General features: G+C 39.2%; 71 protein-coding genes, 1 rRNA gene and 2 other annotated features (1 of these 74 cut by a window edge). All 72 genes read right to left on the bottom strand.

The window, feature by feature from the left end; translation table 11 throughout:
* Positions 1–528: the 5' portion of an Mrp/NBP35 family ATP-binding protein gene (locus tag J0N78_RS22555; RefSeq protein ID WP_209125346.1), read on the bottom strand. Its footprint begins 519 nt before the window's first position; only the first 528 of its 1,047 coding nucleotides appear in the window; its start codon is at positions 526–528; its stop codon lies off the left edge, out of view.
* A gap of 80 nt (positions 529–608) precedes the next feature.
* Positions 609–1,325 (bottom strand): N-acetylmuramoyl-L-alanine amidase CwlD, encoded by a 717-nt coding sequence (gene cwlD / locus J0N78_RS22550; RefSeq protein WP_209125345.1) that lies wholly within the window; start codon positions 1,323–1,325, stop codon positions 609–611.
* Positions 1,326–1,402: 77 nt separating this feature from the next.
* Positions 1,403–1,840 carry a DUF2521 family protein gene (locus J0N78_RS22545; RefSeq protein ID WP_209125344.1) on the bottom strand — a complete coding sequence of 146 codons (438 nt, stop codon included), beginning with the start codon at positions 1,838–1,840 and terminating at the stop codon, positions 1,403–1,405.
* A gap of 266 nt (positions 1,841–2,106) precedes the next feature.
* A complete protein-coding gene (gene rpsI, locus J0N78_RS22540; protein ID WP_209125343.1) occupies positions 2,107–2,502 on the bottom strand; it encodes a 30S ribosomal protein S9 in 396 nt (131 codons plus the stop codon).
* Positions 2,503–2,521: 19 nt separating this feature from the next.
* Positions 2,522–2,959, bottom strand: coding sequence for a 50S ribosomal protein L13 (gene rplM / locus J0N78_RS22535; RefSeq protein WP_209125342.1), 438 nt, complete (start codon positions 2,957–2,959; stop codon positions 2,522–2,524).
* Positions 2,960–3,193: 234 nt separating this feature from the next.
* Positions 3,194–3,934: a tRNA pseudouridine(38-40) synthase TruA gene (gene truA, locus J0N78_RS22530; protein ID WP_209125341.1), complete on the bottom strand. Its 741-nt coding sequence runs from the start codon at positions 3,932–3,934 to the stop codon at positions 3,194–3,196.
* A 14-nt stretch (positions 3,935–3,948) separates the two neighbouring features.
* Positions 3,949–4,746 (bottom strand): energy-coupling factor transporter transmembrane component T family protein, encoded by a 798-nt coding sequence (locus J0N78_RS22525; RefSeq protein ID WP_209125355.1) that lies wholly within the window; start codon positions 4,744–4,746, stop codon positions 3,949–3,951.
* 4 nt (positions 4,747–4,750) lie between these two features.
* On the bottom strand, positions 4,751–5,614 hold the full coding sequence (locus tag J0N78_RS22520) for an energy-coupling factor ABC transporter ATP-binding protein (protein ID WP_209125340.1): 864 nt from the start codon (positions 5,612–5,614) through the stop codon (positions 4,751–4,753).
* Positions 5,590–6,429 carry an energy-coupling factor transporter ATPase gene (locus J0N78_RS22515; protein ID WP_209125339.1) on the bottom strand — a complete coding sequence of 280 codons (840 nt, stop codon included), beginning with the start codon at positions 6,427–6,429 and terminating at the stop codon, positions 5,590–5,592. Before J0N78_RS22515 ends, J0N78_RS22520 begins: the two co-directional genes overlap by 25 nt.
* Positions 6,430–6,750: 321 nt before the next feature.
* Entirely contained in the window at positions 6,751–7,113 is a 363-nt protein-coding gene (rplQ, locus tag J0N78_RS22510; RefSeq protein ID WP_209125338.1) for a 50S ribosomal protein L17, read from the bottom strand.
* Between the two features lie 115 nt (positions 7,114–7,228).
* Positions 7,229–8,173 (bottom strand): DNA-directed RNA polymerase subunit alpha, encoded by a 945-nt coding sequence (locus J0N78_RS22505; protein ID WP_209125337.1) that lies wholly within the window; start codon positions 8,171–8,173, stop codon positions 7,229–7,231.
* 192 nt (positions 8,174–8,365) lie between these two features.
* On the bottom strand, positions 8,366–8,758 hold the full coding sequence (gene rpsK, locus J0N78_RS22500) for a 30S ribosomal protein S11 (RefSeq protein ID WP_075388570.1): 393 nt from the start codon (positions 8,756–8,758) through the stop codon (positions 8,366–8,368).
* Between the two features lie 20 nt (positions 8,759–8,778).
* Entirely contained in the window at positions 8,779–9,144 is a 366-nt protein-coding gene (gene rpsM / locus J0N78_RS22495; protein ID WP_209125336.1) for a 30S ribosomal protein S13, read from the bottom strand.
* A gap of 21 nt (positions 9,145–9,165) precedes the next feature.
* Complete coding sequence (gene rpmJ, locus J0N78_RS22490; RefSeq protein ID WP_003322638.1) at positions 9,166–9,279, bottom strand: 50S ribosomal protein L36; 114 nt, start codon at positions 9,277–9,279, stop codon at positions 9,166–9,168.
* An 89-nt stretch (positions 9,280–9,368) separates the two neighbouring features.
* Positions 9,369–9,587, bottom strand: a complete 219-nt coding sequence (gene infA / locus J0N78_RS22485; RefSeq protein ID WP_003322635.1) for a translation initiation factor IF-1 — start codon at positions 9,585–9,587, stop codon at positions 9,369–9,371.
* A 4-nt stretch (positions 9,588–9,591) separates the two neighbouring features.
* The gene (locus J0N78_RS22480) at positions 9,592–9,897 is read right to left on the bottom strand and encodes a KOW domain-containing RNA-binding protein (RefSeq protein WP_209125335.1); all 306 of its coding nucleotides are present in this window, start codon (positions 9,895–9,897) and stop codon (positions 9,592–9,594) included.
* Between the two features lie 16 nt (positions 9,898–9,913).
* The gene (gene map, locus J0N78_RS22475; protein ID WP_209125334.1) at positions 9,914–10,660 is read right to left on the bottom strand and encodes a type I methionyl aminopeptidase; all 747 of its coding nucleotides are present in this window, start codon (positions 10,658–10,660) and stop codon (positions 9,914–9,916) included.
* Entirely contained in the window at positions 10,657–11,310 is a 654-nt protein-coding gene (locus J0N78_RS22470) for an adenylate kinase (protein WP_209125333.1), read from the bottom strand. The genes map and J0N78_RS22470 overlap by 4 nt, the downstream gene beginning before the upstream one ends.
* A 68-nt stretch (positions 11,311–11,378) precedes the next feature.
* Positions 11,379–12,671 (bottom strand): preprotein translocase subunit SecY, encoded by a 1,293-nt coding sequence (secY, locus tag J0N78_RS22465; protein ID WP_209125332.1) that lies wholly within the window; start codon positions 12,669–12,671, stop codon positions 11,379–11,381.
* Entirely contained in the window at positions 12,671–13,111 is a 441-nt protein-coding gene (gene rplO / locus J0N78_RS22460) for a 50S ribosomal protein L15 (protein WP_209125331.1), read from the bottom strand. The genes secY and rplO overlap by 1 nt, the downstream gene beginning before the upstream one ends.
* Positions 13,112–13,140: 29 nt before the next feature.
* The gene (gene rpmD / locus J0N78_RS22455; protein WP_209125330.1) at positions 13,141–13,329 is read right to left on the bottom strand and encodes a 50S ribosomal protein L30; all 189 of its coding nucleotides are present in this window, start codon (positions 13,327–13,329) and stop codon (positions 13,141–13,143) included.
* 13 nt (positions 13,330–13,342) lie between these two features.
* Positions 13,343–13,840, bottom strand: coding sequence for a 30S ribosomal protein S5 (gene rpsE, locus J0N78_RS22450; protein ID WP_209125329.1), 498 nt, complete (start codon positions 13,838–13,840; stop codon positions 13,343–13,345).
* Between the two features lie 21 nt (positions 13,841–13,861).
* Entirely contained in the window at positions 13,862–14,224 is a 363-nt protein-coding gene (rplR, locus tag J0N78_RS22445) for a 50S ribosomal protein L18 (protein WP_209125328.1), read from the bottom strand.
* Positions 14,225–14,254: 30 nt separating this feature from the next.
* Positions 14,255–14,791 (bottom strand): 50S ribosomal protein L6, encoded by a 537-nt coding sequence (rplF, locus tag J0N78_RS22440; RefSeq protein WP_209125327.1) that lies wholly within the window; start codon positions 14,789–14,791, stop codon positions 14,255–14,257.
* A 31-nt stretch (positions 14,792–14,822) separates the two neighbouring features.
* A complete protein-coding gene (rpsH, locus tag J0N78_RS22435; RefSeq protein WP_209125326.1) occupies positions 14,823–15,221 on the bottom strand; it encodes a 30S ribosomal protein S8 in 399 nt (132 codons plus the stop codon).
* 28 nt (positions 15,222–15,249) lie between these two features.
* Complete coding sequence (locus J0N78_RS22430) at positions 15,250–15,435, bottom strand: type Z 30S ribosomal protein S14 (RefSeq protein ID WP_188385837.1); 186 nt, start codon at positions 15,433–15,435, stop codon at positions 15,250–15,252.
* A 28-nt stretch (positions 15,436–15,463) separates the two neighbouring features.
* Positions 15,464–16,003: a 50S ribosomal protein L5 gene (gene rplE / locus J0N78_RS22425; protein ID WP_209125325.1), complete on the bottom strand. Its 540-nt coding sequence runs from the start codon at positions 16,001–16,003 to the stop codon at positions 15,464–15,466.
* Between the two features lie 25 nt (positions 16,004–16,028).
* On the bottom strand, positions 16,029–16,340 hold the full coding sequence (rplX, locus tag J0N78_RS22420) for a 50S ribosomal protein L24 (RefSeq protein WP_075388584.1): 312 nt from the start codon (positions 16,338–16,340) through the stop codon (positions 16,029–16,031).
* Positions 16,341–16,378: 38 nt separating this feature from the next.
* Positions 16,379–16,747 (bottom strand): 50S ribosomal protein L14, encoded by a 369-nt coding sequence (gene rplN, locus J0N78_RS22415; protein WP_209125324.1) that lies wholly within the window; start codon positions 16,745–16,747, stop codon positions 16,379–16,381.
* Positions 16,748–16,782: 35 nt separating this feature from the next.
* Positions 16,783–17,043 (bottom strand): 30S ribosomal protein S17, encoded by a 261-nt coding sequence (gene rpsQ, locus J0N78_RS22410; protein WP_209125323.1) that lies wholly within the window; start codon positions 17,041–17,043, stop codon positions 16,783–16,785.
* Positions 17,044–17,064: 21 nt separating this feature from the next.
* On the bottom strand, positions 17,065–17,268 hold the full coding sequence (gene rpmC / locus J0N78_RS22405; protein ID WP_209125354.1) for a 50S ribosomal protein L29: 204 nt from the start codon (positions 17,266–17,268) through the stop codon (positions 17,065–17,067).
* Entirely contained in the window at positions 17,258–17,692 is a 435-nt protein-coding gene (gene rplP / locus J0N78_RS22400; protein ID WP_017729591.1) for a 50S ribosomal protein L16, read from the bottom strand. Before rplP ends, rpmC begins: the two co-directional genes overlap by 11 nt.
* Before the next feature lies 1 nt (position 17,693).
* Positions 17,694–18,353 carry a 30S ribosomal protein S3 gene (rpsC, locus tag J0N78_RS22395; protein ID WP_209125322.1) on the bottom strand — a complete coding sequence of 220 codons (660 nt, stop codon included), beginning with the start codon at positions 18,351–18,353 and terminating at the stop codon, positions 17,694–17,696.
* A gap of 2 nt (positions 18,354–18,355) precedes the next feature.
* A complete protein-coding gene (gene rplV / locus J0N78_RS22390) occupies positions 18,356–18,700 on the bottom strand; it encodes a 50S ribosomal protein L22 (RefSeq protein ID WP_209125321.1) in 345 nt (114 codons plus the stop codon).
* Positions 18,701–18,722: 22 nt separating this feature from the next.
* Positions 18,723–19,001, bottom strand: a complete 279-nt coding sequence (gene rpsS, locus J0N78_RS22385) for a 30S ribosomal protein S19 (protein WP_209125320.1) — start codon at positions 18,999–19,001, stop codon at positions 18,723–18,725.
* Between the two features lie 57 nt (positions 19,002–19,058).
* Complete coding sequence (gene rplB / locus J0N78_RS22380; RefSeq protein ID WP_209125319.1) at positions 19,059–19,889, bottom strand: 50S ribosomal protein L2; 831 nt, start codon at positions 19,887–19,889, stop codon at positions 19,059–19,061.
* Between the two features lie 28 nt (positions 19,890–19,917).
* Positions 19,918–20,208 (bottom strand): 50S ribosomal protein L23, encoded by a 291-nt coding sequence (gene rplW, locus J0N78_RS22375; protein ID WP_209125318.1) that lies wholly within the window; start codon positions 20,206–20,208, stop codon positions 19,918–19,920.
* The gene (gene rplD, locus J0N78_RS22370; RefSeq protein WP_209125317.1) at positions 20,208–20,831 is read right to left on the bottom strand and encodes a 50S ribosomal protein L4; all 624 of its coding nucleotides are present in this window, start codon (positions 20,829–20,831) and stop codon (positions 20,208–20,210) included. Before rplD ends, rplW begins: the two co-directional genes overlap by 1 nt.
* 25 nt (positions 20,832–20,856) lie before the next feature.
* A complete protein-coding gene (rplC, locus tag J0N78_RS22365; protein WP_209125316.1) occupies positions 20,857–21,486 on the bottom strand; it encodes a 50S ribosomal protein L3 in 630 nt (209 codons plus the stop codon).
* Positions 21,487–21,592: 106 nt separating this feature from the next.
* A complete protein-coding gene (gene rpsJ, locus J0N78_RS22360; protein ID WP_026673495.1) occupies positions 21,593–21,901 on the bottom strand; it encodes a 30S ribosomal protein S10 in 309 nt (102 codons plus the stop codon).
* A gap of 331 nt (positions 21,902–22,232) precedes the next feature.
* Positions 22,233–23,420: an elongation factor Tu gene (tuf, locus tag J0N78_RS22355; RefSeq protein ID WP_209125315.1), complete on the bottom strand. Its 1,188-nt coding sequence runs from the start codon at positions 23,418–23,420 to the stop codon at positions 22,233–22,235.
* A gap of 120 nt (positions 23,421–23,540) precedes the next feature.
* The gene (gene fusA / locus J0N78_RS22350; RefSeq protein WP_209125314.1) at positions 23,541–25,619 is read right to left on the bottom strand and encodes an elongation factor G; all 2,079 of its coding nucleotides are present in this window, start codon (positions 25,617–25,619) and stop codon (positions 23,541–23,543) included.
* A 56-nt stretch (positions 25,620–25,675) separates the two neighbouring features.
* On the bottom strand, positions 25,676–26,146 hold the full coding sequence (gene rpsG, locus J0N78_RS22345; RefSeq protein WP_075388599.1) for a 30S ribosomal protein S7: 471 nt from the start codon (positions 26,144–26,146) through the stop codon (positions 25,676–25,678).
* A 41-nt stretch (positions 26,147–26,187) separates the two neighbouring features.
* Complete coding sequence (gene rpsL / locus J0N78_RS22340) at positions 26,188–26,610, bottom strand: 30S ribosomal protein S12 (protein WP_075388600.1); 423 nt, start codon at positions 26,608–26,610, stop codon at positions 26,188–26,190.
* A 113-nt stretch (positions 26,611–26,723) separates the two neighbouring features.
* Positions 26,724–26,972: a 50S ribosomal protein L7ae-like protein gene (locus J0N78_RS22335; protein WP_209125313.1), complete on the bottom strand. Its 249-nt coding sequence runs from the start codon at positions 26,970–26,972 to the stop codon at positions 26,724–26,726.
* 87 nt (positions 26,973–27,059) lie between these two features.
* On the bottom strand, positions 27,060–30,683 hold the full coding sequence (gene rpoC, locus J0N78_RS22330; RefSeq protein WP_209125312.1) for a DNA-directed RNA polymerase subunit beta': 3,624 nt from the start codon (positions 30,681–30,683) through the stop codon (positions 27,060–27,062).
* 139 nt (positions 30,684–30,822) lie between these two features.
* Positions 30,823–34,365, bottom strand: coding sequence for a DNA-directed RNA polymerase subunit beta (gene rpoB / locus J0N78_RS22325; RefSeq protein ID WP_209125311.1), 3,543 nt, complete (start codon positions 34,363–34,365; stop codon positions 30,823–30,825).
* 247 nt (positions 34,366–34,612) lie between these two features.
* Positions 34,613–35,215, bottom strand: a complete 603-nt coding sequence (locus tag J0N78_RS22320; RefSeq protein ID WP_209125310.1) for a class I SAM-dependent methyltransferase — start codon at positions 35,213–35,215, stop codon at positions 34,613–34,615.
* Positions 35,216–35,429: 214 nt separating this feature from the next.
* Positions 35,430–35,795, bottom strand: coding sequence for a 50S ribosomal protein L7/L12 (gene rplL / locus J0N78_RS22315; protein WP_209125309.1), 366 nt, complete (start codon positions 35,793–35,795; stop codon positions 35,430–35,432).
* Positions 35,796–35,855: 60 nt separating this feature from the next.
* Positions 35,856–36,353 (bottom strand): 50S ribosomal protein L10, encoded by a 498-nt coding sequence (rplJ, locus tag J0N78_RS22310; protein ID WP_209125308.1) that lies wholly within the window; start codon positions 36,351–36,353, stop codon positions 35,856–35,858.
* A gap of 34 nt (positions 36,354–36,387) precedes the next feature.
* Positions 36,388–36,520: a sequence feature (ribosomal protein L10 leader region), on the bottom strand.
* Between the two features lie 59 nt (positions 36,521–36,579).
* Entirely contained in the window at positions 36,580–37,320 is a 741-nt protein-coding gene (gene rplA / locus J0N78_RS22305) for a 50S ribosomal protein L1 (RefSeq protein WP_307794992.1), read from the bottom strand.
* A 74-nt stretch (positions 37,321–37,394) separates the two neighbouring features.
* Positions 37,395–37,820: a 50S ribosomal protein L11 gene (gene rplK / locus J0N78_RS22300; RefSeq protein WP_139313924.1), complete on the bottom strand. Its 426-nt coding sequence runs from the start codon at positions 37,818–37,820 to the stop codon at positions 37,395–37,397.
* A 218-nt stretch (positions 37,821–38,038) separates the two neighbouring features.
* Entirely contained in the window at positions 38,039–38,575 is a 537-nt protein-coding gene (gene nusG, locus J0N78_RS22295; protein ID WP_209125306.1) for a transcription termination/antitermination protein NusG, read from the bottom strand.
* A gap of 67 nt (positions 38,576–38,642) precedes the next feature.
* Positions 38,643–38,840, bottom strand: a complete 198-nt coding sequence (secE, locus tag J0N78_RS22290) for a preprotein translocase subunit SecE (protein WP_209125305.1) — start codon at positions 38,838–38,840, stop codon at positions 38,643–38,645.
* Positions 38,841–38,959: 119 nt separating this feature from the next.
* Positions 38,960–39,109 carry a 50S ribosomal protein L33 gene (gene rpmG / locus J0N78_RS22285; protein WP_209125304.1) on the bottom strand — a complete coding sequence of 50 codons (150 nt, stop codon included), beginning with the start codon at positions 39,107–39,109 and terminating at the stop codon, positions 38,960–38,962.
* A 281-nt stretch (positions 39,110–39,390) separates the two neighbouring features.
* Positions 39,391–40,035 carry an RNA polymerase sporulation sigma factor SigH gene (gene sigH, locus J0N78_RS22280; protein WP_209125353.1) on the bottom strand — a complete coding sequence of 215 codons (645 nt, stop codon included), beginning with the start codon at positions 40,033–40,035 and terminating at the stop codon, positions 39,391–39,393.
* Between the two features lie 81 nt (positions 40,036–40,116).
* A complete protein-coding gene (locus tag J0N78_RS22275; RefSeq protein WP_209125303.1) occupies positions 40,117–40,629 on the bottom strand; it encodes an NYN domain-containing protein in 513 nt (170 codons plus the stop codon).
* Position 40,630: 1 nt separating this feature from the next.
* On the bottom strand, positions 40,631–41,386 hold the full coding sequence (gene rlmB / locus J0N78_RS22270; protein ID WP_209125302.1) for a 23S rRNA (guanosine(2251)-2'-O)-methyltransferase RlmB: 756 nt from the start codon (positions 41,384–41,386) through the stop codon (positions 40,631–40,633).
* Positions 41,387–41,393: 7 nt separating this feature from the next.
* Positions 41,394–41,786, bottom strand: a complete 393-nt coding sequence (locus J0N78_RS22265) for a Mini-ribonuclease 3 (protein ID WP_209125352.1) — start codon at positions 41,784–41,786, stop codon at positions 41,394–41,396.
* A gap of 22 nt (positions 41,787–41,808) precedes the next feature.
* Entirely contained in the window at positions 41,809–43,209 is a 1,401-nt protein-coding gene (gene cysS / locus J0N78_RS22260) for a cysteine--tRNA ligase (RefSeq protein ID WP_209125301.1), read from the bottom strand.
* A gap of 41 nt (positions 43,210–43,250) precedes the next feature.
* On the bottom strand, positions 43,251–43,907 hold the full coding sequence (gene cysE / locus J0N78_RS22255) for a serine O-acetyltransferase (RefSeq protein WP_209125351.1): 657 nt from the start codon (positions 43,905–43,907) through the stop codon (positions 43,251–43,253).
* Between the two features lie 81 nt (positions 43,908–43,988).
* Positions 43,989–44,211, bottom strand: a binding site (T-box leader).
* A gap of 7 nt (positions 44,212–44,218) precedes the next feature.
* The gene (gene gltX, locus J0N78_RS22250) at positions 44,219–45,676 is read right to left on the bottom strand and encodes a glutamate--tRNA ligase (protein ID WP_209125300.1); all 1,458 of its coding nucleotides are present in this window, start codon (positions 45,674–45,676) and stop codon (positions 44,219–44,221) included.
* Positions 45,677–45,748: 72 nt separating this feature from the next.
* On the bottom strand, positions 45,749–46,225 hold the full coding sequence (ispF, locus tag J0N78_RS22245; RefSeq protein ID WP_209125299.1) for a 2-C-methyl-D-erythritol 2,4-cyclodiphosphate synthase: 477 nt from the start codon (positions 46,223–46,225) through the stop codon (positions 45,749–45,751).
* On the bottom strand, positions 46,225–46,914 hold the full coding sequence (gene ispD / locus J0N78_RS22240) for a 2-C-methyl-D-erythritol 4-phosphate cytidylyltransferase (protein ID WP_209125298.1): 690 nt from the start codon (positions 46,912–46,914) through the stop codon (positions 46,225–46,227). Before ispD ends, ispF begins: the two co-directional genes overlap by 1 nt.
* Positions 46,915–46,963: 49 nt before the next feature.
* Positions 46,964–48,058 carry a PIN/TRAM domain-containing protein gene (locus tag J0N78_RS22235; protein ID WP_209125297.1) on the bottom strand — a complete coding sequence of 365 codons (1,095 nt, stop codon included), beginning with the start codon at positions 48,056–48,058 and terminating at the stop codon, positions 46,964–46,966.
* A gap of 226 nt (positions 48,059–48,284) precedes the next feature.
* Positions 48,285–49,358 (bottom strand): DNA integrity scanning diadenylate cyclase DisA, encoded by a 1,074-nt coding sequence (gene disA, locus J0N78_RS22230; protein WP_209125296.1) that lies wholly within the window; start codon positions 49,356–49,358, stop codon positions 48,285–48,287.
* Positions 49,359–49,363: 5 nt separating this feature from the next.
* On the bottom strand, positions 49,364–50,740 hold the full coding sequence (gene radA / locus J0N78_RS22225; RefSeq protein WP_209125295.1) for a DNA repair protein RadA: 1,377 nt from the start codon (positions 50,738–50,740) through the stop codon (positions 49,364–49,366).
* Between the two features lie 141 nt (positions 50,741–50,881).
* Positions 50,882–53,323, bottom strand: coding sequence for an ATP-dependent protease ATP-binding subunit ClpC (clpC, locus tag J0N78_RS22220; RefSeq protein ID WP_209125294.1), 2,442 nt, complete (start codon positions 53,321–53,323; stop codon positions 50,882–50,884).
* 18 nt (positions 53,324–53,341) lie between these two features.
* A complete protein-coding gene (mcsB, locus tag J0N78_RS22215; protein ID WP_209125293.1) occupies positions 53,342–54,415 on the bottom strand; it encodes a protein-arginine kinase McsB in 1,074 nt (357 codons plus the stop codon).
* Positions 54,416–54,417: 2 nt separating this feature from the next.
* Positions 54,418–54,954, bottom strand: a complete 537-nt coding sequence (mcsA, locus tag J0N78_RS22210) for a protein-arginine kinase activator protein McsA (RefSeq protein WP_209125292.1) — start codon at positions 54,952–54,954, stop codon at positions 54,418–54,420.
* A gap of 62 nt (positions 54,955–55,016) precedes the next feature.
* Positions 55,017–55,484: a CtsR family transcriptional regulator gene (locus tag J0N78_RS22205; RefSeq protein WP_209125291.1), complete on the bottom strand. Its 468-nt coding sequence runs from the start codon at positions 55,482–55,484 to the stop codon at positions 55,017–55,019.
* Positions 55,485–55,982: 498 nt separating this feature from the next.
* A 5S ribosomal RNA gene (gene rrf / locus J0N78_RS22200) occupies positions 55,983–56,098 on the bottom strand.
* Positions 56,099–56,107: the final 9 nt, after the last annotated feature.

Genomic DNA, 56,107 nt, shown 5'->3' with positions numbered 1-56,107 from the left:
AATCACTTTTACCCCAAAACGTTCGACAGGATAAATTCTTTCAGCAATTACTTTCGGACGTTCTTCTACCCCCATCATATCAGGAACACTAAAACCATATATATCAGCATCAATAATGCCGACCTTTTTACCTAATCGAGCTAATGTTGTCGCTAAGTTAACCGATACTGTCGATTTTCCAACACCGCCTTTACCACTTGTTACTGCGATAAACGTTGTATTTTTTGATGTAAGAAGTGATGGAGATTGCTTCTGTTGAATGCCACCACGCTGTTGTAGTTCTTGTTCTGTTAAATTCTCAAAACGAAGACCAACTGATTCCGCTCCAGCTTCTTTTAATATATTGACCATCTGTTGCTGTAATTGCATTTGTTCTGCTGTCCCTGTTTTGGCAATGGCTATTTTCAAACTGACGTGATTATTATTAATTTTGATTTCTCGGATTGCATCAATTTCTACAATGGATTTATTTAAAAATGGATCCATCACCGTTTTTAATGCATTTATCACTTTTTCTTCTGTTAACAACGAGCACACCATCCTTTATATGTAGATATATTTAGTATAGCATAACTCGTATTAGGATACGTTGATTACGCTTTCAGCTATTAAGAAGCAGGAACGGGTTCCTCTGCATAATAGCGTAGTATTCCTTGATAAATCGATGCAGCAACTTTCTGTTGGTATTTTTCTTTTTCAAGTAGTTCAGCTTCTTCTGGATTGGATAGAAAACCAACTTCAACAAGAACACCAGGAGTTTTAGCTTGTTTAATTAAATATACGTTACCGATTGGCTTGGCGACGCGATGTGTATTTTCTAAGTTTCGGCGAATTTCATCTTGAACAAATTTTGCAATATACTCATTTTCTTCAATTGTTCGATTATAAAAAGTTTGAGCACCTTTCCATCTTGGTGAGGGGATGGCATTAAGGTGGATACTAACGAACATATCACCATTCGAACCATTAATTAACTCGACTCTTCGTTTTAAATCTTGAACTTTTCGTTGACGAATTTTTTTAATATCTTTATCCGCTAAGTCACTGTCTTCTTCTCGAGTCATTAGTACAAGTGCTCCAGCTTCTTGTAGGTAATCACGTAACTCAAGAGCAATACTTAACGTCACATCTTTTTCAAGTAAACCTTCTTTAGACACTGCTCCACCATCTGGTCCGCCATGGCCCGGGTCGAGTACAATGACTTTTCCTGATAAGGGAAGTTGCCAAGTTGACCAAGAGTCATTGCTAACGAATTGATATTGTATAATAAATAATAACCCAACAACCGCTAGAGCGAAGCCGCCCCCTTTAATCCACTTTTTCATTCCCAGTCCCTCCTACGTCCTCTTCTCTTTATTTATATTGGGACAGGGAGGAAAATATGAACAGAAACTTGTCTAGTTTAGTGCAGTCTCATACGGTATCTTTTGGTACCTTCTATAAAGCCTTTCTCCCACCACTGTTCAATAAATTGTTCAACAGCTAAATATAACGAATCTAATCCAGTATCACGATACATATACCAACCTTCAAGAATGTAATACAATTGCGTATAAATATCTTTTAGTTCTTCTTCACAACGAAACCGTACGTCTCGAACACCTTCACCGTAATACCCAAACCGACTAAACTCTGCTCCAATTAAAAACGAATCAATGGCTGCATCAATGATTGGATCGATTAAGAAAGGTTGATACTGAAAATGAAAGGGAAACAACGGTTCAAAATGTTGTTGGGCATCTTTCTTTAAGTCCTTTAACGATAACTGTCTTAATACTTTACGTTCAAATTTCCAGCGCTTTTCACGTTGTTTTTCCGAAAATGTTGTTATAACTGTCATTGGAACCCTCTCCTCAATACCTTTTTTCATTAGTATCGAGAAAAGTAACTAACCTCATGCTATGGAAATACCGTTGATTTTATCCAAAAATGAAAGGTTAATTTAGACGGTAGTCTAACCACGGATTTATCAGTCTAATTTCAGTTTTATCAGTCTAATTTCAAATATATCGATCTATCTCCAGTTTTATCGATTATTTGTCCCTAAAATAAGCTTGTTATGCGCAAAAAAAGCCTCGGTCTGCGACCAAGGCTTTTGCAAAAATATTAACGTTTTGAGAACTGAGGTGCACGACGTGCTGCTTTAAGACCGTATTTTTTACGCTCTTTCATACGTGCATCACGAGTTAAGAAACCAGCGCTTTTTAATGGAGCACGGTATTCTGGATCTACTTCTAAAAGCGCACGAGAAACGCCATGACGGATAGCTCCCGCTTGTCCAGTATAGCCTCCACCAGTAACGTTAACAATAACGTCGTATTGTCCTTCTGTTCCTGTTTCAACTAATGGTTGCTGAATGATTAACTTTAATACTTCTTTGTTCCCGAAGTATTCATTGAATTCACGATTATTAATAACGATACGACCGTCGCCTGGCACTAAACGAACACGTGCAACAGAGTGCTTACGGCGACCTGTACCATAATATTGTACTTGTGCCAAAGTAATACCCTCCTTTTAATTAACCACGAAGTTCGTAAACTTCTGGTTTTTGTGCTTGGTGTTTATGTTCGCTACCAGCGTAAACGTGTAACTTCATACCTTGTTTACGTCCAAGTGTGTTCTTTGGAAGCATGCCTTTAATTGCAAGCTCTAACATACGCTCTGGTTTATTTTGAAGCATTTCGCCTGCAGTAGTTTGCTTAAGTCCACCTGGATGATTTGTGTGACGGTAATAAATTTTGTCCTGTAATTTCTTTCCTGTAAGAACGATTTTCGATGCGTTGATAATGATCACGTGATCACCTGTATCTACGTTCGGAGTAAAGGTTGGTTTATGTTTACCACGAAGGATAGAGGCAACTTCACTTGCAAGACGACCTAATGTTTGGCCTTCTGCATCAACAACATACCATTTACGTTCAACTTCATTTGGCTTTGCCATAAATGTTGTACGCATGATTTTCCCTCCTATTTAAACTTTCATCATTTTAGTTTCATTTTTTATGGTAATTGCATTGTCTATAATAACAATCCTAAACAACCCGGGGCTAGTGGGTTTCATTTAGAAATACCATCTAACATCTTATAATATCTAGCAACCAATGTCAACAACTTGTTACACGGGGATGAGTTGTTTTGTAAAAAATATTTCTAATTCTTGTATTTACAGAAAGAGTACAGCTCATACATGTCATTCGTAATCTACTTTCCATAAATACAAACCATGTCCAGGAGCTGTTTTTCCTGACTTTGTACGATCTTTTGCTAAGATTATCTTTTTCATATCATTTACATTTCGTTTGCCTGCTCCTACTTCCAATAAAGTTCCTACAATAATCCGCACCATATTGTAAAGAAACCCGTTCCCTTGAATCCTAAAGATAAGTTCGTCTTCCTCTTGGATGATCTCCAAGTGATAGATGGTGCGAACTTTATCTTCAATTGGTGAAGCCGTTGAACAGAAGGATGTAAAATCATGTATACCGAGAAGGAACTCTGCTGCTTCCTGCATCGCATTCACGTTCAGCTCATGCGGAAAATGATACGTATAGCGGCGCCGAAACACATCATGAAGTTTGCAATTTAATACACGATAGCGATACTCTTTTCGAACAGCCTGGAACCGTGCATGAAAGTCCTGGTTAACCTCTTGTACATCACGAATGACAATATCTTGAGGTAAGTTTGCAGCAAATGCCCGACCCCACTTTTCAGTAGGAATATGAAGCGGTGTATCAAAGTGAATGACTTGACCTATAGCATGAACAGAAGCATCCGTTCTACCAGAACCAAATACTTGTATAGATTGATTTTTATGAATCGTTTTTAACGCTTTCTCTAATTCACCTTGAACTGTTCTCCTATCTGGTTGGATTTGGAAACCTGAAAAGTCCGTACCATCATAGGATATAACACATTTATAGCGCCGCATTAACTACACCTCACTTATGCCCTTAAAAAAAATAGACTGATTCCGAAAGTAATAACTACAATAACAATTACTGTATCTTGAAACGACCAGCACAGCTGGCGAAGCTTCGTTCGACCTTCTCCACCACGGTAACCTCTTGATTCCATCGCTAAAGCTAAGTCCTCAGCACGCTTAAAAGAGCTAATAAACAACGGGATGAGTAGAGGAATAAATGCTTTCATTCGATCCTTAAGAGGCCCACTAGAAAAGTCAACTCCTCTAGCCATTTGGGCTTTAGCAATCTTTTCTGTCTCCTGTAATAACGTAGGAATAAACCGCAGGGATATCGACATCATTAACGCTAGTTCGTGAGCAGGAAGTCCAAACCGTTTAAATGGTGATAGAATACTTTCTAAACCATCCGTGAGATCCATCGGTTTCGTAGTTAACGTCAATAGTGACGTGAAGATGACTAAAACAAGGAGACGCATAGATATGAATACCCCTTGTGTAATCCCAGATTCATATATTTTAAATGGCCCCAACTCAAAAACAAGCTGGCCTTCTTTATTTAAGAATAAATGCAGAATAAGAGTAATAAAAACAAGTAGTAAAATCGGCTTTAAGCCTTTATAAATAAAACGAATAGGCACCCTTGAAAGGAAAATCGTAGCAAAACAAAAACTGATGATTACAGCATAAGAAACCCAACTATTCGCCATAAAAACAACGATAACAAGTAAAAACACAGCTAATAATTTGGCTCTCGGATCGAGTCGGTGCAAAATCGAATTTCCTTGTACATATTGACCGATTAAAATATGTTGAAACATCGCTTCACCTTTTTTCAAACATATACTTCTTTATAAATTGTGCAATTTCATCGACGGTAAATAAATCGCATGGCATTTGCTGCTCAAACTTTTGTTCCATTTTATTTAAAAGAGCAATCGTTTCAGGGACGTCTAAACCAATAGTCTGAAGTAGCTCAACATTTGAAAAAATTTGTTGGGGACTTCCTTCTAAGACCATTTCTCCTTGATTTAATACGATAATCTGATCTGCAAACGTTGCTGCGTCTTCCATATGGTGTGTAACTAATACAGTAGTTAATTGCTTTTCCTGATGTAACCGGTAAAACATATCCATAATCTCACGACGGCCTTTGGGGTCTAGTCCTGCAGTTGGTTCGTCAAGTACTAGCACTTTAGGGTCTAAAGCTAGAACACCTGCAATGGCAACTCTCCGCTTTTGACCACCACTTAATTCAAAAGGCGAGCGTTTTAAGAAATCTTCAGATAATCCTACGAGAGGCATGAGCTTCCTTGCTCTATTTTTCGCCCTTTCTTCTGGGACACCAAAATTCATTGGACCAAAGATAATATCTTTTTCAACAGTCTCTTCAAATAATTGATGCTCTGGATATTGAAAAACTAACCCTACATTTTTTCGAAGTGACTTTAAGTCCTTCGTTTTCTGCATCGCAATCAGTTCAATCTTTCCAATTTTAACGCTTCCAACAGTTGGTTTGAGTAACCCATTTAAATGTTGAATTAACGTTGACTTTCCCGAGCCTGTATGACCGATAATTGCAGTATAAGAGCCACGGGGAATGGTAAACGATAATTGTTTAAGAACTTCTTTTTCAAACGGCGTTCCTTGCATGTACGTATGGCCTAATTGTTCAACTTTAATTTCCATAGTTCCTCCACAATATCGTCTATAGAAAATGTCACATTGTGTAATCGTATACCTTCTCTCTCTAATTGTTGCTGAAGCTTTATAGAGAAAGGTATATCGAGGCTTTGGTTGTGCATAAATTCTTCATCAGTAAGAATTTCAATAGGCATCCCTTCGCGAACGATCTCACCTTGATTCATTACGACGACACGATCTGCTAATGTAGCTTCATTTAAATCATGAGTAATCGATAGGACCGTAATCTGTTCTGTTTTTCGTAAATGCAAAACTGTCTGAAGGACTTCCTTTCTTCCTTTTGGATCTAACATCGATGTTGATTCATCCAATACGATCACAGATGGTTGGATTGCAATAATACCAGCTATCGCTAACCGTTGTTTTTGACCACCAGAAAGTCGATGTGGCTCTTCATTTAATAAATGAACGATACCAACCTTCTTGGCACTATCTCGAATTCTTTCTTCCATTTCTATTGGATCAAACCCGTTATTTTCAAGACCGAAAGCGATATCATCTTTCACAGTAGTTCCTACTAATTGGTTCTCAGGGTTTTGAAATACAAGCCCTACACTCTTGCGGATCTCCCACATCTTCTCTTCATCTCGTGTATTCATCCCATTAATCAACACTTCACCAATATCAGGAACAATTAAGCCATTTAAAAATCTTGAAAGAGTCGACTTTCCTGAACCATTATGGCCAATAATGGCGAGCCATTCTCCTTTTTTAACTGTAAGTGAAATATTTTTTAATACTTCTTCACCTTCAACATCATACTTATAAGTAAGGTCACTAATTTCAATTGGATGAACCATGAACATCACCTTATATAAATAATCTTTTGTACCATAACTGTGTGAATGGATAATAAATCATACTCATTAACCATTCCTATATAAAAAAGGGCTGTGAGTGAGAGCAAAAATGCTCACAACCTGTCACGCCCTTTGTCGTCAAATATATATAATGTATCAGCAGTAATTCAAAAAGTCCGGGAACGATAGCTTGCGAAACTCGTTGTCAGCTTGCTATCCGCTACTCACGTATTAACACCATACGTTCCGTTGCTCAAGCATGCGCTTCCTCGATTTTCTTGCCTCTCGTTGTCCTCCTTTTTGAACACGTATTATAGAAAATTAAACTAGCTCAATAATTGCCATTGGTGCACCATCACCACGGCGAGGACCTACTTTTAAAATACGAGTATATCCACCTTGACGCTCTTCATAACGAGGTGCGATATCTTCAAAAAGCTTTTGAATAGCATCTTGACCTACTTCTTCATTAGCCACTTCACGACGTACGAAAGATGCTGCTTGACGACGCGCGTGAAGGTCACCACGTTTACCAAGAGTAATCATCTTTTCAATGATTGGGCGAAGTTCTTTAGCTTTTGATTCAGTAGTTTGAATTCTCTCGTTGATGATTAAGTCAGTAACTAAATCACGTAATAACGCTTTACGACCAGCACTATCACGACCTAATTTTGCATATGCCATGACTGTTTCCCTCCTTTGTAACACTTATATGTTTGCCTAAACAGGCACGACGAATTTATGATAAAAACACAAGAAAAACGGAGAAGCGCACAGTCTTAGCGTCCCCTATTAGTACCTATTCTTCCTTACGAAGACCTAAGCCTAATTCAGCAAGCTTTTCTTGAACTTCTTCAAGTGATTTTCGTCCAAGATTACGTACTTTCATCATGTCTTCTTCTGTTTTTTGCGTTAATTCTTGTACGGTGTTTATTCCAGCACGCTTTAAGCAATTGTAAGAACGAACAGAAAGGTCAAGTTCTTCAATCGTCATTTCAAGAACCTTTTCCTTTTGATCTTCTTCTTTTTCAACCATAATTTCAGCATTTTGCGCTTGATCTGTTAAACCGACAAAAATGTTTAAATGCTCAGTTAAAATTTTAGCACCTAATGATACTGCTTCCTCAGGACGAATGCTGCCATCAGTCCACACATCTAAGGTGAGTTTATCATAGTTCGTAATTTGACCTACACGTGTATTTTCGACTTGATAATTCACTCGAGATACTGGTGTGTAGATCGAGTCAATTGGAATCACTCCAATTGGTTGATCTTCAGACTTATTATCTTCAGCAGGAACATAACCACGTCCACGTTTAGCCATTAAACGCATATGTAGTCTAGCACCCTTTGATAACGTTGCGATATGAAGATCTGGATTTAATACGTCTACATCACTATCATGTGTTAAGTCACCTGCTGTAACTACACCTTCACCTTGAAAATCAATTTCTAAAACCTTCTCTTCATCCGAGTAGATTTTTAGAGCAAGTTGCTTCAAGCTTAGAATGATGGTCGTTACATCTTCTACAACACCTTCAATCGTAGAGAACTCATGTAACACTCCGTCAATCTGAACACTAGTTACAGCAGCTCCTGGTAAAGAGGATAAGAGGATACGACGTAAGGAGTTCCCTAAAGTTGTACCATATCCACGTTCTAGTGGTTCAACAACGAACTTCCCATATTTAGCATCTTCGCTAACTTCAATCGTTTCAATATTTGGCTTTTCTATTTCAATCATTCAACAAACCCTCCTTCAAAACGTCGAACTCCGGCGGACTCGTAAGGATTGCCTAACCGGAATTCCCCATTAGGCAGTTCCCATACGCATTACCATTGTTAATAAAAGCAAGAACCGTTTCATAGGGAAAATCTCGTCTTAACCATTATTAACACTTTTAGGAAATCTATACAAGAAATTGGATTTCTTTTCTTACACTCTACGACGTTTTGGTGGACGGCAACCATTATGAGGAACAGGCGTAACGTCACGGATCATGCTTACTTCTAAACCTACTGCTTGTAGAGAACGAATCGCTGCTTCACGACCTGCACCAGGACCTTTAACAGTTACTTCGATTGTTTTCATGCCATTTTCCATTGCTGTTTTACCAGCAGCTTCAGCAGCCATTTGAGCAGCAAATGGAGTAGATTTACGAGAACCTTTAAAGCCAAGGTTTCCAGCACTAGCCCATGAAATTGCGTTTCCATGTACATCAGTAATCGTTACAATCGTATTGTTAAAAGTTGATTTAATGTGTGCTACACCACTCTCAACATTTTTACGTTGACGACGTTTTGTACGTGTATTAGTCTTTTTAGCCATGTTCTAACCTACCTCCTTTACTATTTTTTCTTATTAGCTACTGTACGACGTGGACCTTTACGTGTACGAGCATTATTTTTCGTATTTTGTCCGCGAACTGGTAAGCCACGACGATGGCGAATACCACGGTAGCAACCGATCTCGATTAAACGTTTAATGTTAAGAGAGATTTCACGACGAAGGTCTCCTTCAACTCTATACGCATCAAGTACTTCACGAATTTTACCTAATTCATCTTCTGTTAAATCGCGTACGCGAGTATCTTCAGAAACACCAGCTTTTTCTAGAATCTCAGAAGATAACTTTCTTCCGATTCCGTAGACATATGTTAAAGACACTACTACTCGTTTGTCACGAGGAATGTCAACACCTGCAATACGTGCCATGTATTAAAGCACCTCCTTGTATTAACCTTGTTTTTGTTTATGCTTAGGGTTTTCACAAATTACCATTACTGTACCTTTTCTACGAATAACTTTACATTTTTCGCAGATTGGCTTCACTGATGGTCTTACCTTCATATTATTTACCTCCTTATATTACGGAGTGCTCGTATCAAGCTCTCATTTGAGCAAAGCAAACTATATCTAAACCGACAAATACCTAAGGATTATTTATAACGATATGTGATTCGGCCACGCGTTAAATCATATGGAGATAATTCAACTGTCACTTTATCACCTGGTAAGATACGGATAAAGTGCATACGAATTTTACCTGATACATGAGCCAATACTTTATGACCATTTTCTAATTCGACACGGAACATTGCATTTGGTAGTGGCTCAATTACAGTACCTTCAACTTCAATTACATCCTCTTTCGCCATGAATTTACTCTCCTTCCTTCAGTAAATGATTTCGTTCTAAGAACTTTTGTATCGCAAACCGCAGCTTGGCATTGGTAACACGACCAGTTTCATTCATGCTATTTTTCACTTCATCTGAGACATAGTCCATAAACTTAAGGTGTTGGACATTTTTCTTTTTTGCATTATCGAATTTTCGATTATCCCCATCTGCAATGTAAACAAAACGATGATCAATAATTTCAATTACGATACAAAACCGTTCCCGATCTCGGCCTTTTACAACTTCAACGACCTGACCAATAAATGGCCCAGATTCAGGATCTTTCATCTCCATCACCTTCATACTACACTTTCGTTAGTATTTCATAGCCAGTCTCTGTGATAGCAATCGTATGCTCAAAGTGTGCACAATTTTTTCCATCGGTAGTCACAACAGTCCAGTTATCCGCCAATGTTCGTACATAACGACTACCAGCGTTGACCATTGGTTCAATTGCTAAAACCATTCCGGGCTTTAATCGAGGGCCTTTTCCTGGAGGACCGTAGTGTGGAATTTGTGGGTCTTCGTGAAGGTTTTGACCAACACCATGCCCTACATATTCACGAACGACCGAATACCCATACGACTCAACATACGTTTGGATCGCATGTGATATATTCGATAGGCGTTCTCCTGGTTTTGCTTCCTCTAAACCTTTATATAAAGATTCTTCGGTTACATCCATTAACCTTTGATCACTTTCAGCAATATCTCCGACAGCATATGTCCATGCAGAGTCGCCATGATAGCCATTGTATTGCGCTCCTATATCAATACTAATGACATCTCCAGCCTTGAGTACACGTTTCCCTGGTATACCGTGAACCAATTCTTCATTTACTGAAGCACAGATACTACCCGTAAACCCATTGTAGCCTTTAAAGGATGGTACCGCATCATATGAACGAATCAATTTTTCGGCAATGTTATCTAATTCCTTGGTAGTAATACCAGGTTGGATATGCTTTTTCAGCTCCTGATGTGTGAGGGCAACGATCTTACCCGCCTCGCGCATAATGGCGATTTCACGTTCAGTCTTACAAATAATCATGCATTTATTCCTTTCAGAAGTTGGTCAATGTTTTTATACACTTGCCCAATCTCTTGTAACCCATCAATATCACGAAGCACACCTTTCTTTGAGTAGAAATCAAGAAGTGGTTTACTTTGTTTAATATTTACTTCTAGGCGTTTCTTCACTGTTTCTGGTTTATCGTCATCTCTTTGAATCAATTGGCTACCGTCAACGTCACAGATCCCTTCAACCTTTGGAGGGTTGAATATAACATGATATGTTCTCCCTGATGTCGGTGAAACTCTTCTTCCCGTTAGTCGATCCATAAGGATGTCTTCTGGAACTTCGATATTTATAACAAAATCAATTTTACTCTCAAGAGATGCTAGCATCTCATCCAAAGCTTCTGCTTGTGCTACTGTACGTGGAAATCCATCTAGTAGAAATCCTTTTTCGCAATCTGCTTGACTTAATCGTTCACGAACGATACCGATTGTTACTTCATCAGGTACTAGTTCACCAGCATCCATAAATGATTTTGCTTTTACACCTAGTTCAGTTTCATTCTTAATTGCTGCACGGAACATATCTCCTGTAGAGATGTGTGGAATTCCATAGTTCTCAACAATCTTTTCTGCTTGAGTACCTTTTCCAGCACCCGGAAGCCCCATTAATATTAAATTCATTTTCTTCCCCTCCATTACCGATTTATAACTATACTAAGGGAAATCGTTGTTTTCCCTTAGCTTACTAGTTACTTAATGAATCCTTTGTAATGACGTTTAATTAACTGACTCTCGATTTGTTTCATCGTATCTAATGCTACACCAACGACAATCAATAATCCAGTTCCGCCAATTTGTATCGCAGGAGGTAACCCCATAATCGTAGTAAAGAAGACTGGAATAATTGAGACAACCGCTAAGAACAATGCTCCAACAAGTGTCAGTCGATACAGAATACGTGTAATATATTCCTGTGTCGTCTTACCTGGTCGAATGCCAGGGATATAACCACCTTGCTTCTTCAGATTTTCAGCTAATTGCTCTGGATTAACTTGGATAAATGTATAGAAATACGTAAATCCAATAATGAGCAGTGCATACAATACCATTCCGATCGGCTGAGTATAATCAAAAATTTGCGTAACCCAGTAGGCAATCGCATTATCCGTCCCAAAGAACCCAGCAACTGTCGGTGGAAAAATAAATAATGATAAAGCAAAGATTACAGGAATAACCCCAGCTGCATTTACCTTAATTGGTAAATGTGTTGATTGTCCTCCTACAGGACTTCTTCCAACAAGACGCTTTGCATATTGAACTGGAACCTTACGTAAAGCTTGTTGAACGTAGATAACTCCAACAACTACAGCAAGGACAGCAAGGAGTAAAATTAATACTGTAACAATGCTTAGAAACAGTTGCTCACCGGCATTTTCAATTTGGGTAGCATAAATTTGGTTGACCCCGTTTGGAATACCAGCAGCAATACCTGCAAAGATAATAATGGAGATCCCGTTTCCAACACCTTTTGCAGTAATTTGTTCTCCAAGCCACATTAAGAATGCTGTTCCAGCCGTAAGTACGAGTGCTATAAACAGATAGGTAGGAACAGTTGGGTTAGGAATTAGCCCTGGGAATATCGTATTAAACCCGATCGACATCCCTAATGCTTGAATAAAACCTAACGCAATTGTTCCATAACGAGTGATTTGAGCCAATTTCCGACGACCTGCTTCACCCTGTTTTGCCCATTCTGCAAACTTAGGCACTACATCCATCTGAAGTAATTGTACAACGATAGATGCGGTGATATACGGCATAATTCCCATTGCAAAAATCGAAAAGTTACCTAGTGCTCCCCCACCAAATGTATTTAAAAATCCGAAAGCATTCGCTTGATCATAGAAGTTTAATACATCTTTATTTGAACCTGGTACAGGAATAAACGTACCAATTCGAAAGACAACGAGCATTAACAATGTAAAAATAACTTTTCGTCTTAAGTCACCAACGCGCATAATGTTGGAGATCGTCCGGAACATTAAATCACCTCAGTTTTTCCGCCAGCAGCTTCGATTGCTTCCACAGCAGTAGCAGAGAACTTATGAGCTTTTACTGTAAGTTGCTTCTCAAGCTTGCCGTTACCAAGGATTTTAATACCATCCTTTACATTCTTAACTACACCCGTTTCAATTAATAATTCAGGTGTAACTTCCGTGCCTGCATCAAAACGGTTTAACGTGTCTAGGTTTACAATGGCAAACTCTTTGCGAGTAGGGTTTGTAAATCCTCGTTTTGGTAAACGACGAAAAATTGGGTTTTGTCCACCTTCAAATCCTGGACGAACACCACCACCAGAACGTGCGTTTTGTCCTTTGTGTCCACGACCAGATGTTTTCCCGTTACCAGTACCGATACCACGTCCAACGCGGTTACGGACTTTGCGAGAACCTTCTGCAGGTTTCAACTCGTGAAGTTTCATGTTGCCACCTCCTCTTAAGTAAGTTTCAATTACGCCTCTATTTCTTTAACTGTTACTAAGTGTGCTACTTTATTGATCATACCGCGGATTGCAGCGTTATCTTGTTGTACTACAGTTTGGTGCATCTTGCGTAATCCTAGTGTTTTAACAGTAATACGTTGGTCCTCAGGACGTCCGATAATGCTTCTAGTGAGGGTAATTTCTAACTTTTTAGCCATGTCTTTTCCCTCCTTATCCTAGCAGTTCTTCTACTGATTTACCACGTAATTTGGCAACCTCTTCGGCACGCTTAAGTTCTTTAAGGCCTTGCATAGTTGCACGAACCATATTAATAGGGTTATTTGACCCTAGTGACTTCGATAAAATATCACCAACACCCGCAAGATCTAGTACTGCACGTACAGGTCCACCAGCAATAACTCCTGTACCCTCAGATGCTGGCTTAAGTAGTACACGTCCTGCACCGAAGTGACCTAAGATCTCGTGTGGAATTGTTGTACCAACTACAGGTACTTCAATTAAGTTCTTCTTTGCATCTTCAATTGCTTTACGAATTGCTTCAGGAACTTCTTGAGCTTTACCCATTCCAAAGCCGACGTGACCGTTTTTGTCACCTACTACAACTAATGCAGCAAAGCGGAAACGACGTCCACCTTTTACTACTTTAGCTACGCGGTTAACGGCAACAACTTTTTCTTCAAGCTCCAACGTATTTGCATCGATACGCATTTAGTTTCCCTCCTTTTTACATTAAAATTGTAATCCAGCTTCACGAGCTGCATCAGCTAATACTTGAACACGTCCGTGATATAAGTATCCACCACGGTCAAATACAACAGTTGTGTGCCCATTTTCAACTGCACGCTTTGCTACAAGTTCTCCAACAAGCTTTGCTGCCTCTTTATTTCCACCGTTCTCTAAGTTAAGTTCTTTATCTAAACTAGACGCTGAAGCTAATGTTACACCGTTCACATCATCAATTAGCTGTGCGTAAATGTGTTTAGAAGAACGGAAAACGTTTAGACGTGGACGTTCAGGAGTACCTGTGATCGTGCGACGAACATGAGCATGTCTTTTCTTACGCGCCAAATTTTTGTCAGGCTTCGTAATCATTGAACGTCATTCCTTTCCGCTAACTATTTATTATTTACCAGTTTTACCTTCTTTACGACGTACATATTCACCTTCATAACGAATTCCTTTTCCTTTGTAAGGCTCAGGTAAACGAACTGAACGGATGTTTGCTGCAATAGCACCTACACGCTCTTTATCAATACCTTTAACAAGTACTTTTGTATTAGAAGGAACTTCGATTTCGATACCTTCTTCAGGTACGATTTCAACTGGGTGAGAGTAACCAACGTTTAATACTAATTTTGAACCAGATTTTGTTGCACGGTAACCTACCCCGATTAACTCTAGTCCTTTTTCGTATCCTTTTGTTACACCTTCCACCATGTTACTAATGATACTACGAGTCGTTCCGTGTAAAGAACGGTGCTCCTTGTTATCACTTGGACGTTCGATAACAACTTGATTTTCCTCTACTTTAACGACCATTTCTGGATGTACACTACGGCTAAGTTCACCTTTAGGTCCTTTCACCGTAATCACATTATCATTTAAAGTAACTGTTACTCCACTTGGAACTTCAATTGGCTTCTTACCAATACGTGACATATACTTACACCTCCAATCTTACCTTTAATGATTACCAAACGTAAGCTAATACTTCTCCGCCTACTTGTTGTTGTCGAGCATCTTTATCAGTCATAATACCTTTAGATGTAGAAACGATAGCAATACCTAAACCACCTAATACGCGAGGTACTTCTGTAGCTTTTGCGTAAACACGTAACCCAGGCTTACTAATACGTTTTAATCCAGTAATTACTCGCTCGTTATTTGCACCGTATTTTAAGAAGATACGAATAACACCTTGTTTGTTATCTTCGATATATTCAAAGTCACGGATGAAACCTTCACGCTTTAAAATTTCAGCGATTTGTTTTTTGATGTTAGAAGCAGGTACTTCTAATTTCTCGTGACGAACTACGTTCGCATTCCGGATGCGAGTTAGCAAATCTGCAACAGGATCTGTCATGACCATCTATATTACCTCCTTCCCATTTAAGGGTTTACCAGCTAGCTTTTTTAACGCCAGGAATTTGACCTTTATAAGCAAGTTCTCTAAAGCAAATACGGCATAATTTAAACTTTCTCATTACAGAGTGCGGACGTCCACAACGCTCACAACGAGTGTACTCTTGTACTTTGTACTTTTGTGTGCGCTTCTGCTTTGCGATCATTGATTTCTTCGCCAAAGTTTTCCCTCCTCTTCGGCTTTGCCGATTATTTTTGGAATGGCATGCCCATTTGTGTTAATAACTCACGAGCTTCTTCATCCGTGTTTGCAGTCGTTACAATAACGATATCCATACCACGTACTTTATCTACTTTATCGTAATCAATTTCAGGGAAGATTAATTGCTCTTTCACACCTAATGTGTAGTTCCCACGGCCGTCGAAAGCTTTCTTCGAAACCCCACGGAAGTCACGTACACGTGGTAATGAAACTGAAATTAACTTATCTAAGAATTCGTACATACGCTCACCGCGAAGTGTTACTTTCGCTCCGATCGGCATACCTTCACGTAACTTAAAGCCTGCAATTGACTTCTTAGCTTTTGTAATTAACGGCTTTTGACCAGCGATTTGAGTTAGCTCCTCAACTGCTTTATCTAAAGCTTTTGGGTTCGATACTGCGTCACCAACACCCATGTTAATAACGATTTTCTCAACTTTAGGTACCCCCATAACTGAAGGGTAGTTAAATTTCTCAACTAGAGAAGAGACGATCTCACTGTTATACTTCTCTTTTAAACGAGTCATACGATTGACCTCCTTTCAACACTGACTACTTATCTAGTGCTTCGCCAGACTTTTTCGCAATACGTACTTTTTTACCATCTTCTACTTTATAACCAATACGAGTTGGTTCGCCCGTCTTAGGGTCAATAATCATTACATTAGAAACATGAATTGCAGCTTCTTTGCTAACAATTCCCCCTTGTGGGTTATCTTGAGAAGGTTTTGCATGTTTTTTAACAATATTAACACCTTCTACAAGAACACGGTCCTTTTTAGGGAATGCTTCTAAGATAACGCCTTGTTTGCCTTTATCTTTACCAGAGATCACTTTAACTGTGTCACCTTTTTTTACGTGCATGTAATCATCGCACCTCCTTATAAAAGGGATGATGTATATTATAGTACTTCCGGAGCTAAAGAAACGATTTTCATAAATTGTTTTTCACGAAGCTCACGTGCAACTGGTCCAAAGATACGAGTTCCACGAGGACCCTTATCGTCACGTACAATTACAGCTGCATTTTCATCGAATTTAATGTAAGATCCGTCTGTACGACGAACACCGCTCTTTGAACGAACAATTACCGCTTTAACAACGTCACCTTTCTTGACAACGCCGCCTGGTGTTGCTTGTTTCACAGAACAAACGATAATATCACCGACATTAGCTGTTTTACGGCCAGATCCACCTAAAACTTTAATACAAAGTACTTCACGAGCACCTGAGTTGTCAGCAACTTTTAAACGGCTCTCTTGTTGAATCATACGATCTTACCTCCCTTCAAGTTAAAAAGAATAAGTTAGATAATAACTGCTTCTTCTACTACTTCTACTAAACGGAAGCGTTTGTCTTTAGATAATGGACGAGTTTCCATAATCTTAACAATATCGCCAACTTTAGCTGTGTTTTCTTCATCATGGGCTTTGAACTTTTTAGAGTACTTTACGCGCTTTCCATATAAACGATCTTTCTTGTATGTTTCAACAAGTACTGTGATTGTTTTATCCATCTTATCTGAAACTACGCGTCCGATGTACACTTTGCGTTGGTTGCGTTCCATTTAAGCAAACCTCCTCTCAAATTAGCCGTTGTTAATCCCAAGTTCTCTTTCACGCAAAACAGTTTTTGCACGAGCGATTGCCTTACGAACTTCACGAATGCGGGTTGGATTATCCAACTGGCCAGTCGCTAATTGAAAGCGAAGGTTGAATAATTCTTCTTTAAGTGACTTCGTTTTTTGTTCTATTTCAGATGTCGTAAGATTACGAAGGTCATTAGCTTTCATTTGCGTCACCACCCACTTCTTCGCGTTTTACAAACTTACATTTTACAGGTAACTTATGAGAAGCTAAACGTAGTGCTTCACGTGCTACCTCTTCTGATACTCCAGAAATCTCAAACATAATTTTCCCTGGTTTCACTACCGCTACCCATCCCTCAGGAGCACCTTTACCAGAACCCATTCGAACCTCTAAAGGTTTTGCTGTATAAGGTTTAGAAGGGAAAATTTTAATCCATACTTTACCGCCACGTTTCATGTAACGTGTCATTGCAATACGCGCAGCTTCAATTTGTCGGTTAGTAATCCATGAAGCTTCAAGCGCTTGTAAACCATATTCACCAAAATGAACTTCCGTGCCGCCTTTTGCACGACCACGCATCTTACCACGGTGTTCACGACGGTATTTTACACGTTTTGGCAATAACATATTATTTGCCCCCTCCCTCTTTTTTCGTTCCTTTCGTTGGAAGGACTTCACCACGATAAATCCAGATCTTAACGCCTAATTTACCGTAAGTTGTATCTGCTTCTGCAGTTCCATAATCAATGTCTGCACGAAGAGTGTGAAGTGGAACAGTACCTTCGCTATAATGTTCTCCACGAGCGATATCTGCGCCGCCAAGACGACCTGATACTTGTGTTTTAATTCCTTTAGCGCCAGCACGCATTGTACGTTGTAATGCTTGCTTCATTGCACGACGGAAAGAAATACGATTCTCTAATTGACGAGCAATGTTTTCTGCTACTAATTTTGCATCTAAATCAGCATTCTTAATTTCAAAGATGTTGATGTGTACTCGTTTTCCTGTTAGTTCATTTAAAGCTTTACGTAGTGCTTCTACTTCAGAACCACCTTTACCGATCACCATTCCTGGCTTAGCAGTATGAACAGTAACATTTACACGGTTAGCAGCACGTTCGATTTCGATTTTAGACACTGAAGCGTCTTTTAAACGTTTTTCGATGTACTCACGAATTTTAATATCTTCGTGAAGTAAGTCTGCATAGTCCTTTTCAGCGTACCATCTTGACTCCCAGTCACGGATGACACCGACACGAAGTCCTACCGGATTGACTTTTTGACCCACGCTTATCCCTCCTTCTTTTCTGAAACAACGATTGTAATGTGGCTTGTGCGCTTGTTAATACGGCTAGCGCGACCCATAGCACGCGGACGGAAGCGTTTCAAAGTTACGCCCTCATCTACGAATGCTTCTTTAATATATAAGTTATTAGGTTCCATTTCATAATTGTGCTCTGCGTTTGCGATTGCAGAATTTAAAAGCTTTTCTACAATTGGAGAAGCAGCTTTTGGTGTATGGCGTAAGATAGCGATTGCTTCACCGACTTGCTTACCTCGGATTAAGTCCACAACTAGACGAACTTTTCGAGGAGCCACACGCACTTGTTTAGCTACAGCTTTAGCTTGTTGCATTGTCAAGGACCTCCCCTCTTAATTAACGTCTTGTTTTCTTATCATCAGCAGCATGACCTTTGTACGAACGCGTTGGTGCAAACTCACCTAATTTGTGTCCGACCATGTCTTCTGAAACATATACTGGAACATGCTTACGTCCATCGTAAACTGCAATTGTATGCCCAATAAACTCAGGGAAAATTGTTGAACGACGAGACCAAGTTTTAATAACTTTTTTCTCATTTTTTTCGTTCATACCTTCGACCTTTTTCATTAAATGATCATCGACAAAAGGTCCCTTTTTTAAACTACGGCCCATGAATAAACCTCCCTTCGTGATTGACCCACGGTTCGAATGAACCGTAGAACAACCCCGTTATTTTTTGCGTCGACGTACAATGTACTTATCAGAACTCTTATTCTTCTTACGAGTTTTGTAACCAAGTGTTGGTTTACCCCAAGGAGACATTGGTGATTTACGTCCGATTGGAGCACGTCCTTCACCACCACCGTGTGGGTGATCGTTCGGGTTCATTACAGATCCACGTACAGTTGGACGTTTACCTAACCAACGAGAACGACCTGCTTTACCAATGTTTACAAGCTCATGTTCTTCATTTCCTACAGATCCGATTGTTGCACGGCAAGTAGAAAGAATGTAACGAGTTTCTCCTGATTTCAGACGAACTAATACGTAGTCTCCCTCTTTACCAAGAAGTTGAGCTTCTGCACCAGCAGAACGTACTAGCTGAGCACCTTTACCAGGCTTCAACTCGATGTTATGAATTACTGTACCAACAGGAATGTTAATTAAAGGTAGAGCGTTCCCTACTTTAATATCAGCGTTTGAACCTGACTCAATTGTCATTCCAACTTTTAACCCTTTTGGTGCAATAATATAACGCTTTTCACCATCAGCGTAGTTAATTAATGCAATATTTGCAGTACGGTTTGGATCATACTCAATCGTAGCAACGCGGCCTGGAATGCCATCTTTGTTACGTTTGAAGTCAATAACACGGTACTTGCGTTTATGTCCGCCACCTTGATGACGTACAGTTAATTTACCTTGGTTGTTACGTCCGCCTTTATTGTGTAAAGGCGCAAGTAATGATTTCTCCGGTTTGTCAGTAGTGATTTCCGAAAAGTCTAATACTGACATTCCACGACGACCAGCACTGGTCGGTTTATATTTTTTAATCGCCATCTTGATTTCCCTCCTTCTCTGTTAAACTTTATACACCTTCAAAGAATTCTAATTCTTTGCTATCAGGTGATAATGTAACAATTGCTTTTTTACGTTTTGCAGTATAACCTGCGTGACGACCAAAACGTTTGAATTTGCCTTTGTAGTTCATTGTAGCTACTTTTAGAACTTTCACTCCAAAGATTTCTTCAATTGCACTCTTGATTTCAGTTTTGTTCGCGCGAGTGTCTACTTCAAACGTGTATTTTTTCTCAGACATTAAATCAGTTGAACGTTCTGTAATTACGGGGCGCTTAATGATATCACGTGCGTTTGACATTACGCTAGCACCTCCTCTACCTTTTCAACTGCACCTTTTGTAATGATTAACTTATCGTGCTTAAGTACATCAAGAACATTTACACCTTCAACAGAAACAAATGTTACTCCAGGGATGTTACGAGCAGATAAAGCTACCGCATCATTGTAATCAGCAGTTACAATTAATGCTTTACGGTCGACAGAAAGATTTGATAAAATCGAAACCATTTCTTTTGTCTTTGGTGCGTTTAATGCTAAATCTTCTAACACAACAATCTCAGCAGCCTTCACCTTACTAGAAAGAGCTGATTTGATCGCTAAACGGCGTACCTTCTTAGGTAATTTATACCCATAATCACGTGGTTGAGGTCCAAATACTACTCCTCCACCAACCCATTGTGGTGAACGGATCGACCCTTGACGAGCGCGTCCAGTTCCTTTTTGACGCCATGGCTTTCTACCACCGCCGCGTACTTCAGAACGTCCTTTTGTCTTATGAGTACCTTGACGTAAAGATGCTTGTTGCATGACTACAGCATCATGTAGAACATGCTCATTTGGTTCAATACCAAATATGGCATCAGATAATTCAATATCCCCAACTTGAGAGCCGGATTGATTAAATAATGCTACTTTAGGCATGATGTGTCCTCCTTTCCATTAAACGTTAGTCGTTTTTAACCGCACTTTTAACAGTAACATAGCTCTTTTTAGCACCAGGTACATTACCTTTAACTAAAAGAAGGTTACGCTCTGTATCAACTTTTACGATTTCTAAATTTTGAACTGTAATTTGTTCTCCACCCATACGTCCAGGTAAAGCTTTACCTTTAAATACACGGTTTGGAGCAACAGGTCCCATTGAACCAGGGCGACGGTGGTAACGAGAACCGTGGGACATTGGTCCACGAGATTGGTTGTGGCGCTTGATTGCACCTTGGAAACCTTTCCCTTTTGATGTTCCTGTTACGTCTACTACGTCACCTACGTTAAATGCGTCTGCTTTGACTTCTTGACCAACTTCATACGTAGCTAAATCTACGTTACGAATTTCTTTCACGAAGCGCTTAGGTGCTGTGTTTGCTTTTTCTGCGTGTCCTTTTTCAGGCTTAATCACACGGTTAGCTTTTTGATCATCAAAACCTAATTGAATAGCTTCATACCCATCATTTTCTACTGTCTTCTTTTGAAGAACAACGTTCGGAGTAACTTCAATTACAGTTACAGGAATTACATCACCGTTTTCTGCAAACACTTGAGTCATACCGATTTTCTTCCCTAAGATTCCTTTGGTCATTAGTCACACCTCCTGTGTTTTCACTGATTTTATTTTTATGCCATTATTTTATAGTTAAATTTACGATTAATAGTAATGAACAACTCAAACTTTACATAAATTACGATTAAAGTTTGATTTCGATATCAACGCCAGATGGCAGGTCTAATCTCATTAAAGCATCAACAGTTTGTGGTGTTGGGTTTACAATATCGATTAAACGCTTATGCGTGCGCATTTCGAATTGCTCACGAGAATCTTTGTACTTGTGTACCGCACGAAGAATAGTGTAAACACTTTTTTCAGTCGGAAGCGGAATTGGACCAGATACATTAGCTCCAGAACGCTTCGCTGTGTCTACGATTTTCTCAGCTGATTGATCAAGGATTCTATGATCGTAAGCTTTAAGACGGATGCGAATTTTTTGTTTTGCCATTTAAGCCCCTCCTTTATCGTCCATTTTTATAAATAGACATACTCCGCGAAAATTTCCTCACACCCTGCCATGGCAATGGGGCCGGGTGTGTCAGCAACCTTTCGCATCATCGCTGTCACAGACCAACATTCAATATTATATAAAATCTAAATGCAAAATGCAAGAATATTTTTCTGTTGATCACACTTTTACTATTATAATGAGGTTATACATAAAATTCAAGTGGAATTGGATTTTAAAATCCTTCCAATTTACTGTTCATTAAAAGATGGTTTAAAGATGAAAGAAGAGGTGCCCTTTTTCAAGGCACCCCCTTATTCATTAAATAAAATTACTCTTGGATTGAAGCAACAACGCCAGCTCCAACTGTACGTCCACCTTCACGAATTGAGAACTTTGTTCCTTCTTCGATCGCGATTGGTGAAATAAGTTCAACTGTCATTTCGATGTTGTCTCCAGGCATAACCATTTCTACACCTTCAGGAAGGTTACAAATACCAGTTACGTCAGTTGTACGGAAGTAGAACTGAGGGCGGTAGTTTGTGAAAAATGGAGTGTGACGTCCACCCTCTTCTTTAGAAAGTACATAAACTTCTGCTTTAAATTTAGTGTGAGGAGTGATAGTACCTGGTTTAGCAAGTACTTGTCCACGTTGGATATCATCACGAGATACACCACGAAGTAATGCACCAATGTTGTCTCCAGCTTCAGCATAATCAAGAAGCTTACGGAACATTTCTACTCCAGTAACTGTAGTTTTGCTTGGCTCTTCAGCAAGTCCGATGATTTCTACTTCTTCACCAACTTTAACTTGGCCACGCTCAACACGTCCAGTAGCAACTGTACCACGACCAGTGATTGAGAATACATCCTCAACTGGCATCATGAATGGCTTTTCGTTGTCACGCTCTGGAGTTGGGATGTAAGAGTCAACAGCGTCCATTAACTCATAGATTTTTGCTTCCCAAGCTTCGTCTCCTTCAAGAGCTTTAAGAGCAGAACCTTGGATAACTGGTACATCATCACCAGGGAAGTCATACTCAGTAAGAAGATCACGAACTTCCATTTCTACTAATTCAAGTAGCTCTTCATCATCTACCATATCACATTTGTTTAAGAAAACTACGATGTAAGGAACACCTACTTGACGAGAAAGTAGAATATGCTCACGAGTTTGTGGCATTGGACCGTCAGCAGCAGATACTACTAGGATCGCTCCGTCCATTTGTGCAGCACCAGTGATCATGTTTTTAACGTAGTCAGCATGTCCTGGGCAGTCAACGTGTGCATAATGACGAGTATCAGTTTCATACTCAACGTGTGCAGTAGAGATTGTGATACCGCGCTCACGCTCTTCTGGAGCTCCATCGATTTGATCGTATGCACGAGCTTCTGCTCCACCTTTTTTAGCAAGAACAGTTGTGATTGCAGCTGTTAATGTAGTTTTACCATGGTCAACGTGTCCGATTGTACCAATATTAGCATGTGTTTTAGAACGGTCAAATTTAGCTTTTCCCATTTTACTTTTCCTCCCTTAAATACACATCAATTATTATGGATAAGAAAGGTGAAATAACCATTTAATATCACCTTTCTTAGCTTACAATAAACTACTATAAGAAACAATAATAACTGTCAATTATTGGCCAGTTTGTTTCTTGATAATTTCTTCAGCAATGCTCTTAGGTACTTCTTCATAGTGATCAAAGTGCATTGTATAGTTTCCACGTCCTTGAGTACGTGAACGTAGAGATGTTGCATAACCGAACATTTCAGCAAGTGGTACCATCGCACGAACTACTTGTGCGTTACCGCGAGCTTCCATACCTTCAACGCGTCCGCGACGTGATGTCACATCACCCATAATGTCACCCATGTATTCTTCAGGTACAACAACTTCTACTTTCATCATTGGCTCAAGAAGTACTGGGTTACAATGTGACTTTGCGTTCTTTAATGCCATTGAACCTGCAATTTTAAACGCCATTTCGTTTGAGTCTACATCATGGTATGAACCATCAAAAATCGTTGCTTTTAAGTCTAATAGTGGGAACCCAGCTAGCATTCCATTTTGTAATGATTCTTCAATCCCAGCTTGAACTGCTGGAATATATTCACGTGGTACTACACCACCAACGATTTTGTTTTCGAATTCGAAACCTTTACCTTCTTCAAGAGGCTCGAATTCAATCCAAACGTGACCGTATTGTCCACGACCACCAGACTGACGTACAAACTTCCCTTCAACTTTCGCCGCTTTGCGGATTGTTTCACGGTAAGATACTTGAGGAGCACCAACATTAGCTTCAACTTTGAATTCACGGCGCATACGGTCTACGATGATATCAAGGTGAAGCTCACCCATACCAGCAATAATCGTTTGGCCTGTTTCTTCATTCGTATGTGTTCTAAATGTAGGGTCTTCCTCAGCTAATTTAGCTAACGCCATACCCATTTTATCTTGGTCTGACTTCGATTTAGGTTCAACAGAAAGTGAAATTACCGGTTCTGGGAACTCCATAGATTCTAAGATAACTTGGTTCTTCTCATCACAAAGAGTATCACCAGTTGTTGTATCTTTTAAACCTACAGCAGCAGCGATGTCACCTGCATATACAGTCGCGATTTCCTCACGGCTGTTAGCGTGCATCTGTAGAATACGCCCGATACGTTCACGTTTTCCTTTTGTAGAGTTGATTACATAAGAACCAGAGTTGATTGTACCTGAGTACACACGGAAGAATGTTAATTTACCAACGTAAGGGTCAGTCATAACTTTGAATGCTAGTGCTGCGAATGGACCTTCATCACTAGATTCACGAGTTGTTTCTTCTTCAGTATCAGGTAACGTACCTTTGATAGCTGGTACATCAAGCGGTGAAGGGAGATAGTCTAGAACAGCATCTAGTACTAACTGAACACCCTTGTTCTTGAATGCAGAGCCACATAGTACCGGGAAGAATTCAACGTTACAAGTCCCTTTACGGATTGCACCTTTGATTTCTTCTTTTGTTAACTCTTCGCCCTCTAAGTACTTCATCATTAGTTCTTCATCTAATTCAGCAGCAGCTTCAACAAGTTGCTCATGTAACTCTTGAGCCTTCTCTTTGTACTCTTCAGGAATTTCTTTAGCTTCCGTACGAGTTCCTAGATCATCCTCATAGTAATAAGCAACCATATCGATTAGATCAATAATACCATTAAACTCATCTTCTGCTCCGATTGGAAGCTGAATAGGTTGAGCTTTAACACCTAAACGATCGTGGATTGTGCCTACTGAATATAAGAAGTCGGCACCTGTTTTGTCCATTTTGTTAACAAAAACAATACGAGGTACGCCGTATGTCGTTGCTTGTCTCCAAACTGTTTCCGTTTGTGGTTCAACACCTGATTGAGCATCTAGTACTGCTACAGCTCCGTCTAATACACGTAAAGAACGTTCTACCTCTACAGTAAAGTCTACGTGACCTGGTGTATCGATAATGTTAACACGGTGACCTTTCCATTGAGCAGTTGTAGCTGCAGACGTGATTGTAATACCACGCTCTTGCTCCTGCTCCATCCAGTCCATTTGAGATGCACCTTCATGAGTTTCACCGATCTTATGAATACGTCCAGTGTAGAATAAGATACGTTCTGTTGTAGTCGTTTTACCGGCATCAATGTGAGCCATGATGCCGATATTACGTGTATTCTTTAAGGAGAACTCTCTTGCCATAGTGTATTTCTCCTTTCATTCTTTGAATGATTATTAGAATAGTTATTTTATATATCTTACCAACGATAGTGAGCAAACGCTTTGTTAGCTTCAGCCATCTTATGAGTGTCTTCACGTTTCTTAACAGATGCACCAGTGTTGTTTGCTGCATCTAAGATTTCGTTAGCTAAACGCTCTTCCATCGTTTTTTCTCCACGAAGGCGAGCATAGTTAACTAACCAACGAAGACCTAAAGTCGTTCTTCGTTCAGGCTTAACTTCAATCGGTACTTGATAGTTAGCACCACCTACACGACGTGCTTTAACTTCTAATACTGGCATGATGTTTTTAAGTGCTTGATCGAAAACTTCCATAGGGTCATTTCCGCTACGCTCTTTTACTAAATCAAAAGCATTATAAAGAATGCTCTCAGCTACACCTTTCTTTCCATCAACCATGATACGGTTGATTAGGCGAGTTACTAATTTTGAATTATAAAGAGGATCTGGTAGTACATCTCTCTTTGCTACTGGTCCTTTACGAGGCATTATTTCCCCTCCTTTCGTTATATAAACCTATTTTTATCGAATTACTTTTTCGCTTCTTTAGGGCGTTTTGTTCCATACTTAGAACGACCTTGCATACGATTTTGAACTCCTGCTGTATCAAGAGCACCACGAACGATGTGATAACGTACCCCTGGTAAGTCCTTTACACGTCCACCACGGATTAGTACAACACTGTGCTCTTGTAAGTTGTGTCCAATTCCTGGAATATAAGCTGTAACCTCAATACCATTCGTTAAACGTACACGAGCATATTTACGAAGAGCTGAGTTCGGCTTCTTCGGTGTCATTGTACCTACACGAGTACAAACACCACGTTTTTGCGGTGATGATTGGTTAGTTTGAGCTTTGATAAAGCTGTTATAACCTTTATTTAATGCAGGTGAGTCAGACTTTTTAATTTTCGCTTGACGTCCCTTACGGATAAGCTGGTTAATTGTAGGCATGTTTTTTCCTCCTTTCGTAAAGAAATTGTTAAGACCACTGATCCTGGTGGTTCATTTTTAAACAAAAGTAAAGTTTTTGCCAAGCGATCGACATCGCATTGGCAAAAACATTATTACTTTGTCAAAGTTACAGTGGCAGCTCCAACATCTATTCCACAAACTTTTCCTAGCTTCTTCATGGAATCGACTGTTGTTATCGGTACGCCTTTTTTCTGAGCTAGCAGTTGTACTTTATTAACAACTCTTGCATCAGCGTCATTGGCTATGATGACCTCAATTGCGTTCCCTTGTTCGAGAGCTTTGATCGTTTGTTTAGTACCTATGACAACATTCTCTGCCTGCGTCACTTTTTCATAAGACATCGTTTCATCCTCCAAAGCTACAGGTTTCTCAGGCACACTACGATATAATATCACTCTCATTATACGCTGTCAACTATGTTTTGAAATTTATTCTTGAGTTGCAACTTCCTCGATCGGTTCTAGTTGCTCCAACTCTTCTTGTTTGTCGTGCTCGGAAATAATCTTTAAGTTGCGATAACGTGTCATTCCTGTTCCTGCAGGGACAAGTTTCCCAATAATTACATTTTCTTTTAGCCCTAATAATTCATCTCTCTTACCTTTAATTGCTGCATCGGTTAGAACTCTTGTTGTTTCCTGGAACGATGCTGCTGATAAGAATGATTCTGTTTCTAATGAGGCTTTCGTAATACCTAGTAACACTGGGCGTCCTGTTGCAGGTCGTTCTCCTTCAAGAAGCACTTTTAAGTTTTCGTCATTAAATTGGTGAATATCCATTAGAGCGCCTGGAAGTACTGTTGTTTCTCCGTTATCAACAACCCTAATTTTTCTTAACATCTGACGAACCATTACTTCTACGTGTTTATCACCAATTTCTACCCCTTGCATACGGTAAACTTTTTGTACTTCACGTAGGAGATACTCTTGAACACCTTTCACACCTTTTACATGCAGTAGTTCTTTAGGATCTATTGAACCTTCAGTAATACTTTGACCCGGAACTAGATGATCTCCTTCAATAACTTTAATTCTTGCACCATAAGGGATCGCATAGTTTCTTGTCTCCATTTCACCTTGTACTACTACTTCACGTTTATCTGAACCATCATTTACTGACACTACTGTACCTTCTATTTCAGAAATAACCGCTTGACCTTTCGGGTTACGCGCTTCAAACAACTCTTGGATACGCGGAAGACCCTGTGTAATATCGTCTCCTGCTACCCCACCTGTATGGAAGGTACGCATCGTAAGCTGTGTTCCCGGCTCACCGATCGATTGTGCAGCAATAATACCAACTGCCTCACCAACTTCTACATCACTGCCTGTCGCAAGGTTACGTCCGTAACATTTTTTACATACTCCATGCCTTGTATCACATGTGAAAACAGAGCGAATAGTAACTGTTTCAACTCCTGAATCAACGATTGCTTTTGCAATATCTTCATCAATGAGTTCATTTTTCGAAATGAGTACTTCACCTGTTTCTGGATGACGAACTGATTGGAACGAGAAACGTCCAACGAGACGATCATACAGACTTTCGATCACTTCAGTGCCTTCTTTAATTGCTTCGACTACAAGACCACGGTCTGTTCCACAATCATCTTCACGGACAATTACGTCTTGAGCAACATCAACCAGACGACGTGTTAAGTAACCTGAGTCAGCTGTTTTTAATGCTGTATCGGCTAGACCTTTACGAGCTCCATGAGTAGAAATGAAGTACTCTAATACTGTTAACCCTTCACGGAAACTTGATTTAATCGGTAACTCAATAATACGTCCAGATGGGTTAGCCATCAGTCCGCGCATTCCTGCTAACTGTGTAAAGTTAGACGCATTACCACGGGCACCAGAGTCACTCATCATAAAGATTGGATTGAGCTTATCTAAAGATTTCATTAGTTTTTCTTGAATGATATCTTTCGCTTCACTCCAAATCGAGATAACTCGATCATAACGTTCTTCTTCTGTAATTAGACCACGACGGAACTGCTTGATGACACGGTCTACCTTTTCTTCAGCTTTTGCTAAGATTTCTTTTTTCTCTGCTAATACAACGATGTCAGCTACCCCTACAGTAATACCGGCTTTCGTTGAATACCTGAAACCGAGGTCTTTCATACGGTCAAGCATTTTTGATGTTTCAGTAATTTTAAATTGTTTAAATACTTGAGCAATGATATTACCTAAGAAGCCTTTTTTAAACGGCGCTACAATGTCACGTTCTGCAAAAACTTCTTTTACATCCGTTGTCATTGGAACCATATATTTTTCTGGTAATGCTTCTTCTAAATTTGTAGCCGTCGGTTCATTCACGTACGGGAATGACTCTGGAAGAATTTCATTAAAAATAATTTTTCCAACCGTTGTTAATAGGAGCATACTATATTGCTCATCAGAAAATGTTGTTTTATTTAACGAGGCAACCGGAATTGCAATCCGACTGTGCAAATGGACATAGCCATTTTGATAGGCAATTAACGCCTCATTAGGATCTTTGAAAATAGAGCCTTCGCCTTTTGCTCCAACTCTTTCTAACGTTAAATAATAATTTCCTAAAACCATATCCTGGGAAGGAGTAACTACCGGTTTCCCGTCTTTAGGGTTAAGAATATTTTGTGCAGCTAACATTAGAAGTCGAGCTTCAGCTTGGGCTTCAGCTGATAACGGTACGTGAACCGCCATTTGGTCACCGTCAAAGTCAGCATTATAGGCAGTACAAACTAAAGGGTGCAGCTTAATGGCACGCCCTTCAACAAGTGTTGGTTCAAATGCTTGAATCCCTAATCTGTGCAACGTAGGAGCACGGTTAAGTAGGACTGGGTGCTCACGAATAACTTCTTCAAGTACATCCCACACTTCAGGTTGAACACGTTCGACCTTACGCTTTGCACTCTTTATGTTGTGTGCTAACCCTTTACTAACTAGTTCTTTCATAACAAATGGCTTAAATAACTCTAATGCCATTTCTTTTGGTAGTCCGCATTGATACATCTTTAAGTTAGGTCCAACTACGATAACCGAACGTCCTGAGTAGTCAACACGTTTACCTAATAGATTTTGACGGAAACGCCCTTGCTTTCCTTTTAACATATGAGAAAGTGATTTCAATGGACGATTACCTGGCCCAGTTACTGGACGACCTCTTCGGCCGTTATCGATTAGCGCATCAACTGCTTCTTGTAACATACGCTTTTCATTTTGAACAATGATATTCGGAGCACCAAGATCAAGTAGGCGCTTCAAACGATTATTTCGGTTAATCACACGACGATAAAGATCGTTTAAATCTGATGTCGCAAAGCGTCCACCATCTAATTGAACCATCGGACGTAGTTCTGGCGGAATTACAGGAAGTACATCAAGGATCATCCAAGACGGATCATTTCCTGAGTGTCTAAAGGCTTCTAAAACCTCAAGACGCTTAATTGCTCTCGTTCTACGTTGACCTTGTGCAGTCGCAAGCTCATCTTTAAGGATATCAACCTCTTTATCTAAATCAATATCAGCTAGAAGCTTTTTAATTGCTTCTGCTCCCATTTGCGCAGTGAATGAACGTCCATACTTATCTCGATATGTACGATATTCCTTTTCAGAAAGTAACTGCTTTTTCTCTAATGGGGTATCACCTGGTTCTGTCACTACATAAGAAGCAAAGTAAATAACCTCTTCAAGTGAACGAGGAGACATGTCAAGGACAAGTCCCATTCTGCTAGGAATCCCCTTAAAATACCAAATGTGAGATACTGGGGCCGCTAACTCAATGTGTCCCATTCTCTCACGACGAACTTTCGCACGAGTTACTTCAACGCCACAACGGTCGCAAACGACACCTTTGTAACGTACACGCTTATACTTACCACAATGACATTCCCAGTCCTTCGTCGGACCAAAAATTCTTTCACAAAATAGGCCGTCTTTTTCAGGTTTGAGTGTACGATAGTTAATTGTTTCAGGCTTTTTAACCTCACCACGTGACCAAGAACGTATTTTATTCGGCGAAGCAAGACCAATCTTCATAAACTCAAAATTATTTACATCTATCAAGGGGCCAACCTCCCTTTCCATCTTAAGGTTTTTAAGGTTGAAATGGTGAGGATGACTCAGGATCATTTGAATACAGGCACTTTGAGAAAAAGCGCATGTTCTTTCTCCTCAAGTCATCCTCATAACGCCTCTAATCTATTTAGCCATTAGATTCTGTTGTTTCAATATTTAAATTTAACTTCTCGTTCGCTTGTTCGTCTTCATCATCTAGCTCTCGCATTTCAATTTCTTCTTCGTTGCTAGATAACATTTTAACGTCCATTCCTAAACTTTGAAGCTCTTTAATTAATACTTTAAATGACTCTGGCACTCCCGGTTCTGGAACATTTTCACCTTTAACAATCGCTTCATATGTCTTCACACGTCCAACTACGTCATCCGACTTAACGGTTAAAATTTCTTGTAACGTATAAGCTGCACCGTATGCTTCAAGCGCCCATACCTCCATCTCACCGAAACGCTGTCCACCAAATTGAGCCTTACCACCTAGTGGTTGCTGAGTAACAAGAGAGTATGGTCCAGTAGATCGTGCATGCAGTTTATCGTCAACCATATGAGCCAGTTTAATCATATACATGATCCCTACAGATACACGATTATCAAGCGGTTCTCCTGTGCGTCCATCAAATAGAACCGTTTTTCCATCCCGAGCCATTCCTGCTTCTTCTAGTGTTTCCCAAACGTCTTCCTCTCGTGCCCCATCAAATACCGGCGAAGCGACATGGATTCCTAAGTACCTAGCTGCCATTCCTAAATGGAGCTCCAGCACTTGTCCGATGTTCATACGCGAAGGTACCCCTAAAGGATTTAACATAATATCGACTGGTGTGCCATCTGGTAAATAAGGCATATCTTCTTCAGGTAAAATTCTTGAAATTACCCCTTTATTACCATGTCGACCAGCCATTTTGTCCCCTTCATGGATTTTACGTTTTTGAACAATATATACTCTTACAAGCTGATTTACACCCGGAGGTAATTCGTCACCATCTTCACGATTGAAGATCTTAACATCAAGTACAATTCCGTCTCCTCCATGTGGTGCTCGAAGCGATGTATCGCGTACTTCTCGAGCTTTTTCACCGAAGATTGCATGTAAAAGTCTTTCTTCTGCTGTTAGCTCAGTTACCCCTTTAGGAGTGACTTTACCGACGAGAATATCGCCATCTTTTACTTCAGCACCGACACGAATAATTCCGCGTTCGTCAAGATTTTTTAACGCATCTTCACCAACGTTAGGTATATCGCGTGTAATTTCTTCAGGTCCAAGCTTTGTATCACGAGCCTCAGACTCATATTCTTCAATATGAACAGATGTATACACATCATCTTTAACTAAACGCTCGCTTAAAATAATCGCATCTTCATAGTTGTAACCTTCCCATGTCATGAATGCGACCATTACATTACGTCCTAAGGCCATCTCACCTAATTCCATTGAAGGACCGTCCGCAACAATCTCACGTTTTTCAACGATATTACCTTCTGCGACAATCGGAACCTGATTGTAGCAAGTTCCTTGGTTGGATCTTACAAACTTTTGAAGACGATACTTATCTAAGTCACCTTTGATTTCTTTACCATCGATATCTTCTAAACGACGAACCCACACTTCACGTGCAGTTACACGCTCTACAATTCCACGATGTTTAGCTACAATCGCTGCACCAGAGTCTTTTGCAGATACATGCTCCATTCCAGTACCAACAATCGGTGATTCCGGACGAAGTAATGGTACAGCTTGTCGTTGCATATTCGCTCCCATAAGCGCGCGGTTCGAGTCATCGTTTTCTAAGAACGGGATACAAGAAGTTGCGGCCGAAACAACCTGTTTTGGTGATACATCCATATAGTCAACGCGATCACGTGAAACGACGATGTTTTCCCCTTTAAAACGAGAAATAATATTTTCGTCAATAAACGATCCGTCTTCACCAAGCTTCATGTTTGCTTGGGCTACAATATAGTTATCTTCTTCATCGGCTGTTAAGTAATCGATTTGAGCCGTTACTTTTCCTGTTTCAGGATCGACTCGACGATAAGGTGTTTCCATAAACCCAAACTCATTTACTTTCGCGTAACTAGATAACGAGTTAATCAGTCCGATGTTTGGTCCCTCTGGCGTTTCAATTGGGCACATACGACCATAGTGGGAATAGTGAACGTCACGAACTTCAAATCCTGCACGTTCACGCGTTAAACCACCAGGTCCTAGTGCTGATAAACGACGCTTATGTGTAAGCTCAGCTAACGGATTCGTTTGATCCATGAACTGAGATAACTGTGAACTACCAAAGAACTCTTTAATTGAGGCAATAACAGGACGAATGTTAATTAGCGCTTGTGGCGTAATCATGTTCGGGTCCTGAATTGACATACGCTCACGCACCACTCTTTCCATTCTTGAAAGACCGATACGGAATTGATTTTGTAATAACTCACCTACAGATCTTAAACGACGGTTACCTAAATGATCGATATCATCTGTATCTCCAACACTATGCAGTAGGTTAAAGAAGTAATTAATAGATGCGATAATGTCAGCAGGTGTAATATGTTTCACACTTTGCTCAACCATACCATTTCCAATTACTTTAATCGTCTGTTCATTTTCTTGGTCATCTGGTGAATAGATTTGAATGGCTTGAAGTTGAACATCACCATCTTCTACAACACCTCCAGATACTCCAACTTGCTTAAACCCAACATTATTTTCCAAATACGGAATAATACGATCTAGTGTACGACGGTCTAATAATGTCCCTTCGTCCGCAATCACTTCTCCCGTTTCTGGGTCAATTAACGTTTCTGCTAAACGTTGATTGAATAAACGATTTTTTATATGAAGCTTTTTATTGATTTTGTAACGACCTACACTTGCTAAATCGTAGCGTTTAGGATCAAAAAATCTTGACTCTAATAAACTTTTTGCATTATCGACTGTCGGCGGTTCACCCGGACGTAAACGCTCATAAATTTCTAGTAAAGCTTTCTCAGTACCGTCCGTATTGTCTTTTTCTAATGTATTACGTAAATACTCATCTTCCCCTAAAAGGTCAATGATCTCTTGATCAGATCCAAAACCTAGCGCACGCAAAAGAACCGTAACAGGGATCTTCCTAGTACGATCTATTCTCACATACACAATATCTTTGGCATCTGTTTCAAGCTCTAACCATGCTCCACGGTTAGGAATAACAGTTGCAGTAAACCCTTTTTTCCCGTTCTTATCTATTTTTTCGCTATAATAAACACTTGGCGATCGAACAAGCTGGGAAACAATAACACGCTCTGCCCCATTAATAATGAACGTACCTGTTTCTGTCATTAATGGAAAATCACCCATAAACACTTCTTGCTCTTTAACTTCACCAGTTTCCTTATTAATTAGACGAACTTTCACACGCAAAGGAGCAGCATATGTAACATCTCGTTCTTTTGATTCATCTACTGGATATTTCGGTTCTCCAAGACTGTAGTCGATAAACTCTAAAACTAGATTTCCCGTAAAATCCTGAATCGGTGAGATGTCTTGAAACATTTCTCGCAAACCCTCATCAAGAAACCATTGATAAGAAGCTGTTTGAATTTCAATCAAGTTTGGTAATTCCAATACTTCTTTAATTCTCGCATAGCTTCTTCGTTGGCGGTGGCGTCCATACTGAACTAGTTGACCTGTCAACTGATTCACCCCTCAAATCTCGCTTATTATAATGTTTTTCGTACAATGGATTAAAACCCAATTGAACTAGAAAAGCAGTTGGATAATATTGTTATCAAAACTACTTCTTACCATTACGACGATTATATAAGTATAACCAAACTTCTCCATTTTATACAGCAATCCTCTATTGATTTTCTCTGTATAATGTGTCTGAAAATAGGCAGTTATACGCATTAAATAACAATAACACAATAGCCTATCATAGTCAATTTTTTTCTGCTCTTAAAATAAAATATCCTTTTTTCTTTACGACTATATCAACGTTTGCGTACAAGGTTTTCAACTTTTCAATCGCTGATGGAGCTCCTTGTTTCTTTTGGATAACGACCCAAAGCTGCCCACCAGCAACTAATTTAGAATAGGCAACTTCAAAAATTTCATGCACAGTCGACTTTCCTGCACGAATCGGAGGGTTTGTTAAAACGGCTGCAAAATCATTCTTCTCAATAGCATCAAACAAGTTACTTTGAACAATTTTGACATTTTCAATTTTATTTTGGATTGCATTTTCATTGGCTAACTCTACCGCTCTTTCATTTATATCAGCCATATGTACGGTCACTTCAGTATTTTCTTTAGCTAAAGCTAACCCAATCGGACCATATCCACAACCCATATCTAGTAGATCACCTTTCACTCGAGGCCATTCAAACACCTCTATTAATAAGCGACTGCCGAAGTCAACTTCACGCTTCGAGAAAACCCCTGCATCTGAAGTAAATGTTAACGTGTTTCCTCTTAAATCAAAACTAAATGTATTTCGGTTACTTTCTACCGTCGGTTTTTCTGAATAATAATGATTGGTCATTTTAATAACCCCACAATTTATAATTTACATCTTTTTATTTTAACAACAATTTTAGTTTTTTATGCTGATCGTTGTTTTAACAACATCAACACTTCGGTTTCACACTAGACACTACATTGGCCTAACCTTTAAACTACTTACCCCCTCCATCTTAACGGTAAACAAAAAGACCAGGTGTGGCTTCGCCTCACCCAGTCTTCTCATTTTAAATGAATTACTTAACTTCTACAGAAGCACCAGCATCTTCAAGTTTAGTTTTGATTTCTTCAGCTTCTTCTTTAGAAACGCCTTCCTTAATTGGAGCTGGAGCACCGTCAACCATACCTTTAGCTTCTTTTAAGCCAAGGCCAGTGATTTCACGTACAACTTTGATAACATTGATTTTAGATCCACCAGCACTTGTAAGAATAACGTCAAATTCAGTTTGTTCAGCAGCAGCGTCACCACCAGCAGCTGCACCAGCTACAGCTACAGGAGCAGCTGCAGTTACACCAAATTCTTCCTCGATTGCTTTTACTAAGTCGTTTAATTCTAAAACAGTCATTTCTTTGATTACTTCTAAGATTTGCTCTTTACTCATGATAAATCCTCCTAATCAGATCTTTAATATTTTTATCCGAAACTCAAACATCCGAAACAATTATGCACCTTGTTCTTCTTTTTGATCAGCAACAGCTTTTGTAGCCAATGCAAAGTTACGTACTGGAGCTTGAAGTACACTAAGCAACATAGAAAGTAAACCTTCGCGTGATGGAAGTTCCGCTAAAGCTTTAACTTCTTCAACAGTCGCAATACGACCTTCGATTACACCAGCTTTAATTTCAAGAGCATCATGCTCTTTAGCAAAATTGTTAATGATTTTCGCAGGCGCTACAACATCCTCAGTTCCAAAAGCAATAGCAGTTGGTCCAACTAGTTGTGCGTCTAACTCACTCATTTCTACTTCTGCTGTCGCACGACGTGCCATAGTATTCTTATATACTTTAAATTCAACGCCTGCTTCACGAAGTTGTTTACGAAGTTCTGTAACTTCAGCTACGTTTAATCCACGATAATCAACGATAACTGTAGATTTGCTATCACGAAGTTTATTCGCAATTTCAGTTACAACTTCTTGTTTTTTTGCAAGTACGCTCATTCTTACACCTCCTATGGTTTTTCATACCGTTCAGAAGCCAATATAAAAACCTCCGCATATAGACATACGGAGGTCATGTTAGTCATAAAAACTACATTAATGACAACCTCGGTAGGAAATTAAGCGATTGACGCACCTACTGTCTACGGTATGGAATGCTATTAACATTTTCAATTAATAGAACACTTAAAGAAGTATACTCTATTGATCGATTGTTGTCAACAAATTATTTTACAAGAGAACCTACGTTAACTTTCACACCAGGACCCATTGTAGATGCAACAGCAATATTCTTCATGTAAGTACCTTTTGCTGCAGCAGGTTTAACTTTAACTAAAGTATCAACAATTGTAGATAAGTTCTCAACTAGCTTGTTTGTTTCAAAAGAAACTTTACCAATTGGGCAATGGATATTTCCAGCTTTATCTACACGATACTCTACTTTACCAGCCTTAATTTCATTAACAGCTTTTTCTACTTCGAAAGTTACTGTTCCTGTTTTCGGGTTTGGCATTAAACCTTTTGGTCCTAATACGCGACCAAGCTTACCAACTTGACCCATCATGTCAGGAGTCGCAACGATTACATCAAACTCAAACCAACCTTGGTTGATTTTGTTAATGTAGTCCTCATCTCCAACATAATCAGCGCCAGCAGCTTCTGCTTCTTTCGCTTTTTCACCTTTAGCAAATACTAATACACGTTGAGTTTTACCTGTACCATTTGGTAGTACAACTGCTCCACGAATTTGTTGATCTGCTTTCTTAGGGTCTACGCCAAGACGAACAGCAATTTCAACTGTCTCATCAAACTTAGCAGTAGATGCCTTTTTTACAAGTTCAATTGCTTCTTCAGCAGAATATACTTGATCACGGTCTATTAACTTCGTAGCTTCTTGATATTTTTTTCCTCGTTTAGCCACTTTCTTTTCCTCCTCGTTTGTGGTTTTATCGGTAGTACCTCCCACTAATAAAGGTTGCGAACCTAACATATTGTTAGGTAAGGATTTCTCCTAATCGCAACCTCCTGCAACAAAAAACATTAGTCTTCAATAACGATTCCCATGCTTCTAGCTGTTCCTTCAACCATACGCATTGCTGCTTCTACATCAGCTGCGTTTAGATCAGGCATTTTTTGCTCAGCGATTTCACGTACTTTGTCACGCTTAACAGTTGCGACTTTTGTACGGTTTGGCTCACCAGAACCAGACTCAATTCCAGCTGCTTTCTTAAGAAGAACGGCAGCAGGCGGAGTTTTAGTGATAAATGTAAAAGAACGGTCTTCAAATACCGTAATTTCAACCGGAATGATTAAACCAGCTTGATCAGAAGTACGAGCATTGAATTCTTTACAGAAGCCCATAATGTTTACTCCAGCTTGTCCTAATGCAGGTCCAACTGGTGGTGCTGGGTTTGCTTTCCCTGCTGGGATTTGTAACTTAACCATTTTAATAACCTTTTTAGCCACGCGACACACCTCCTTAGTCCGTGATGTGGTAACCGGGTTTTACCCTCCCACTCATTGATTAGGAACACCCATTTACGAATACCCCCATCAAACATAACAATATTATCACTTTCAAAGTAAGATATCAAGTTCTTTTAAAAACTATTTATATCCAATTGAAATGACTTGCAATTAAACGCGCAAAAACATTCAAGCCCCTTAGAATGAGGGGCTTGTCGTTACATTACTTTTTCAACTTGAGTAAATTCTAACTCAACCGGGGTTTCACGACCGAACATATTAACATGGACTTTGATTTTGCGCTTGTCCGTTTGAATTTCTTCAATCGTCCCAATAAAATTAGCAAATGGCCCTTCTACAACTCTCACTGACTCTTTAATTTCAAAGTCAATATCAGCTCTAGGCTCTTCTACACCCATTTGCTTTAATATTCCTTCTACTTCCTCTGGTAACAAAGCAGTTGGTTTTGATCCAGCTCCTGCGGAACCAACGAAACCGGTTACTCCAGGTGTGTTTCGAACCACATACCATGAATCATCGGTCATCACCATTTCAACAAGTACATACCCTGGAAATACTTTTTTAGTTACAGATTTACTTTTTCCATTTTTGATCTCAGTTTCTTCCTCTACTGGAACCAAAACACGGAAAATTTTATCTGTCATATCCATTGTTTCTACTCGCATTTCCAGATTGGTTTTCACTTTGTTTTCATATCCAGAATACGTATGAACTACATACCAGTTTTTCTCCATACATCTTAGGACTATACTCGTCCTTCCCTCCTCTATGGATAAACTCCAAGACTAACTCCTATCACTCTTATCCTAGTATTAAACGGAGCAAACTTGAAATCCCTAGGTCAACTATTGCAAAAAAGACCGAAACAAAAGCGACTGTTCCAAGAACGACTAACGTATAGCGTGTCAACTCTTTGCGTGTCGGCCAAGTCACCCGTTTCAATTCAGACATTACTTCACGAAAAAATTTCAAAATGCTTTTTCTCTCACGGTCAGCCAATCATGACACCTCCAGCACCCATCATTGAGTAAGCAACCATTTATTAATCCATAAAAAAGAACAGCGAAGACTCCCCGCTTAGCCTCTTAAGCTAGACAATAAAAAAGACCGCTATCTTTTTATTTTGTTTCTTGGTGAAGTGTGTGTGTTTTACATGTTTTGCAAAACTTCTTCATTTCAATGCGGACCGCTTGATTTTCCATATTCTTTTCGGTTCTATAGTTTCTTGACTTACACTCTGAACAGGCTAGTACAGCTTTTCTCCGCATCGAGCACCTCCGAAAAAAACAATTAAGAAATGCTTACATTCTTTTAAACTCTATCATAATGGATAGTTAGTGTCAATAAAGCAATTGGGGGTCCATTTCCATTATGTACAACAAGCTAAAAAAATAAACATAAGGGTGACTCATCCAGATTACCACTTCACAAATTCTTAATGGAAGGGTGTACAACTCGTTCTGAGACAACCTTATGCAAAAGGTTTATAACCAATATTTGCGCTTTCAAAATGGAGTGCTTGTCCAAAATCTAAGCTTCTAACTAACCTTTATAAACTAATACCTTTTAATTCTACGTATCGTTCTAACTTTCGTTTAACCCGTTGTAACGCGTTATCTATCGATTTAACATGCCGATTTAGATCAGCGGAGATTTCTTGATACGAACGTCCATCTAAATACAACATCAGGACTTTTCGCTCTAGTTCACTTAAAATCTCGCCCATTTTTAATTCGATGTCATCGAATTCTTCTTGATTAATGAGCAATTCTTCTGGATCAGTCACTCGAGTTCCGCAAATGACATCAAGGAGAGTTCTATCGGATTCTTCATCATACAACGGTTTATCTAGGGACACATACGAGTTAAGTGGAATGTGTTTTTGACGGGTAGCTGTTTTAATAGCTGTAATGATTTGTCTTGTAATGCAAAGTTCAGCAAACGCTTTAAAAGAAGAGAGTTTGTCCTCTTTATAGTCACGGATGGCTTTATATAATCCAATCATACCTTCTTGCACGATATCTTCGTGATCAGCACCAATTAAAAAATAGGATCGCGCTTTAGCTCGAACAAAGTTCTTATATTTATTGATTAAATACTCTAAAGCAGCACTATCTCCCTCTCTTACCTTTTCCACTAATAATTCATCTTCAGTTTGTCCTATATTGGGGTGTATCGTCTCCTTGATCTGCATACTCACATAAATCCCTCCGACCATGACTGATGTATAGATATAAAATTATTATATAGTACCTTTTTTGGAAGCGTCAACCACTCAAGAGCTACCTCGACGCCATCTTTCAAAAATTTCTGCCATTTCTTTAGAAAGTGAAATTTTTGTCGAAGAGGTTGGTTTTCGATGATTTTCGACAGCCTTTTTTATGCCTTTTTCTGCCGTTTCTAATTCAATAAGAAGTTCACGGGCAGATTTTCTTAAAGCACCACTACCAAAAATAACCGACTGTTCTGTAAAGTCTGATGTTGCCACATAAATACGGGTTACTACATTTTTTAGTTCTTTTACGAGTTTTTCAATTCGTTCATCTGCCGTCTCATTTTCACGTGTATAAATTACTTGGATACGATAGTTTCTATACTTTTTACCAACACCAGGAACCATATGAGCATCAAATACTAGCATGACTTTTATTCCAGTGTACGCTTGGTATTCAGCCATCTTCTCAATTAAACGATCTCTGGCCAGATTTAAGTCTTGGTCCTTTAATTCTCTTAGCTCAGGCCATGCTCCAATGATATTATAGCCATCCACTAATAAAATATCTTTCATTTTAGCCCCTACCTATAGGGCTACGCTGACGATAAACTTCATACATTAAAAGACTTGCAGCTACTGATGCATTTAACGATGTAACTTGGCCAACCATCGGTATTCTGACGAGGAAATCACACTTTTCTTTTATAAGACGACTGATCCCTTTCCCTTCACTACCGATCACTAAACCAATTGACATATTAAAGTTTGCTTGCCTATAGTCTTCTGTTCCTTTTGCATCAGTACCCGCAAACCACAGGCCTTCCTTCTTTAACTCATCCATCGTTCGTGCCAAATTTGTAACCCTTACAACAGGAACATGTTGAATCGCACCTGTTGAAGCTTTAGCAACCGCTTGCGTTAGTCCGACTGCTCTTCGCTTAGGAATGATAACACCGTGAGCCCCAACTGCGTCCGCTGTCCGCAAAATAGATCCTAAATTATGTGGGTCTTCCACTTCATCAAGCACTAAAAAGAATGGCTCCTCATTACGTTCGTTTGCCACGGCGAACAAATCTTCCATCTCTGCATATTGATATGCAGCAATAGAAGCGACTACTCCTTGATGATGGCTTGAGTCTACGAGCTGTTCGAGCTTTCGTTTTGGTACATGTTGAACGATAACACCATTTTCTTTTGCGAGTTGAAGTACTTTTGCTACTTGTCCTTTTTGAGTACCTTCGCCAATCCATATTTTATTAATAGGGTGGGACGCTTTTAACGCTTCAATGACTGGATTTTTTCCCATAATAAATTCTACTTCTTTGCTCATGACCGAACTAGCCCTCTCTTTCTATTAAAAGAAACATCCTTTGTATAATTTCATCTAAACGCCCTTTGTTATCCAATAGATAATGATAGCCAAGCAATGCTTCAAATGCAGTACTATACCGATACGTATTATGATCTGTATTTTTAGGGATTGTGCCTGATTTAGCATTACGCCCCCTCATAATGACACTATGCTCCTCATCCGTGAAAAAGCCTTCTTCTAGTAATACCCTGATTACCCTAGCTTGAGCCTTTGCTGAAACATAGCGAGTTGCTTCATGGTGTAGTTTATTTGGCCTTGTTTTTCCAGTCGCTATTAAGTGATAGCGTACATAGGTATCTAAAATAGCATCACCCATGTACGCTAATGCTAAGGCATTTAATTGTTTTGCATCCACAATGCTATTACTTATCTTCATTTAGTTACGTCCTTTTCCAACGAACACCTTGTGGAGTATCTTCGAGGATGATTCCTTTTGCTTTTAAATCATCTCTAATTTGGTCGGCTAATGCAAAATCACGGTTCTTTCTAGCGTTCGTTCGCTCTTCAATTAATTGTTCAATTTCTTCATCTAGTAACTCTTGTTTCACTTCTAGTTTGATCCCTAGTACAGAACCTAATTCAATCAATTGCTTATAAAAAGCTTCTAACACCGCTTTAGAAGTCTGGTCTTCACGTAAATAGACATTAGCTTCTTTAGCTAAATCAAATAAGACGGAAATCGCGTTAGCTGTATTAAAGTCATCATCCATTTCTTTGACAAAGCGCTCTTTATAGCTACTAACTTTTTCAACCCATCCATCCACTTCTTTACCTAAGTCAGCACTTTCTGTTAAGCGATGTTGTAGGTTTTCAACAGTCGTTTGGAGACGCTCCAAACCATTTTTGGCACTTTGTAGTAATTCACTACTAAAATTAATCGGACTTCGATAGTGAGCAAGTAACATAAAGAAGCGTACGACATCTGGCGAATGTTGTTGAATAATGTCATGGACCAAAACAAAATTTCCGAGTGATTTCGACATTTTTTCGTTGTCTATTTTAATATAACCATTGTGAATCCAATAATTGGCCATCGTTTTACCTGTTAAAGCTTCTGATTGAGCAATTTCATTCTCGTGATGAGGGAAGGTTAAATCCTGTCCTCCAGCATGGATATCAATCGTTTCTCCTAAATATTTTTTCACCATTGCTGAGCATTCAATATGCCAACCAGGCCTCCCTTTGCCCCACGGACTATCCCAGGAGATTTCATCCGCTTTTTCTGCCTTCCAAAGAGCGAAGTCTAATGGATCTTCTTTCTCAAAACCAACTTCAATTCTAGCTCCTGACTGAAGATCTTCAATCGACTGATCGGAAAGCTTTCCATACTCAGCAAATTTTCTAGTCCGATAATAAACATCCCCATTCACTTCATACGCAAAGCCTTTATCAATCAGTGCTGTTATAAAATCTATAATTTCCGGAATCGTTTCTGTTACTCGCGGATGATGATCTGCTTTTTCTACACCTAATGCACATGTATCTTCGTGGTAGGCATTAATAAATCGTTCAGCAATCGTTGGTACATCTTCACCTAACTCTTTAGCTGCACGTATTAGTTTGTCGTCAACATCAGTAAAATTTGAAATAAAAGTCACTTCATAGCCACGGTATTGAAAATATCGACGAACGACATCAAACACAATCGCAGGTCTCGCGTTTCCGATGTGAATGTAATTATAAACCGTTGGTCCACAAACATACATTTTCACTTTTCCTTCTTCAATTGGAACAAACGGCTCTTTTTTTCTGGTTAGGGTATTATATAAAGTAATTGCCATTTGGCATCAACTCCTAATTTTTAAGCATTTATTTAAGTAGTTTATTCTTTACCCGCTGTTTGTTTACTCTTGTAAAACTCGATCTCTGTGCGGAGCGCATTTATTTGATCTTCTAATTCACGAAATTTATCCGAAATGGGATCTGGTAAATTATGATGATCTAAATTACCTTGTACTTTTACCCCATCTTGGAGTACGACTTTCCCTGGAATGCCAACAACAGTAGAATTTTTTGGCACTTCTTTTAATACAACTGATCCTGCTCCAATTCTTGAGTTTTCCCCAATTGTAAAAGAGCCGAGTATTTTAGCTCCTGATGCAATTAATACGTTATCTTCAATCGTTGGGTGACGCTTCCCTTTTTCTTTCCCAGTTCCACCTAACGTCACACCTTGATAAATCGTTACATTATCCCCGATTTCACACGTTTCTCCAATGACTACACCCATACCGTGATCAATAAATAATCGTTGACCAATTTTAGCTCCAGGGTGAATTTCAATTCCCGTAATAAAGCGGCTTACTTGTGATATAAAACGTGCAATAAAGTATAGTTTTCTTTTCCAAAACCAATGCGCAAGTCGATGCGACCAAATCGCATGAACCCCTGAATACGTAAAAATAACTTCTAACCGACTTCGCGCTGCTGGATCTTGATCAAAGACGACATCAATATCATTTTTTAATGTTTGAAAAATCTTTCTCATACTTACCTCCCCCATTGCCTTGTTTAAATTATTTTTATAAATAAGCATAAAAAAAGCGTCCTTGTGCATTCGCACAGAGACGCTTGTGGGCGCGGTTCCACTCTGTTTAAGCAATATATAGATGATTGCTTCTCCTCTTCTACGATAACGGTGTAACCGCTCCTACCTACTAAAACGTTCAATAAGAGACTCTAAGGCGCAACTTCAGAACCACTGATCTTAAACCACTTTCAGCCATGGTGGTTCTCTCTGAAAAGACAGCCCTGTTCTTACTCTACCTTATCTTCGTTTTGACTATCATTTTATTGTAACGCTTGTTTTAAACGCTCAATTACTAGCTCTTTTCCTAAAAGTTCAAGTGTGTCTGGTAAATCACGACCATGCGTTTGCCCAGTTGTCGCCACACGAATTGGCATAAATAATTTCTTACCTTTTTGACCCGTTGCCTTTTGTGTAGCTTTTGTTGCATTTTTGATAGATTCTGCAGTAAAAACATCTGTTTGTTCGAGCTCATTCATAAACTGATGTAATACTTCAGGCACTTGTTCTTCTGCAAGAATTTCGTTTGCTTCTTCATTATAATCGATTTCCGTTTTGAAAAACAACTCTGTAAGTTCAACGATTTCTGCTCCGTAAGACATTTGCTCTTGATACAAGCCAATCAATCGCTTGGCCCAGTCTTTTTGCTCAGCAGTCATATTTTCTGGAATTCTTCCTGCACGAACTAAATGCGGTAATGCTAACTCAACAACACGATCTAAATCGGCTTCTTTCATGTATTGATTGTTCATCCATGCTAATTTATCAGTATCAAATACAGCTGGCGCTTTGGCAACTCTCTCTAGACTAAACTGTTCGATCAACTCCGCTTTTGTAAACACTTCTTCTTCTCCAACGGGTGACCACCCTAAAAGTACTAAGAAGTTAATAATCGCTTCAGGAAGGTACCCTAGATCTCGATATTGCTCTACAAACTGAATAATCGACTCGTCACGCTTACTCATCTTTTGACGATCTGGATTTAAAATAAGCGATGCATGAGCAAATTTAGGCACTTCCCAACCAAACGCTTCATACAACATCGCTTGTCGCGGTGTGTTTGACAAATGCTCTTCCCCACGAATGATGTGAGTAATCTTCATGAGGTGATCATCTACCACTACTGCAAAGTTATACATTGGAATTCCGTCTTTTCTTGCAATGACAAAGTCACCAATTCCATCGGACTCAAAATGAACTTCACCACGAACCGCATCATCAATAACGTACGTCTTAGCTTCTGGGACCCGAAAACGCACAACCGGTTTTAGTCCTTTTTCTTCATATGCTTTTCGCTGTTCTACTGTTAAATCTCGATCTCTGCCACTATATTTTGGATTTTCCCCTCGTGCTATTTGTGCTTCACGCTCAGCTTCAAGCTCCTCTTCGGTCATATAACAGTAGTACGCCTTCTTTTCATCGATTAACTGTTGGATATATTGCTTATAAATATCTAATCGCTCCATACAGCTGTACGGTCCGTATTCACCACCGATATCTATACTTTCATCCCAATCGATTTGGAGCCATTTTAAACTATCTAACAATTTCTCTTTTGCATTTTCAACGTTACGCGCTTGGTCTGTATCTTCAATCCGTAAAATAAATTTGCCGCCTTGATTTCTAGCATATAAATAATTGAAAAGAGCTGACCTCGCTCCACCGATATGTAAATGCCCTGTTGGACTCGGGGCAAATCGTACTCTTACTTCATTTGACATAATGACACCTTCCATTCTATCGTTTCGCATAATCTTTTCTGTATCATATTATTACGAACTGAGGCTGTTCGGTCAAGCCTGGTTTAATAAAATAACGGCTTGGGCTGCAATACCTTCTCCTCTTCCAGTAAATCCTAGCTTCTCAGTCGTTGTCGCTTTCACATTCACTTGATCTACTTTTCCCTCTAGTAAATACGCGATTCGTTCTCTCATCTGCGAGATGTATGGCGCCATCTTCGGTTGCTGAGCGATGATCGTACAATCTACATTACCTAACGAATACCCTTTTTCCTTAACGATCTTCCACACATGCTCAAGAAGCTTAGCCGAATTAGCATCTTTAAATGCAGGGTCTGTATCCGGAAAATGCTTCCCGATATCTCCTTCACCAATTGCCCCAAGAGCTGCATCTGCAATTGTATGTAATAAAACATCAGCATCAGAATGCCCGAGTAACCCTTTTTCATATTCAATTTCAATTCCACCCACGATAAGTGGCCGCCCCTCTACTAACTGATGTACATCAAAGCCTTGTCCAATTCTAAACATCATGCCATCCCCTTTCGACTAGCTAAAATCGCTTCTGCAAATAATAGATCTTCAGGTGTTGTTAGCTTCATATTTAAATAATCACCTTCAATAATGGCTACATCTTCATTGATATTCTCAACTAAGCTTGCATCATCTGTTCCTAAAAAGCCCTGTTGTTTTGCCGTATCATGAGCATTTTTTATAATCGACAGACGAAAAGCTTGTGGGGTTTGGACTGCCCACAAGCTTGAACGCTCCATCGTTTTCTCGACTTTGCTTTCAGTAACTTTTTTAATCGTATCTTTTACAGGTACAGCTAAGACAGCTGCACCTGTTTCATTTGCAGAAAGTACAAGTTCGTGAATTTTAGCTTCCTGAATAAAAGGTCTAGCCCCATCATGAACGAGAACGATTGTGTCATCTTTTACAACTTCTAATCCATTAGCTACACTATATTGTCTTTCTGAACCACCAATGACAAAATGTTTTATCTTTTGAAGGCGATATTTACTAACTAAATTCATCATTGTATTTTTCTCTTCTTCATTAATGACAAGGATGATTTCTTTACACCAATGATCTTTTTCAAAAATAAGCAATGTATGAATAATTAAGGGAATACTAGATAATTGCAAAAATTGTTTGTTCTTCCCTGCTTTCATGCGTTTACCTTGCCCTGCAGCAGGTATAATTACTGAATAGTTCATGATCTCCTCACCACTATATCTGATCTTTTTCTACAAATGGTTATTCGTATTATAATGCTTTTTCGAGTAATTTCGGTTTGGCAAAAATCATTCGCCCTGCACTCGTCTGAAGAACACTTGTAACGATCACATCTATTTGTTTACCAATATAATCACGGCCACCTTCGACAACAATCATCGTCCCATCATCTAAATAAGCGACACCTTGATTATGTTCTTTCCCGTCCTTAATCACTTGCACATTAAGTTCTTCACCAGGAAGTACAACTGGTTTAACCGCGTTGGCTAAATCATTAATATTTAATACTGGAACACCTTGAAGCTCACAAACTTTATTTAGATTAAAATCATTCGTTACAACGATCCCCGATAGCAATTTTGCTAACTTTACCAACTTGCTATCAACCTCATGAATCTCATCAAAGTCACCTTCGTAGATTTCAACTTTAATCGGCAATTCTTTTTGGATTTTGTTAAGAATATCCAATCCACGTCGACCTCGGTTTCGTTTTAGCACATCTGATGAGTCCGCAATATGTTGTAATTCTTCTAGTACAAATTCAGGAATAATTAGTGTTCCTTCTAGAAATCCTGTTTTACAAATGTCGGCAATCCGTCCATCAATAATAACACTTGTATCTAGTAACTTTAATTTTGAACCACTTTGTTCCTTTTCTGCATCTCCATCTTTCTTTTTATCCTTACGTTGAGCAGCAGAGAAAAGATTGATAAGTTCATCACGCTTCTTAAACCCAATTTGAAATCCAAAATAACCAAGAAAAAATGTAATAAATATCGGTAATACTGAACTGATTACAGGTACTTTAATAGCGTCAATCGGAATACCAATTAAATAGGCAACAATTAGACCGACAATTAGTCCCATTGTTCCAAAAAGCACATCGGTTATTGGGGCTTTGACAATCGATTCCTCCATTAACCTCATCAACCCCACAATATAATCAGCTAACCAAAAAGTAGTAAGATAAAAAATAATTGCTCCAAAAACAGCTCCAGCATAAGAACTCATTACCCAAGACGGTAGTTCACCTAAATTAAGAATTTCTATTAGATCAGGAATAAATAGAAACCCTAAAGTACCACCTATTAGAACAAAAAATAGTTGAACTATTCGTTTTAGCATGATTTCACCTCCTTTTATTATTATAGACAAACTTTTTCTTTTGAAACGTGAGATTATTTATTTTCCACAAAATCACATATTAATTTCTCAACGTTTTCAATAAACCATTTACAATTAACCGTATCAGATGCCACTGATTAATGTCAAACCAAAACTACTAATTATATAATTTATTAATAAATTCGTCAATGTTTTACACAAATCTTTTTTTATTGTCGAATGTTTATTAAATGTGTCGATCAATAAATAATTGTTCCTGAATGCGGTTTAACCCCTGTTTAATCATCTTCGCCCGGGCTTCCCCAATTCCTTCAACCTCGTCTAACTCCTTAATAGACGCCACCATAATATGACTTAAATTACCGTAGGTTTCTATTAAATTTTCAATGACTAATGAAGGCAGTCTTGGGATTTTGTAAAGGATTCTATACCCTCTTGGACAAACCGTTTGTTCTTGAATATTAAAATTTTTCGAGTAGCCTAGTAATTTAACAACAAGCTGTTCGTCTAGCAACTCTTCGTTCGAAAGCTTCTGTAATTCTCTTAAAGTTTCAAATGCATCTTGTGATCGCTCTTTAACATAGTCTTTGATTAAAAGAATCGCTTCTTTTTCAATATTTGCAACAAGCTCATTTAACTGCATCGTAATTAATCGTCCTTCACTACCAAGCTCATTCACATAGTTTAAAATCTCGCTCTTTATTCGCAAAACCATCTGAACGCGATGTATAACTTGGAAAACTTCTTGAAAAGTTACAAGCTCTTCAAACTCTAGTGCACCTAAATTCGTAATCCCTTGGTCTAGTACTGTTTTATATTTCTCTAACGTTTGAATTGCTTGATTAGCTTTTGTCAAAATAACCCCAATATCTCTAAGTGAGTAGCGGTGTTCACCTTGATACAGAGTAATAACGTTTCGGCGTTGAGAGATAGATACCACTAAATTTCCAGTTTGTTTGGCTACTCGCTCTGCTGTCCGGTGCCGGATCCCAGTTTCATTGGACGAAATAGAGTTATTTGGATTTAACTGTGTATTGGAATATAAAATTCGCTTTCCATCTTCACTTAAGATAATAGCCCCGTCCATTTTAGCAAGCTCATATAGATACGCCGGTGAAAATTCACAATCGATAAAAAAACCTCCATCAACGATGTTTTGCATTTCAGCATTGTAACCTAAAACAATTAACCCACCAGTATTGGCTCGGAGTACATTATCGATGCCTTCTCTTAATGGTGTTCCTGGAGCCACTAGCTTTAATACATCTGTAATAAAATTACCTTTTTTCCGTTCTTCCATCAGTTTTATCCTCCTAGTGCAACATCTAAAGCGTCTTCAAGCGTTTCCACACCAATCACTTGAATGTTTTTTGGGATAGTCCAACCCCCAATATTTTTTTGAGGGATAATGGCTCGTTTAAAACCAAGCTTTGCCGCTTCATTGATTCGTTGCTCAATTCGAGCTACTCGTCTAACTTCACCGGTTAAGCCAACTTCACCAATCATGACATCAGTCGGTTCAGTTGTTTGGTTTCTAAAGCTTGACGCGATACTAAGAGCAATCGCTAAATCGATCGCTGGTTCATCCAAACGAACGCCACCTGCAACATTTAAATACGCATCTTGATTTTGCAAAAGTAAGCCTACCCGCTTTTCGAGTACGGCCATTAGTAATGAAACACGATTATGGTCAATACCTGTAGCCATTCTTCTCGGATTACCAAAGCTAGTAGGAGAAACGAGAGCTTGAATTTCAACTAACACGGGCCTTGTGCCTTCCATTGATGCAACAACAGTGGACCCAGCTGCACCTTCTGTTCGTTCTTCTAAAAAAATTTCAGACGGGTTAATGACTTCTTCTAAGCCGCCTTCCTTCATTTCAAATATACCAATTTCATTCGTTGAACCAAACCGATTTTTTACCGCCCTTAATATGCGATACGTATGATGTCTTTCCCCTTCAAAGTAAAGAACGGAATCCACCATATGTTCTAATAATTTAGGTCCAGCAATCGAGCCTTGTTTCGTGACGTGCCCTACGATAAAAATAGCAATTCCTTTTGTTTTCGCAATTCGCATAAATGCCGCCGTACATTCCCTAACTTGTGAAACACTCCCTGGTGCCGATGTGACATCCTGTTGAAAGACGGTTTGTATGGAATCAATCACAACAAGAGTTGGTTGAATATCGTTAATCGCCTTTTCAATATAATCAACGTCCGTTTCAGAAAGGACGTATAGTTGGTCAGCTAACACTCCTAAACGATCAGCTCTGAGCTTCGTTTGTTTCATCGATTCTTCACCTGAAATATATAACACTTTATAGGCGTTTTTCGCCAACTGGAACGAAAGCTGTAATAATATAGTGGACTTTCCAATCCCAGGATCCCCTCCCACTAATACGAGTGAGCCTGGTACAATCCCTCCACCTAAAACACGATTTAACTCTTTCATTTCCGTACTAATTCTTTCTTCGAGTTCATTTTCTACTTTGGTTATCGGCTGTGGTTTCATCGACGTTTCTGACCGTTCTCCTGTCACAAAGCTTCTCCCTTTGGCCGCTGTTTCAATAAATTCTTCAACCATTGAATTCCAACTTTGGCACCCTGGACATTTACCCATCCACTTTGTCGATTCATACCCACATTCTTGACAAACAAACTTCGTTTTCTTTTTCGCCATTCTGTTCCCCTCTTTATAACCTACTCTTATTGTAATTGTATCATGAATGGTTTTTAGAAAAACATGATTTGATTAAAAAAGAACTGAAGGAGAAACCTCCCCCAGTTCTGGACCTTTCTGAACTATCGCTTGATCTCCTGCTTAAACTTGAGCGTTTTCTCTCGTTTCAACAATCAGTTCATTATCTTTCACGTCGATAATTGCTTTTTGTCCTTTTTTGATCGTTCCTTTTAACAACTCTTCGGATAGACGATCTTCTACTTGTTTTTGTAGCGCTCGGCGAAGTGGACGTGCTCCGTATTCAGGATCGAACCCTTCATCGGAAATTTTGTCTTTTGCAGCCTCTGTCAATTCAAATTGAATTCCTTGTTCTGCTAGACGCTTTTCTAACTGTTCTGCCATTAAACTAATAATTTCACGGATGTGTTTCTTTTCAAGAGAGTGGAAGACAATGATTTCATCGATACGGTTTAAAAATTCTGGACGGAAGCTATTTTTAAGCTCAGCCATCACTTTACCTTTCATATCTTTATAATTTTGGTCTTCACTGTCAACTGTAAACCCTAATGATTTATTTCTACGTAGGGTGCTAGCACCAACGTTTGACGTCATGATGACAGCTGTATTTCTGAAGTCTACCGTACGTCCTTTAGAATCCGTTAAGCGGCCATCTTCTAAAACTTGCAGTAGAATATTAAAGACTTCAGGGTGTGCCTTTTCAATCTCATCAAGGAGGATAACAGAGTATGGGTTGCGACGAACTTTTTCCGTTAATTGTCCACCCTCATCATGCCCAACATAACCTGGAGGCGAACCAACTAACCGGCTTGTCGCGTGTTTTTCCATGTATTCGGACATGTCAATGCGAATAAATGCATCTTCATCGCCGAATAAAGTTTCTGCTACAGCACGAGCAAGTTCTGTTTTACCGACACCTGTTGGTCCTAAGAAAATAAATGATCCAATTGGACGTTTCGGATCTTTTAAACCTGCACGTGCACGACGAACTGCTTTTGAAATTGCTTTTACTGCTTCTTCTTGACCAATGACACGTTGGTGAAGAATTTCTTCCATTCGAAGAAGGCGATCCGTTTCCTCTTCTACTAATCTTGATACAGGAATTCCTGTCCAGCTCGTAACGACTTGCGCAATATCCTCAACTGTAACTTCTGTATTCTCTTGTCCTTGTTTCTTTTTCCACTCATTTTTCATGGAATCAAGTTCTTCTCGTAAACGTTGCTCTGAGTCACGTAAAGAAGCTGCTTTCTCAAACTCTTGACTTTGCACCGCTGCATCTTTTTCTTTTCGAGTTTCTTCGAGTCTTCCTTCAAGCTCCTTTAAATTTGGTGGTGCTGTATAAGAACGTAGGCGCACTCTTGAAGCTGCTTCATCAATCAAGTCAATCGCTTTATCTGGTAAAAAACGATCGGATATATAGCGGTCTGAAAGCTTTACTGCCTCTTCAATCGCAGCGTCTGTAATCGTCACACGGTGATGCGCTTCATAACGATCTCGTAATCCTTTTAAAATTTGAATCGATTCGTCATTCGTCGGCTCATTAACTTGAATCGGTTGGAAACGACGCTCTAAAGCAGCATCCTTTTCAATGTATTTACGATACTCATCTAATGTTGTTGCACCAATACATTGTAGTTCACCACGAGCAAGCGATGGCTTTAAGATATTTGAAGCATCAATTGCACCTTCAGCACCACCTGCACCAATGAGTGTATGGAGCTCATCTATAAATAAGATTACATTTCCTGCTTGACGAATTTCATCCATTACTTTTTTCAAGCGATCTTCAAACTCACCACGATATTTAGTCCCTGCTACTACAGTTCCCATATCTAATGTCATTACGCGCTTATTACGTAGCGTTTCTGGAACTTCATTATTAATAATAGCTTGAGCTAGCCCTTCTGCAATCGCCGTTTTACCAACACCTGGCTCACCAATAAGAACAGGATTATTTTTCGTACGACGACTTAAGACTTGAATTACACGTTCAATTTCTTTACTTCGACCGATTACTGGGTCAAGTCCTTCTTCTTTTGCAATTGCTGTTAAATCGCGTGCTAGACTATCTAAGGTTGGTGTATTCGCATGGGCCGTGGCTCCAGATTGCTGATTACCACCCGATGCTTCACTACTTCCAAGCAATTGAAGTACTTGCTGACGAGCTTTATTCAAGCTAACCCCTAAGTTGTTTAAAACTCGAGCTGCTACTCCTTCACCTTCACGAATTAAACCTAATAGAATATGCTCAGTTCCTACGTAAGAGTGCCCTAACTTTCTAGCTTCATCCATAGAGAGCTCTATTACTTTTTTCGCCCTTGGAGTATAGTGGATCGTCTTAGTCCCTTCTTGACCTGTACCAATTAATGTTTCTACTTCATTTTGAATTTTATCTGAGCCTAACCCTAACGCTTGAAGAGCTTTAGCTGCAATTCCTTCACCTTCACGAATAAGACCTAGTAGAATATGCTCAGTACCAATATTATTATGACCTAATCGGATTGCTTCTTCTTGTGCTAACGCCAATACTTTTTGTGCTCTTTCTGTAAATCTTCCAAACATCATATTCATCCACCTCCAAGATTATTTCTGCTCGTCTTCAAGTTTAAGACGTTCTCTAATTAGTGCTGCTCTTCGCTCATCTCTCTGATTTGGAGAGAGCGTTTCCCCGGCGAACTGCTGTAAAAATCCTGGTTGCGTTAAAATCATAAGTTCATTAAGGATATTACCTGAAATACCATGAATTAAACCTAAATCAATCCCTAAGCGCACTTCAGATAATCGTTGTGCCGCTTCCTTTGATTCAATAATTCTACTGTTAGATAAAATTCCGAAAGAACGGAACACACGATCTTCTAATTGAATTTTAGAGGACTGTATAAGCATCTCTCTCGCTGCACGTTCCTGTTGAATTAATTGCATTACCACCCCACGTAAGTCCTCTACGATATCTTGTTCAGACTTTCCAAGTGTCATTTGGTTAGAAACTTGAAATAAATTTCCTAGCGCTTCACTACCTTCTCCATAAATTCCTCGGACGACAAGTCCAAGTTGATTAATCGCCGGTAGTATTTTCGTCAATTGCTGTATCATCACTAATGCAGGAAGATGCATCATAACGGATGCTCGTAAACCTGTTCCTACGTTGGTTGGACAACTTGTTAAGTAGCCTCTTTTTTCGTCGAAAGCATACGTTAATTTTTCTTCAATCCAATCATCTAGTCCACTCGCTAACACGAGCCCCTCATTTAACTGAAAACCAGAAAACAAACATTGGATACGTAGGTGATCTTCTTCGTTGATCATAATACTGACCGACTCTTGCTCACTCAATAGAACAGCACCATGCTTTGATTCTTCTGATAAATGAGGACTGATTAAATGCTTTTCAACTAATACTTTCTTAACATTTCCTTTTAAATCATCCATATGAAGCAATTCAAGTGGCCCTATCGAATAATATGGACTTTTCATTAAATTTGAACTAATGTGGTTAACAATTAACTTCGCTTCCTCCATAGTTGCTAAAATGGGGAACGTAAAGTCTCTTAGGTTTCTAGCTAATCTTATTCGGCTACTCAACACAATATCCGAATCTGGGCCATCTTTTTTCATCCAAGGACTAATCGCTTCACTAATAAATCGTTCAAGTGACATTATTACTCCTCCCCTTGGTTGAATATCGATTTTTCTAAAGAACGGATTTGGTCTCTTACCTGAGCAGCTTCCTCAAATTCTTCTCTAACAATGTGTTGTTGCAACGCTTCTTTTAAGGAATTTATTTTCCTGCGAACTTCAATCGTACCCCCAATTCGTTTAGGTACTTTCCCTGAATGTGTATGATTACCACTATGAACTTTTTTTAATATAGGATCCAGCTTATCACTAAAGGTTTCGTAACATTTGGCACAGCCAAATCGACCTGTTCGTACAAATTGTTCATATGACATCTTACACTGCTCACAAGTAACTGCCCTGTTTGAGGTAAATCCTGCTGGTTGGCCTTTTGAAATCGGTTGCTCAAAGTTTAATAAACCAGATAATAGTTGGTGAATGGAAAAGCTGTTTGACCCAGGAAAATACTCTCCTTTTTCTTTTGCACAATGTTCACAGATATGAAATTCTGTTTTTTCACCGTTAATAATTTTGGTGAAGTGTAAAGTGGCAGGACGTTGATTACACTCCTGACAAATCATAGGATCACCTCTCCCTTTAAAACATTGAGTACAGACTTGTTGAAAAAGAAAATATAACTGAGTTATTCTTGATATTTTAATGTTTGGAGCATTGATTTAAGGACATTTGCTCGAATAAAATCACGCAGTAAAGGATTAGTTGAATGGAATAATGAGCGGTCGATGACACTTAACATTAAGTTAGCTTCGCGCTTGGATACCGCCCCTTCTTCGTATAATCTTGAAATAATATCTTCAGCATTGGTTTGGCTAATCTGCTCGCCGATAAGCTGAATCATTTGTTCGAAGAGGTCCGCTTGGTTGTGTGCTTTTACTTTTATTATTCGAATGTAGCCGCCGCCACCTCGTTTACTTTCAACAATATACCCTTTTTCAACCGTAAAACGTGTACTGATGACATAGTTGATTTGAGACGGTACACATTGAAATCGCTTAGCGAGCTCACTTCGTTTAATTTCTATTAGCTCTCCATCACTTTTTGTTAAAATGCTTTTTAAATACTGCTCAATAATATCTGAGATGTTCCTCATCCACGCCCCCCTCCTTGACTTTGACTATCTTTGACTATCTTTATTATAAAAAAAATATCTAAGAGTTGCAAACACATACACCTAATATTATGGCCCAATTTTTTTGTTTCATTCGATTTATGTATGTTAAGAATATTTCTAGATAAACACCGAAAATTCCTCTTTTATCTATAGATAAAAAATAGCACCATTATTAAAAATCATGCGTGTGGCCTTAGCAGGTGTCTCAACCATACTTTCTATCCAATATATACTTGAACTTTGTTTATCTGTGATTAGTTACTTTTTAGAAGTTTATCCATACGTCTTGTATGAAGTTCGTGTTCCTCAGACCGGAAGTTTGCCGCCCGCTTCCTTCAGATCCTACGTCACCACAGGCACCCTTGCGTTAAGCTACTGCTACTTCTGCCTTCACAGTTCGGGACTTTCACCCTATAGATTGCACCCATGCTGGGCCGCACCCAAAAAAAAGCACAACCCTCATGGGTTGTGCTTGGTGCCTAGCGACGTCCTACTCTCACAGGGGGAAGCCCCCAACTACCATCGGCGCTGAAGAGCTTAACTTCCGTGTTCGGCATGGGAACGGGTGTGGCCTCTTCGCTATCGCCACTAGACTCTACGGA

This window comes from Alkalihalobacillus sp. BA299 (assembly GCF_017745675.1).
Classification (GTDB): domain Bacteria; phylum Bacillota; class Bacilli; order Bacillales; family Bacillaceae_F; genus Alkalihalobacterium.
The sequence above is the reverse complement of the archived record's forward strand: the minus strand, read 5'-3'. Positions and strand labels throughout refer to the sequence as shown.

What these genes read in the sequence shown, in the direction of transcription:
- rplE (WP_209125325.1), bottom strand. Translation starts at nt 16,003, where the DNA reads ATGACTCGTTTAAAAGAGAAGTATAACAGTGAGATCGTCTCTTCTCTA.
- rpsQ (WP_209125323.1), bottom strand. Translation starts at nt 17,043, where the DNA reads ATGGAACGCAACCAACGCAAAGTGTACATCGGACGCGTAGTTTCAGAT.
- J0N78_RS22515 (WP_209125339.1), bottom strand. Translation starts at nt 6,429, where the DNA reads ATGGTTCATCCAATTGAAATTAGTGACCTTACTTATAAGTATGATGTT.
- rpsG (WP_075388599.1), bottom strand. Translation starts at nt 26,146, where the DNA reads ATGCCTCGTAAAGGACCAGTAGCAAAGAGAGATGTACTACCAGATCCT.
- cwlD (WP_209125345.1), bottom strand. Translation starts at nt 1,325, where the DNA reads ATGAAAAAGTGGATTAAAGGGGGCGGCTTCGCTCTAGCGGTTGTTGGG.
- rplM (WP_209125342.1), bottom strand. Translation starts at nt 2,959, where the DNA reads ATGCGTACAACATTTATGGCAAAGCCAAATGAAGTTGAACGTAAATGG.
- rpsS (WP_209125320.1), bottom strand. Translation starts at nt 19,001, where the DNA reads ATGGGCCGTAGTTTAAAAAAGGGACCTTTTGTCGATGATCATTTAATG.
- rplR (WP_209125328.1), bottom strand. Translation starts at nt 14,224, where the DNA reads ATGATTACGAAGCCTGACAAAAATTTGGCGCGTAAGAAAAGACATGCT.
- ispD (WP_209125298.1), bottom strand. Translation starts at nt 46,914, where the DNA reads ATGAACTATTCAGTAATTATACCTGCTGCAGGGCAAGGTAAACGCATG.
- sigH (WP_209125353.1), bottom strand. Translation starts at nt 40,035, where the DNA reads ATGCAGATCAAGGAGACGATACACCCCAATATAGGACAAACTGAAGAT.
- secY (WP_209125332.1), bottom strand. Translation starts at nt 12,671, where the DNA reads ATGTTCCGGACGATCTCCAACATTATGCGCGTTGGTGACTTAAGACGA.
- J0N78_RS22275 (WP_209125303.1), bottom strand. Translation starts at nt 40,629, where the DNA reads ATGAAAGATATTTTATTAGTGGATGGCTATAATATCATTGGAGCATGG.
- J0N78_RS22470 (WP_209125333.1), bottom strand. Translation starts at nt 11,310, where the DNA reads ATGAATTTAATATTAATGGGGCTTCCGGGTGCTGGAAAAGGTACTCAA.
- rpmD (WP_209125330.1), bottom strand. Translation starts at nt 13,329, where the DNA reads ATGGCTAAAAAGTTAGAAATTACCCTCACTAGAAGCATTATCGGACGT.
- rpsK (WP_075388570.1), bottom strand. Translation starts at nt 8,758, where the DNA reads ATGGCTAAAAAGACTAATACACGTACAAAACGTCGTCAACGTAAAAAT.
- rplX (WP_075388584.1), bottom strand. Translation starts at nt 16,340, where the DNA reads ATGCACGTAAAAAAAGGTGACACAGTTAAAGTGATCTCTGGTAAAGAT.
- rplF (WP_209125327.1), bottom strand. Translation starts at nt 14,791, where the DNA reads ATGTCACGTATTGGTAAGAAGCCAATTGAAGTTCCAAGTGGAGTAACA.
- J0N78_RS22235 (WP_209125297.1), bottom strand. Translation starts at nt 48,058, where the DNA reads ATGCTAAAACGAATAGTTCAACTATTTTTTGTTCTAATAGGTGGTACT.
- rlmB (WP_209125302.1), bottom strand. Translation starts at nt 41,386, where the DNA reads ATGAGCAAAGAAGTAGAATTTATTATGGGAAAAAATCCAGTCATTGAA.
- tuf (WP_209125315.1), bottom strand. Translation starts at nt 23,420, where the DNA reads ATGGGAAAAGCTAAATTTGACCGTTCTAAAACACATGCTAATATTGGT.
- truA (WP_209125341.1), bottom strand. Translation starts at nt 3,934, where the DNA reads ATGCGGCGCTATAAATGTGTTATATCCTATGATGGTACGGACTTTTCA.
- rplQ (WP_209125338.1), bottom strand. Translation starts at nt 7,113, where the DNA reads ATGGCATATGCAAAATTAGGTCGTGATAGTGCTGGTCGTAAAGCGTTA.
- rpsL (WP_075388600.1), bottom strand. Translation starts at nt 26,610, where the DNA reads ATGCCTACAATTAACCAGCTTATCCGTAAGGGACGTCAAGCGAAAATT.
- clpC (WP_209125294.1), bottom strand. Translation starts at nt 53,323, where the DNA reads ATGATGTTTGGAAGATTTACAGAAAGAGCACAAAAAGTATTGGCGTTA.
- rplO (WP_209125331.1), bottom strand. Translation starts at nt 13,111, where the DNA reads ATGAAACTTCACGAGTTGAAACCTGCAGAAGGTTCTCGCAAAGTCCGT.
- J0N78_RS22545 (WP_209125344.1), bottom strand. Translation starts at nt 1,840, where the DNA reads ATGACAGTTATAACAACATTTTCGGAAAAACAACGTGAAAAGCGCTGG.
- J0N78_RS22525 (WP_209125355.1), bottom strand. Translation starts at nt 4,746, where the DNA reads ATGTTTCAACATATTTTAATCGGTCAATATGTACAAGGAAATTCGATT.
- nusG (WP_209125306.1), bottom strand. Translation starts at nt 38,575, where the DNA reads ATGGAGAAAAACTGGTATGTAGTTCATACGTATTCTGGATATGAAAAC.
- rplD (WP_209125317.1), bottom strand. Translation starts at nt 20,831, where the DNA reads ATGCCTAAAGTAGCATTATTTAATCAATCCGGCTCTCAAGTTGGGGAT.
- rplJ (WP_209125308.1), bottom strand. Translation starts at nt 36,353, where the DNA reads ATGAGCGTACTTGCAAAAAAACAAGAAGTTGTAACTGAAATTGCGAAT.
- J0N78_RS22480 (WP_209125335.1), bottom strand. Translation starts at nt 9,897, where the DNA reads ATGAAAGATCCTGAATCTGGGCCATTTATTGGTCAGGTCGTTGAAGTT.
- rpsM (WP_209125336.1), bottom strand. Translation starts at nt 9,144, where the DNA reads ATGGCACGTATTGCAGGTGTTGACATTCCTCGTGACAAACGAGTAGTA.
- J0N78_RS22520 (WP_209125340.1), bottom strand. Translation starts at nt 5,614, where the DNA reads ATGGAAATTAAAGTTGAACAATTAGGCCATACGTACATGCAAGGAACG.
- J0N78_RS22505 (WP_209125337.1), bottom strand. Translation starts at nt 8,173, where the DNA reads ATGATTGAAATAGAAAAGCCAAATATTGAAACGATTGAAGTTAGCGAA.
- infA (WP_003322635.1), bottom strand. Translation starts at nt 9,587, where the DNA reads ATGGCGAAAGAGGATGTAATTGAAGTTGAAGGTACTGTAATTGAGCCA.
- map (WP_209125334.1), bottom strand. Translation starts at nt 10,660, where the DNA reads ATGATTATTTGTAAGACTGAACGTGAAATCGCCATTATGCGCGAGGCG.
- rplN (WP_209125324.1), bottom strand. Translation starts at nt 16,747, where the DNA reads ATGATTCAACAAGAGAGCCGTTTAAAAGTTGCTGACAACTCAGGTGCT.
- rplL (WP_209125309.1), bottom strand. Translation starts at nt 35,795, where the DNA reads ATGAGTAAAGAGCAAATCTTAGAAGTAATCAAAGAAATGACTGTTTTA.
- disA (WP_209125296.1), bottom strand. Translation starts at nt 49,358, where the DNA reads ATGGAAGAACGGAAAAAAGGTAATTTTATTACAGATGTATTAAAGCTA.
- rpsE (WP_209125329.1), bottom strand. Translation starts at nt 13,840, where the DNA reads ATGCGTATCGATGCAAATACGTTGGAGCTTGAAGAAAAAGTTGTTGCC.
- ispF (WP_209125299.1), bottom strand. Translation starts at nt 46,225, where the DNA reads ATGTTTAGAATTGGACAAGGCTTTGATGTACATCAGTTAGTAGAGGGG.
- rpmG (WP_209125304.1), bottom strand. Translation starts at nt 39,109, where the DNA reads ATGCGGAGAAAAGCTGTACTAGCCTGTTCAGAGTGTAAGTCAAGAAAC.
- rpsH (WP_209125326.1), bottom strand. Translation starts at nt 15,221, where the DNA reads ATGGTCATGACAGATCCTGTTGCAGATTTGCTAACTCGCATCCGGAAT.
- rplP (WP_017729591.1), bottom strand. Translation starts at nt 17,692, where the DNA reads ATGTTATTGCCAAAACGTGTAAAATACCGTCGTGAACACCGTGGTAAG.
- rpmJ (WP_003322638.1), bottom strand. Translation starts at nt 9,279, where the DNA reads ATGAAGGTAAGACCATCAGTGAAGCCAATCTGCGAAAAATGTAAAGTT.
- mcsA (WP_209125292.1), bottom strand. Translation starts at nt 54,954, where the DNA reads ATGATTTGTCAGGAGTGTAATCAACGTCCTGCCACTTTACACTTCACC.
- gltX (WP_209125300.1), bottom strand. Translation starts at nt 45,676, where the DNA reads ATGTCAAATGAAGTAAGAGTACGATTTGCCCCGAGTCCAACAGGGCAT.
- J0N78_RS22205 (WP_209125291.1), bottom strand. Translation starts at nt 55,484, where the DNA reads ATGAGGAACATCTCAGATATTATTGAGCAGTATTTAAAAAGCATTTTA.
- J0N78_RS22335 (WP_209125313.1), bottom strand. Translation starts at nt 26,972, where the DNA reads ATGTCTTATGAAAAAGTGACGCAGGCAGAGAATGTTGTCATAGGTACT.
- rplW (WP_209125318.1), bottom strand. Translation starts at nt 20,208, where the DNA reads ATGTCAAACGCACGTGATATCATTAAGCGCCCCGTAATTACAGAACGT.
- mcsB (WP_209125293.1), bottom strand. Translation starts at nt 54,415, where the DNA reads ATGTCACTTGAACGATTTATTAGTGAAGCGATTAGTCCTTGGATGAAA.
- rplB (WP_209125319.1), bottom strand. Translation starts at nt 19,889, where the DNA reads ATGGCGATTAAAAAATATAAACCGACCAGTGCTGGTCGTCGTGGAATG.
- rpsJ (WP_026673495.1), bottom strand. Translation starts at nt 21,901, where the DNA reads ATGGCAAAACAAAAAATTCGCATCCGTCTTAAAGCTTACGATCATAGA.
- fusA (WP_209125314.1), bottom strand. Translation starts at nt 25,619, where the DNA reads ATGGCAAGAGAGTTCTCCTTAAAGAATACACGTAATATCGGCATCATG.
- rpmC (WP_209125354.1), bottom strand. Translation starts at nt 17,268, where the DNA reads ATGAAAGCTAATGACCTTCGTAATCTTACGACATCTGAAATAGAACAA.
- rplC (WP_209125316.1), bottom strand. Translation starts at nt 21,486, where the DNA reads ATGACCAAAGGAATCTTAGGGAAGAAAATCGGTATGACTCAAGTGTTT.
- J0N78_RS22320 (WP_209125310.1), bottom strand. Translation starts at nt 35,215, where the DNA reads ATGACCAATCATTATTATTCAGAAAAACCGACGGTAGAAAGTAACCGA.
- rplV (WP_209125321.1), bottom strand. Translation starts at nt 18,700, where the DNA reads ATGCAACAAGCTAAAGCTGTAGCTAAACAAGTGCGTGTGGCTCCTCGA.
- radA (WP_209125295.1), bottom strand. Translation starts at nt 50,740, where the DNA reads ATGGCGAAAAAGAAAACGAAGTTTGTTTGTCAAGAATGTGGGTATGAA.
- cysS (WP_209125301.1), bottom strand. Translation starts at nt 43,209, where the DNA reads ATGGCAATTACTTTATATAATACCCTAACCAGAAAAAAAGAGCCGTTT.